Source organism: Brachybacterium sp. p3-SID1565, from assembly GCF_025143785.1.
Classification (GTDB): domain Bacteria; phylum Actinomycetota; class Actinomycetes; order Actinomycetales; family Dermabacteraceae; genus Brachybacterium; species Brachybacterium epidermidis.
Genome location: NZ_JAMBDS010000019.1, coordinates 1 through 47,887, shown reverse-complemented (window position 1 = coordinate 47,887; position 47,887 = coordinate 1). Strand labels below are relative to the sequence as shown.

At 71.5% G+C, this 47,887-nt stretch carries 42 protein-coding genes; 8 read left to right on the top strand and 34 right to left on the bottom strand.

What is annotated here, in order from left to right; translation table 11 throughout:
* Positions 1-9: 9 nt before the first annotated feature.
* Entirely contained in the window at positions 10-213 is a 204-nt protein-coding gene (locus M4D54_RS06510) for a cold-shock protein (protein ID WP_193866106.1), read from the bottom strand.
* 290 nt (positions 214-503) lie between these two features.
* Positions 504-1,535, bottom strand: coding sequence for a proteasome assembly chaperone family protein (locus tag M4D54_RS06505; protein WP_259890743.1), 1,032 nt, complete (start codon positions 1,533-1,535; stop codon positions 504-506).
* Positions 1,536-1,676: 141 nt separating this feature from the next.
* Here M4D54_RS06505 and M4D54_RS06500 point away from each other — a divergent pair, with 141 nt between their 5' ends.
* Positions 1,677-3,920: an AAA family ATPase gene (locus tag M4D54_RS06500; protein WP_193866104.1), complete on the top strand. Its 2,244-nt coding sequence runs from the start codon at positions 1,677-1,679 to the stop codon at positions 3,918-3,920.
* 197 nt (positions 3,921-4,117) lie between these two features.
* Here M4D54_RS06500 and nrdR read toward each other — a convergent pair whose 3' ends face one another.
* Both nrdR and M4D54_RS06490 read right to left on the bottom strand, forming a co-directional pair.
* Positions 4,118-4,621 carry a transcriptional regulator NrdR gene (gene nrdR / locus M4D54_RS06495; protein WP_193866103.1) on the bottom strand — a complete coding sequence of 168 codons (504 nt, stop codon included), beginning with the start codon at positions 4,619-4,621 and terminating at the stop codon, positions 4,118-4,120.
* Positions 4,622-4,661: 40 nt separating this feature from the next.
* The gene (locus M4D54_RS06490; RefSeq protein WP_193866102.1) at positions 4,662-5,057 is read right to left on the bottom strand and encodes a LysM peptidoglycan-binding domain-containing protein; all 396 of its coding nucleotides are present in this window, start codon (positions 5,055-5,057) and stop codon (positions 4,662-4,664) included.
* A 172-nt stretch (positions 5,058-5,229) separates the two neighbouring features.
* Between M4D54_RS06490 and lexA the strand changes: the two genes are divergently transcribed.
* The gene (lexA, locus tag M4D54_RS06485; protein ID WP_193866101.1) at positions 5,230-5,916 is read left to right on the top strand and encodes a transcriptional repressor LexA; all 687 of its coding nucleotides are present in this window, start codon (positions 5,230-5,232) and stop codon (positions 5,914-5,916) included.
* Between the two features lie 36 nt (positions 5,917-5,952).
* Here the strand turns inward: lexA and M4D54_RS06480 are convergent, their stop codons facing one another.
* Positions 5,953-8,001: an ATP-dependent DNA helicase gene (locus M4D54_RS06480; RefSeq protein WP_193866100.1), complete on the bottom strand. Its 2,049-nt coding sequence runs from the start codon at positions 7,999-8,001 to the stop codon at positions 5,953-5,955.
* 121 nt (positions 8,002-8,122) lie between these two features.
* A complete protein-coding gene (gene hflX / locus M4D54_RS06475) occupies positions 8,123-9,658 on the bottom strand; it encodes a GTPase HflX (protein ID WP_193866099.1) in 1,536 nt (511 codons plus the stop codon).
* Positions 9,659-9,852: 194 nt separating this feature from the next.
* On the opposite strand from hflX, the gene M4D54_RS06470 reads away from it, so the two are divergent.
* Positions 9,853-10,470 (top strand): class I SAM-dependent methyltransferase, encoded by a 618-nt coding sequence (locus M4D54_RS06470; protein ID WP_193866098.1) that lies wholly within the window; start codon positions 9,853-9,855, stop codon positions 10,468-10,470.
* A gap of 37 nt (positions 10,471-10,507) precedes the next feature.
* On the opposite strand, the gene dapF is transcribed toward M4D54_RS06470, so the two are convergent.
* Both dapF and miaA read right to left on the bottom strand, forming a co-directional pair.
* Positions 10,508-11,353 carry a diaminopimelate epimerase gene (gene dapF / locus M4D54_RS06465; protein ID WP_259790310.1) on the bottom strand — a complete coding sequence of 282 codons (846 nt, stop codon included), beginning with the start codon at positions 11,351-11,353 and terminating at the stop codon, positions 10,508-10,510.
* Between the two features lie 9 nt (positions 11,354-11,362).
* Positions 11,363-12,289, bottom strand: a complete 927-nt coding sequence (gene miaA, locus M4D54_RS06460; protein ID WP_193866096.1) for a tRNA (adenosine(37)-N6)-dimethylallyltransferase MiaA — start codon at positions 12,287-12,289, stop codon at positions 11,363-11,365.
* Between the two features lie 145 nt (positions 12,290-12,434).
* Between miaA and M4D54_RS06455 the strand changes: the two genes are divergently transcribed.
* Positions 12,435-12,920 (top strand): YbjN domain-containing protein, encoded by a 486-nt coding sequence (locus M4D54_RS06455; protein WP_259790307.1) that lies wholly within the window; start codon positions 12,435-12,437, stop codon positions 12,918-12,920.
* A 129-nt stretch (positions 12,921-13,049) separates the two neighbouring features.
* Here the strand turns inward: M4D54_RS06455 and miaB are convergent, their stop codons facing one another.
* The 13 genes from miaB to M4D54_RS06390 all read right to left on the bottom strand — a co-directional run bounded on the left by miaB (position 13,050) and on the right by M4D54_RS06390 (position 28,803).
* Positions 13,050-14,618 (bottom strand): tRNA (N6-isopentenyl adenosine(37)-C2)-methylthiotransferase MiaB, encoded by a 1,569-nt coding sequence (gene miaB / locus M4D54_RS06450; RefSeq protein WP_193866095.1) that lies wholly within the window; start codon positions 14,616-14,618, stop codon positions 13,050-13,052.
* Positions 14,619-14,677: 59 nt separating this feature from the next.
* Complete coding sequence (locus tag M4D54_RS06445) at positions 14,678-15,280, bottom strand: regulatory protein RecX (protein ID WP_193866094.1); 603 nt, start codon at positions 15,278-15,280, stop codon at positions 14,678-14,680.
* Between the two features lie 3 nt (positions 15,281-15,283).
* Positions 15,284-16,384 (bottom strand): recombinase RecA, encoded by a 1,101-nt coding sequence (gene recA / locus M4D54_RS06440; RefSeq protein WP_193866093.1) that lies wholly within the window; start codon positions 16,382-16,384, stop codon positions 15,284-15,286.
* Positions 16,385-16,652: 268 nt separating this feature from the next.
* Positions 16,653-16,874, bottom strand: a complete 222-nt coding sequence (locus M4D54_RS06435; RefSeq protein WP_193866159.1) for a DUF3046 domain-containing protein — start codon at positions 16,872-16,874, stop codon at positions 16,653-16,655.
* Between the two features lies 1 nt (position 16,875).
* Entirely contained in the window at positions 16,876-17,181 is a 306-nt protein-coding gene (locus tag M4D54_RS06430; RefSeq protein ID WP_193866158.1) for a helix-turn-helix domain-containing protein, read from the bottom strand.
* A gap of 207 nt (positions 17,182-17,388) precedes the next feature.
* On the bottom strand, positions 17,389-17,883 hold the full coding sequence (locus M4D54_RS06425) for a CinA family protein (protein ID WP_193866092.1): 495 nt from the start codon (positions 17,881-17,883) through the stop codon (positions 17,389-17,391).
* Between the two features lie 13 nt (positions 17,884-17,896).
* Positions 17,897-18,505 carry a CDP-diacylglycerol--glycerol-3-phosphate 3-phosphatidyltransferase gene (gene pgsA / locus M4D54_RS06420; RefSeq protein WP_193866091.1) on the bottom strand — a complete coding sequence of 203 codons (609 nt, stop codon included), beginning with the start codon at positions 18,503-18,505 and terminating at the stop codon, positions 17,897-17,899.
* 70 nt (positions 18,506-18,575) lie between these two features.
* Positions 18,576-21,557, bottom strand: coding sequence for a DNA translocase FtsK (locus tag M4D54_RS06415; protein WP_259890742.1), 2,982 nt, complete (start codon positions 21,555-21,557; stop codon positions 18,576-18,578).
* A 162-nt stretch (positions 21,558-21,719) separates the two neighbouring features.
* Complete coding sequence (locus M4D54_RS06410) at positions 21,720-23,414, bottom strand: ribonuclease J (protein ID WP_193866090.1); 1,695 nt, start codon at positions 23,412-23,414, stop codon at positions 21,720-21,722.
* Complete coding sequence (gene dapA, locus M4D54_RS06405; protein WP_193866089.1) at positions 23,411-24,349, bottom strand: 4-hydroxy-tetrahydrodipicolinate synthase; 939 nt, start codon at positions 24,347-24,349, stop codon at positions 23,411-23,413. Before dapA ends, M4D54_RS06410 begins: the two co-directional genes overlap by 4 nt.
* 25 nt (positions 24,350-24,374) lie before the next feature.
* Positions 24,375-25,130 (bottom strand): FAD-dependent thymidylate synthase, encoded by a 756-nt coding sequence (thyX, locus tag M4D54_RS06400; protein WP_193866088.1) that lies wholly within the window; start codon positions 25,128-25,130, stop codon positions 24,375-24,377.
* Positions 25,131-25,162: 32 nt separating this feature from the next.
* Positions 25,163-27,910, bottom strand: coding sequence for an asparagine synthase (glutamine-hydrolyzing) (gene asnB / locus M4D54_RS06395; RefSeq protein WP_193866087.1), 2,748 nt, complete (start codon positions 27,908-27,910; stop codon positions 25,163-25,165).
* A 185-nt stretch (positions 27,911-28,095) separates the two neighbouring features.
* On the bottom strand, positions 28,096-28,803 hold the full coding sequence (locus M4D54_RS06390) for an HAD-IA family hydrolase (protein ID WP_193866086.1): 708 nt from the start codon (positions 28,801-28,803) through the stop codon (positions 28,096-28,098).
* A 105-nt stretch (positions 28,804-28,908) separates the two neighbouring features.
* Here M4D54_RS06390 and M4D54_RS06385 point away from each other — a divergent pair, with 105 nt between their 5' ends.
* Both M4D54_RS06385 and M4D54_RS06380 read left to right on the top strand, forming a co-directional pair.
* Positions 28,909-29,628, top strand: coding sequence for an AzlC family ABC transporter permease (locus M4D54_RS06385; protein ID WP_259890741.1), 720 nt, complete (start codon positions 28,909-28,911; stop codon positions 29,626-29,628).
* Positions 29,625-29,939 (top strand): AzlD domain-containing protein, encoded by a 315-nt coding sequence (locus tag M4D54_RS06380; RefSeq protein WP_193866084.1) that lies wholly within the window; start codon positions 29,625-29,627, stop codon positions 29,937-29,939. Before M4D54_RS06385 ends, M4D54_RS06380 begins: the two co-directional genes overlap by 4 nt.
* Positions 29,940-29,983: 44 nt before the next feature.
* Here M4D54_RS06380 and M4D54_RS06375 read toward each other — a convergent pair whose 3' ends face one another.
* The 6 genes from M4D54_RS06375 to M4D54_RS06350 form a co-directional block, all read right to left on the bottom strand.
* Positions 29,984-30,394, bottom strand: a complete 411-nt coding sequence (locus tag M4D54_RS06375) for a hypothetical protein (RefSeq protein ID WP_193866083.1) — start codon at positions 30,392-30,394, stop codon at positions 29,984-29,986.
* Positions 30,394-31,110: a 4-hydroxy-tetrahydrodipicolinate reductase gene (gene dapB / locus M4D54_RS06370; protein WP_228019532.1), complete on the bottom strand. Its 717-nt coding sequence runs from the start codon at positions 31,108-31,110 to the stop codon at positions 30,394-30,396. The genes M4D54_RS06375 and dapB overlap by 1 nt, the downstream gene beginning before the upstream one ends.
* A 145-nt stretch (positions 31,111-31,255) precedes the next feature.
* Positions 31,256-32,623 carry a pitrilysin family protein gene (locus M4D54_RS06365; RefSeq protein ID WP_193866082.1) on the bottom strand — a complete coding sequence of 456 codons (1,368 nt, stop codon included), beginning with the start codon at positions 32,621-32,623 and terminating at the stop codon, positions 31,256-31,258.
* Positions 32,624-32,877: 254 nt separating this feature from the next.
* Positions 32,878-35,178 carry a polyribonucleotide nucleotidyltransferase gene (locus M4D54_RS06360; RefSeq protein WP_259890745.1) on the bottom strand — a complete coding sequence of 767 codons (2,301 nt, stop codon included), beginning with the start codon at positions 35,176-35,178 and terminating at the stop codon, positions 32,878-32,880.
* Positions 35,179-35,389: 211 nt separating this feature from the next.
* The gene (rpsO, locus tag M4D54_RS06355; RefSeq protein ID WP_193866081.1) at positions 35,390-35,659 is read right to left on the bottom strand and encodes a 30S ribosomal protein S15; all 270 of its coding nucleotides are present in this window, start codon (positions 35,657-35,659) and stop codon (positions 35,390-35,392) included.
* Positions 35,660-35,808: 149 nt separating this feature from the next.
* On the bottom strand, positions 35,809-36,825 hold the full coding sequence (locus M4D54_RS06350) for a bifunctional riboflavin kinase/FAD synthetase (RefSeq protein ID WP_193866080.1): 1,017 nt from the start codon (positions 36,823-36,825) through the stop codon (positions 35,809-35,811).
* Between the two features lie 326 nt (positions 36,826-37,151).
* Between M4D54_RS06350 and M4D54_RS06345 the strand changes: the two genes are divergently transcribed.
* Entirely contained in the window at positions 37,152-38,699 is a 1,548-nt protein-coding gene (locus M4D54_RS06345) for a L,D-transpeptidase family protein (protein ID WP_193866079.1), read from the top strand.
* 125 nt (positions 38,700-38,824) lie between these two features.
* On the opposite strand, the gene truB is transcribed toward M4D54_RS06345, so the two are convergent.
* From truB to rimP, 7 genes are all read right to left on the bottom strand, one after another.
* Positions 38,825-39,769 carry a tRNA pseudouridine(55) synthase TruB gene (gene truB / locus M4D54_RS06340; protein ID WP_259890744.1) on the bottom strand — a complete coding sequence of 315 codons (945 nt, stop codon included), beginning with the start codon at positions 39,767-39,769 and terminating at the stop codon, positions 38,825-38,827.
* A gap of 14 nt (positions 39,770-39,783) precedes the next feature.
* Positions 39,784-40,281 carry a 30S ribosome-binding factor RbfA gene (gene rbfA / locus M4D54_RS06335; RefSeq protein ID WP_193866078.1) on the bottom strand — a complete coding sequence of 166 codons (498 nt, stop codon included), beginning with the start codon at positions 40,279-40,281 and terminating at the stop codon, positions 39,784-39,786.
* Position 40,282: 1 nt separating this feature from the next.
* Entirely contained in the window at positions 40,283-41,386 is a 1,104-nt protein-coding gene (locus M4D54_RS06330; RefSeq protein ID WP_193866077.1) for a TRM11 family methyltransferase, read from the bottom strand.
* Between the two features lie 61 nt (positions 41,387-41,447).
* Positions 41,448-44,357, bottom strand: coding sequence for a translation initiation factor IF-2 (infB, locus tag M4D54_RS06325; RefSeq protein WP_259890739.1), 2,910 nt, complete (start codon positions 44,355-44,357; stop codon positions 41,448-41,450).
* A gap of 96 nt (positions 44,358-44,453) precedes the next feature.
* Positions 44,454-44,756 carry a YlxR family protein gene (locus tag M4D54_RS06320; protein ID WP_259890738.1) on the bottom strand — a complete coding sequence of 101 codons (303 nt, stop codon included), beginning with the start codon at positions 44,754-44,756 and terminating at the stop codon, positions 44,454-44,456.
* A gap of 205 nt (positions 44,757-44,961) precedes the next feature.
* The gene (nusA, locus tag M4D54_RS06315; protein ID WP_259890737.1) at positions 44,962-45,936 is read right to left on the bottom strand and encodes a transcription termination factor NusA; all 975 of its coding nucleotides are present in this window, start codon (positions 45,934-45,936) and stop codon (positions 44,962-44,964) included.
* A gap of 1 nt (position 45,937) precedes the next feature.
* A complete protein-coding gene (rimP, locus tag M4D54_RS06310; protein ID WP_193865390.1) occupies positions 45,938-46,609 on the bottom strand; it encodes a ribosome maturation factor RimP in 672 nt (223 codons plus the stop codon).
* 227 nt (positions 46,610-46,836) lie between these two features.
* Here rimP and M4D54_RS06305 point away from each other — a divergent pair.
* Positions 46,837-47,887: ferritin-like domain-containing protein (locus M4D54_RS06305; RefSeq protein WP_259890735.1), on the top strand; the 1,051-nt coding region annotated here is incomplete at its 3' end.

The window sequence follows — 47,887 nt, the reverse complement described above, 5'->3', positions numbered from 1 at the left end:
CAGGTCCGGTCAGAGAGGACGGACCTGCTCTGCCTGCGGGCCCTTGTCGCCCTGGGAGACCTCGAACTCGACGCGCTGCCCCTCATCGAGGGAGCGGTAGCCGTCCATGTCGATCTTGCTGTGGTGGACGAAGACGTCAGCGCCGCCTCCGTCGATCTCGATGAAGCCGTAGCCCTTCTCGGAGTTGAACCACTTGACCGAGCCCTGTGCCATACCTGTCTACTTCCTGTGTCGTCCATCATCGGTCGCCGATGCGACCGTGGTGCCGCGAGAAGCCGTTCGCCGCCGGATGGCGGGTGGCATCAGGTGCGCCGTTCGGGGCCGAGGCCCCATGACGGACTGTCCTGCTGGAACTGCATCACCGCAACACCGCCATTGTGTCACGGCCGTGGCCCGGTTCACAGAGGGGGATCGAACCGCGGATCACGAAGGGGTAACGAACAGTGCTGCCCGAGGCAGTCACGAGCTCCCTAAGGACCATGGGCCCGGGGGCGGGGCGGGACTCAGAGCCGACGCGGGTCGTCCGGCCCTTCGACGTCCTGGTCCGCCAGGAAGCGCTCGAAGTGATCGCCGATCTCGTCGGCCGTGGGCAGGTCCATGGTGGTGGCCATCGGCGAGCCGTCCTGGTCCTCCCGCATGGTGTCGTACTGCTCCTCGAGGGCGGTGACGATCTGCCTCACCTCGGCGTTCTGAGCCAGCGTGGCCTGCAGAGCGCCGGTGGCGGCATCGGTCAGATCACCCAGGTCCACCAGGGGCAGCTCCAGGCCGGTGGCGTCGCTGATCCTGCGCAGCAGCGCGAGCGCGCCGGCGGGGAAGTCCGTGCGGGTCAGGTAGTGAGGGATCTGCGCCGCGTACCCCATCGCGGGGTGACCGCTGCGTCCGAGCTCGAACTCCAGCAGGGCACCGAAGGAGGCGGGGACCACGATCTCCGCGCCCTCGGACGGCTGGTCGGGCCCGCCTCCGGCAGGGTGGGAGCTGGACCCGGCCGGGGCCTCCCCCTGCCCGACCGACCGGTCCGGGGCTCCCACCCCGTCCTCCCTGCCCTCGCCCGCGAGCAGCGATGGATCGTTGGCGTGGGCGAACAGCCCGATGGGGCGGGTGTGCGGCACCGCCATCGGCACGGCCTGCATCCCCACCACCCGTTCCACCTCGAAGTACTCCACCAGGTCGATCACGGCTTGGCCGAAGCGCTTCCACTGCAGATCCGGCTCCGGGCCGTCCAGGAACAGGAAGGGACGGTCCGCCTCGTCGTACATCAGCGTCAGCGAGAGGGAGGGGATGTCCACCGAGGTGTAGGAGAGCCCGTCGAACACCGCCTGGGGGCGAGAGCCGCGGTAGTCGAGCAGCTCGTCGATGTCGAAGGAGACCAGCTTCATGTGCCGCAGCTGATCGCGGAGGTACGTGGCAGCGATGCGGCAGGAGTTGCCGGCATCGACCAGTCCGGGCAGGGCGTGCACCAGCATCAGGCCCTCACGTGGAACGGCCGCCAGCACATCCATGGACTCGAAGCTGTACAGGTCGCGCGGGTCTCGCATCGGCACCTCCTCAGCCCGTGAACGCCCCGGGTGCCACACACAGCCGGGCCCGTCCACCATAATGGATCACCGTGCTCCTCCGACCGGGTGTCCGAGCGGTACGGGCACGCAAGACGAGGCAACCCCAGGGGGACCGGGTACGTGGACGACGCTGAGGGGCAGATCGCCCGGGAGATCGCACGCGAGCAGGACTACGCGGACCAGCTCTACGACAGGCTGGACGAGCAGATCGGCCAGGTGCAGGACAACCTCGAGAAGGTGCAGGCCTCGCAGCACGCCTCCACCCACCAGAACCGCTCGGAGCGGGACGCGTTCGCTGCCCTGTACGAGGACCGTCTGGCCCTGCTGCGCTCCGTCAGCCAGAACGTCGTGTTCGGGCGGCTGGACACCGACGAGGCCGCCCGGCGCTACATCGGTCGCATCGGCCTGTTCACCCCCGAGCGCGAACAGCTGCTGGTGGACTGGCGCGCCCCCGCTGCCGCCGCCTTCTACCAGGCCACCAGCAACGAACGACTCGGGGTGCGGTTGCGGCGCCACCTGATCAGCCGAGGCCGCAGCGTGATCGGCCTCGAGGACGACGTGCTCGATCCGTCCGTGCTGGAGGAGAGCGACGACATCGTGCTGCAGGGCGAGGGGGCCCTGCTGGCGGCCGTGTCCGGCCAGCGCACCGGCCGCATGGGCGACATCGTCGCGACCATCCAGGGCGAGCAGGACCGCATCATCCGCTCCGGGAACCGGGGCGTGCTGGTGGTCCAGGGCGGTCCAGGCACGGGCAAGACCGCCGTCGCGCTCCACCGGGCCGCCTACCTGCTCTACACGCACCGCCGGCGGCTGGAGCACACGGGCGTGCTGATCATGGCCCCCACCCAGGGCTTCCTGCGGTACATCGAACGGGTCCTGCCCAGCCTCGGCGAGTCCGGCGTGGTGATGCTGACTCCCGGCGAGCTCTTCCCCGGTGTGCAGACCGCACTGCACGACAGCGACGAAGTGGCGCGCATCAAGGGCGACGCCGCGATGGCGGAGCTGCTCTCGCGCGCCGTCAAGCAGCGCCAGCTGGTGCCGGAGCGCGACGTCCCCCTGCGCATCGACGGCACCGGCATCACGCTCACGCGCGAGGACGTGCGCTCCGCCCGGCGTGAGGCGCGAGCCTCCCACAAGCCGCACAACGCCGCCCGCGCCGTGTTCGTCCGAGCCGCCGCAAGCCGCCTGGCCGACCGGTACGAGAACGCCCTGCGGGCCGCCGGGCGCACCGTGGTCCCGGAGGACCGCCCGGAGCTGCTCTCGGACCTGCTGCACCACCCCGATGTGCGCCGCGAGCTCAATCTGGCCTGGCTCCCGTACACCCCCCAGGGCTTCCTGCGCATCCTGCTGTCACGGCCGGAGCGCCTGCGGGCAGCGGCTCCCCGTTCCCTCGCTCCTCACGTCGACGTCCTGGTGCGGCCCAAGGACTCCCCCTGGACAGTGGAGGACATCCCTCTGCTGGACGAGGTGGCGGAGATCCTGGGCGACGACTCCGCGCCGGAGGAGGCGCGCGCCAAGGAGCAGGCACAGAAGAAGGAGGCCGACGTCTCCTATGCGCGCGCCGTGCTGGAGAACATCGACACCTCCGGGATCATCCGGGCCGAGGACCTCGCCGAGCACGTCGGTCGGATCCGCGACGGCCGCACCCTCGCCGAACGGGCTGCCGGCGAGCGTGCGTGGACGTACGGCCATGTCGTGGTGGACGAGGCGCAGGAGCATTCGGCCATGAGCTGGCGCGCCCTGATGCGGCGCTGCCCCACCAAGTCGTTCACCGTGGTGGGCGACGTCGCCCAGACCTCCTCGGCCGCTGGCCCCGGCTCCTGGGAGGCCGCCCTGGCGCCGTACGTGCAGGACCGACTGCAGGTGGAGCACCTCACCGTCAACTACCGCACTCCCCGGCGGATCATGGACAGGGCCGCAGAAGTGGCCCAGTCATACGACCTTCCGATCACGGAGGTCAGCTCCGTACGGGAGGGGGACCGCGATCCCCGGATCGAGCACACCGACGACGCCCACCTGGCGGAGGCCGCCGCGCACGAGGTGCGCGAGCTGCACGCCTCGAGCATCGGCCGGATCGCGGTGATCTCCTCAGAGCACCGGCTCACCGCGGTGCTCGAGCAGCTGCGCAGCATCGGGGGCCTGCCCCCGGTGGGATCCGGCTCCTCGGGCGTGGACGACGAGATCGCGGTGATGACGGCACAGGACGCCAAGGGCCTGGAGTTCGACGCCGTGGTGGTGGTCGAACCTGCCGAACTGGTGGAGGGGCATGGTGCCGGGGACCTGTACGTCGCGATGACCCGCCCCACCCAGCATCTGGGTGTGGTGCACGCCCGACCTCTGCCCGACGGGATGTCCGGGGACTGAGCACCGGTGTGCGCCGGGGTCAGCCCCGGAGCTCAACGGAACGAGCCCCGGCGGAGGCAGGACAGGCCTCGGCGGAGGCAGGGGCGCGGACAAGCGATCAGCGGCCGTGGCTTCCCCTCCACGACCGCTGATCTGGGTGCGCTGCGCGAGCGCACGAGCAGTATCTTACGCACACATGAGGGGTGCTTCGCACCAATTCACAACTCGGTGCGAACCGGGCCGTGGGAGCCGTCCTGAGCGGCCTCGTGGGGCCCGCCGGACTCCTCGCGCAGACGGGTGATCGCAGCCTCGAAATCGGACAGCGAGTCGAAGGACTGGTAGACGCTCGCGAAGCGCATGTAGGCCACCAGATCCAGCTCCTGCAGGGGCTGGAGGATCGCCAGGCCCACGTCATGCGCATCGATCTCGGCCTGGCCGCTGGAGCGGATGTCCTCCTCGACGCGCTGCGCGAGCATGGCCAGCTGATCATCGCTGACGGGCCGGCCCTGGCACGCCTTGCGCACCCCCGAGATCACCTTCGCGCGGCTGAACGGCTCGCTCACACCGGAGCGCTTGAGGACCGACAGGGACGCCGTCTCGGCGGTGGAGAAGCGCCGACCGCACTCGGGGCACTGCCGGCGGCGGCGGATGGTGGCCCCGTCATCGGACGTGCGGGAGTCCACGACCCGGGAGTCGGGGTGGCGGCAGAACGGGCAGTGCACCCGTCAAGACTACCGGGAGCAGCCCGCCGCCGGGCCCGGATCAGCGCTCCACGCCCTCCCCGACGGGCAGATCCAGCTGCTGACCGGCAGTGACCCGACCGGTGGGCAGATGGTTCATGGCGCGCACCTGCGCGATGTACTCCTGCTGGCCCACGCCTTCGGGAGCATGCTGCTCGGCGAGGTCCCACAGGGTGTCACCGGCCTCGACGGTGACTGTGATGTGCTGCTCCTGACCCGCGCCCGCCAGCGCTGCGGGAACGTCGAAGACCAGCAGCGCGAGGGCCGCGACGACAAGGCCGAGCACGAAGGCGATGGCGGTGACCAGTGCGCGGCCGCGCGAAGTGAGCTCGAGTCGAACACCCGAGCGATCAGCGGGGCGCTGCGCACGGCTGTCACGGCGGGGGAAGGGCAGGACCGTGGTGGTATCGGTGGGCATCTCCGAACTCCTGTTCGATCGAATCTGTGTGCGACTGTAGACCGGTATCGGCGCGACACGCAAGAGGAAACATCGAACATGTGTTTGGAATCCGCTTCCGCGCCGCCTACTGTGGCTGACAAGGACCACGGAACCGTGAGGGTCTGACAAACGAAGCCAGGAGGCCCGCCCGATGTCGCCCAGCACCAGTCGCCGCCCCGAGAGCGCCCCTGTGGGCGATCACGCGAGCCTCACCCGCCGCCAGCGCCGGATCCTGGAGACCATCACCGCCGCGATCTCGGCCCACGGCTACCCGCCCACGATGCGGGAGATCGGCGATGCGGTGGGGCTGACCTCCTCCTCCTCCGTGTCCCATCAGCTGCAGGCGCTCGAGCGCAAGGGCTACCTGCGCAGGGACCCCAAGCGTCCCCGTGCGATGGAAGTGGTGATGCCCGGCGAGGACGATGCCCCTGCCCCGGCCCAGGAGGAGAGCGCGCGATCGGTCGAGGCCGTCTCCGTGCCACTGGTCGGCCGGATCGCGGCGGGCGTGCCGATCACGGCGGAGGAGCAGGTGGAGGACGTCTTCCCCCTGCCGGCGCGCTTGGTGGGCGACGGTGATCTGTTCCTGCTGCAGGTGGTGGGCGATTCGATGATCGACGCCGCGATCTGCGACGGCGACTGGGTGGTGGTGCGCCAGCAGCCGGTCGCGAACAAGGGCGAGATCGTGGCTGCGATGCTCGACGGCGAGGCCACTGTGAAGACCTTCGCCCAGCACGACGGTCACGTGTGGCTGATGCCGCACAATCCTGCCTTCACCCCGATCCTCGGCGATCACGCCGAGATCCTCGGCAAGGTGGTGGCGGTGCTGCGCGCCGTCTGAACCGGGAGGCGCCGGCCTGAGCGCGCTGCTGCCGGGTCAGACCGTCTGGGCGAGGCGGCGCAGGGCGCCCAGCGCCACCTGCGGGTCGCTCGTGGGCCACAGCGGTGGCATGGCCTCGCGCAGGAATCCCCCGTAACGGGCAGTGGCCAGGCGGGGGTCCAGCACCGCGACCATGCCCCGGTCGTCCTTGGTGCGGATCAGGCGGCCGGAGCCCTGTGCCAGCAGCAGCGCGGCATGCTGCGCCGAGACCGACATGAATCCGTTGCCCCCGCGTGAGGCGATCCGCTCCTGCCGAGCGGAGGTGAGGGGCTCATCGGGGCGGGGGAAGGGGATCCGGTCGATGGTCACCAGCCGGCAGGCGTCCCCCACCACGTCCACCCCCTGCCACAGGGTGATCGTCCCGAACAGGCAGGAGTCCTGCTCCTCGCGGAAGATCCGCACCAGGTTCGAGATGGAGTCCTCCCCCTGCACGCCGATGGTGAGGTCCAGCCGGGCCCGTACGTGCTCTGCGGCGAGCTCCGCCCCGCGCCGGGAGGAGAACAGGCACAGCGCCCCGCCGGCGGAGGCCTCCACCAGTTCGGTCAGGTGGTCCAGCATGTCGAGCGAGGGGCCCTCCCTGCCGGGAGGCGGAAGGTGCCGGGCGATGTACAGGATCCCCTGCCGGCGGTAGTCGAAGGGACTGCCGACGTCCAGCCCGGCCCACGCCCCGCGGTCCTCCAGGGCCGGGATCTCCTCGGGCGCCGTGCGGGCGGCGCGTGCCAGCCCTACCTCGCCCGCGGGAGGTTCGAATCTCCCGCCCAGGGCGAGGGTGGCGGAGGTGAGGATCGCGGTGCGGTGCTCCAGGACGGCACCGCGCATCGCCCCGGCCACGCTCAGCGGGGCCACCTGGATGCTGGACCGGCCGGTGGCCCCGGAATGGGAGACCGAGACCACGTCGTCCTCCTCCGGTGCCAGCAGCCGCGTGCACACGTCGATGATCTGCTGGAGGTTGGATCGCACCGCCTTGCGGGAGCCGGCGGTCCCGGCCACGTCCGCGTCGCCGGCGTCCTTGGCGTCGGAGTGGGCCTGCCGGGACTCGGTGCGCAGGTGCTCGACGGCGTCGGCCAGCTGCTCGGGCAGGTCCCCGATCACGCGGCCGTCACTGACCAGGCTGAGGGCCTCGCGCAGCTCCTCCCCCGCATCGTCCAGAGCGGTGGCGGCCACGCCCAGGCCGCGCAGGTCGCGCACGGTGCCCCGCACCAGGGACGGGGTCAGCACGTCGGTGACGGCGGTGGTGACGCTCCCGGTGAGGCTGTGGGCCTCGTCGAAGACCACCACGTCGTGGTCGGGGATGATGCCGTGGCCGTCGAAGGCGTCGATGGCCAGCAGGGCATGGTTGGTGACCACCAGGTCCACCTCCCGTGCCAGCTCCCGGCTGTGCTCGGCGAAGCACGAGCTCGCCATGGGGCAGCTGCTGCCCAGGCAGTGCGACCCGCTCACCGAGACCTGGCGCCAGGCGCGGTCCGACACCGGGGTCTCCAGCGAGTCGCGGTCCCCGGTGTCGGTCTCCTCCGCCCAGGCGCGCAGCCTGCGCACCTGCTCCCCCAGTCGCTCCCCGCCGTCACGGGCGGGATCCGCGGAGGCCTCGGCGAACAGCGCACCGGGGTCGATGTCCACGGGGTAGCCGCCGTCCAGCTTGTGGCGGCACACATAGTTGGAACGGCCCTTGAGCAGGGCGTAGGTGGGGGTGCGCGGCAGGTGCGGGGCCAGCGCCTCCACCAGGCGCGGGAGGTCCTTGGCCACGATCTGGTTCTGGAGGGCGATGGTGGCGGTGGAGACCACCACCGGTCGGCCCGAGGTCACGGCGTGCAGCAGGGCGGGCACCAGGTACGCCAGGGACTTGCCGGTGCCGGTGCCGGCCTGGACCAGCAGGTGGCGGCCGCCCTCCATCGCGGTGCCGACGGCCTCGGCCATGGCCCGCTGCCCCTCGCGGGCGGTGCCGCCGATCGCGGTGATCGCCGCGTCCAGCAGTGTTCCCAGGCGCGCCGGGTCATCCCCGGTCGAGTCGCGGGGAGGCGAAGGGGTGGAGCTGTGGACGGCGGGCACCGGACCACGGTAGCGGCCTGTGCGTCGGGGGCGGCCCAGGCGCGCCCCGGGCCGCTCGGCCGGTCTGCGGGGCCCTGCGTCCCACGGGCGGTCAGATGGCTCACCGGCGGCGGGACACCCCTCAGGCGGTGGCGTGCAGCTCCGCGGCGAGGGCCTCGTCGACCCGTGCCTTGAGGTGGGTGCCCTCCATCAGGTGCTCCTCGGAGATCACCTCACCGGTGCTGTGTACCCGGGAGATGAGATCCCCGCGCGAGTACGGCACCACCACGTCGACCTCGACCGCCGGGCGGGGCAGTCGCTGCGCGATCAGCTCGCGCAGCTCCTCGATGCCCTCACCGGTGCGGGCGGAGACCACCGCGGAGTCGTCGACCAGGCTGCGGATCCGGGCGATGGTCTCCGGCTCGGCGATGTCGGCCTTGTTCAGCACCACGATCTCCGGGACGTCGAAGCCCTCGAGCTCCCCCAGCACCGTGCGCACGGCCCGGATCTGGCCCTCGGGATCGGGGTGGGAGGCGTCCACCACGTGCAGCAGCAGGTCCGCGTCGCCCACCTCCTCGAGGGTGGAGCGGAAGGCCTCGACCAGCTGGGTGGGAAGGTGGCGCACGAAGCCCACGGTGTCCGCGTAGGTGAACTCGCGGCCGTCCGGGGTCTGGGAGCGGCGCACCGTCGGGTCCAGGGTGGCGAACAGGGCGTTCTCCACCAGCACCCCGGCCCCGGTGAGCCGGTTCAGCAGGGAGGACTTGCCGGCGTTGGTGTAGCCGGCGATCGCGACGGAGGGCACCTGGTTGCGGTGCCGGTCGGCACGCTGCGCCTGACGACCGGGGGTCATCGCCTTGATCTCCCGGCGCAGCTTGGCCATGCGGTCGCGTATGCGCCGACGGTCCAGCTCGATCTTGGTCTCACCGGGGCCGCGCGAGCCCATGCCGGCACCGCCGGCGGCCACCCGGCCACCGGCCTGTCGGGACATCGACTCGCCCCAGCCGCGCAGGCGGGGAAGCAGGTACTCGAGCTGGGCCAGCTCCACCTGGGCCTTGCCCTCGCGGGACTTGGCGTGCTGGGCGAAGATGTCGAGGATCAGAGCGGTGCGGTCGATGACCTTCACCTTGACGATGTCCTCGAGGGCTCGACGCTGACCGGGGCCCAGCTCTCCGTCGGCGATCACGGTGTCCGCCCCCACCTCGGCGACCACCTCGGCCAGCTCGGCGGCCTTGCCCTTGCCCAGGAAGGTGGCGGGATCGGGGTGGGCGCGGCGCTGCAGCACGCCGTCGAGCACCTCGGAGCCCGCGGTCTCGGCGAGCGCGGCGAGCTCGCGCAGGCTGTTCTCGGCGTCCTCGAGGTTGCCGGAGGTGTAGAGCCCGGCCAGGACCACACGCTCCAGGCGCAGCTGGCGGTACTCGACCTCGGTGACGTCCTCGAGCTCGGTGGACAGACCGCCGACGCGGCGCAGGGCCTGGCGGTCGGCGAGGTCGAACTGGTCGCCGTCGGTGGTGGAGTCGTAGGTGACGGCCGAGACGGAGGCGTCGCCGCGCGCGAGGATCCGCTCGGTCAGGGGGTCACGGCGGCGGGCGCCGGGGCTCTGCGCGGCATCGGCTTCCTCGGTCGAGCTCCCGGTGACGTCGTCGTCCGGCACGGGGTCTGGATGGAAGGCGATGGGCACGATCTGGGTTCTCCTCGAGGGGGGCGACTGGAGTGGCCGACGCCGGCACGTCCGGGAGGATCGTGCGACGCGGACATCCAGAATCCCACGACAGGTTGCGGAGGTCGAGGGATTAAGCGCAGGGCCGAGAGGGATCACGGGCATCCCCGGCCCTGCGGCGCGGTCACGGCCGGGAGGCTCCGTATCCTGGCGGGGTGAGCGAGCACTACTTCTCCCCCGCCAGCGAGGCAGATCAGGCACCCTTCCCGCTGCGGGTGCACCTGGCGGGCGCGGAGCGGGACCTGGTCTCCAGCAGTGCGGTCTTCTCCGCCCGAGGCCTGGACAAGGCCACCGCCGTGCTGCTGGATCGGCTGGACGTGCTGGCCCCCGTGCCTCCCGGCGCGAGGATCCTGGACCTGGGATGCGGGTGGGGACCGATCGCGCTCAGCGCCGCGCTTCTGCATCCCGACGCGGAGGTGTGGGCGGTGGACGTCACCGCGCGTGCGCGTGCTCTCACCCGCGCCAATGCGGAGCGGCTGGGCCTGGACCGAGTGCGGGTGGCCGCTCCGGAGGAGGTGCCGGACGATGTGCGGTTCGACGCGATCTGGTCCAACCCGCCGATCAGGATCGGCAAGCAGGAGCTGCATGCGCTGCTGCTGCACTGGACGGCGCGCCTGGCCCCGACGGGGACCGCTGCTCTGGTGGTGGGGAAGAACCTGGGGGCGGACCCCCTGGCCCGCTGGCTGGGCGAGCAGCTGCCCGCACGCGAGGTGCGCAAGGCAGCCAGCGCGAAGGGCTTCCGCATCCTCGAGGTGGGGCCGGAGGAAGGCTGAGCGAGGAGAGTTCCCCGCCGGCCCGGGCCGCCTGGGCTCAGCCGCGGAACACGCCGTCGGCCACCAGTCGGGCAGGCCCGGTGAGGGTGACCTCCTCGCCGCGGCGGGCCACCTGGAGAGTGCCGCCGGGCACCTCGACCGTCCAGGGACGGCCGGAGCCGTCGGCGGCCCGATGCGCAGCGGCGACGGCCACCGCGGCCACCCCGGTGCCGCAGGAGTCGGTCTCCCCCACCCCGCGCTCGAACACCCGCATCGCCACGTGGTGGTCCCCGCGCTGCTGCACGAACTCCATGTTGGTCCCGCCCTCGGGGTCGGGCGCGATGCCGGGGCGGCGGGTGAGGTCCAGCTGGTCCAGGTGCACGCCCTCGGGCAGGAACGCGACCGCGTGGGGGTTGCCCATGTCCACGTCGTAGGCGATCAGCTCGTGCCCGTCGATGCTGAGCCGGCGGTCGTTCTCCTCCAGCGCGGGTGCTCCCATGCCCACCCGCACGGTCCAGTCGGCGCCGTCGTGCCGGGGGCGTGACAGGATCTCGACGGTGCGCAGACCGGCCCGGGTCCAGATCTGGAAGGCGTCCGTGTCCACGTGGCCGGCGGCGCGCAGGTGGGCGGCGAACACGCGCACGCCGTTGCCGCACATCTCGGCGAGGGAGCCGTCCGCGTTGCGATAGTCCATGAACCACTCGGGGGCATCGGCCGGTGCTTCGATCCCCGCAGCGCGGGTGCGCACCACGCGGATCACGCCGTCACCGCCGATGCCGCCGCGCCGGTCGGCCAGTGCCACCACCGTCGCGGCATCGAGATCGAGGATGCCGTCGGGGTCGTCCAGCAGCACGAAGTCGTTGCGGGTTCCGTGACCCTTGGTGAAGGCGAGGCCGGTGTCCATGGTGCGAGCCTAGTTCGCCCGGGCCAGTGCGATCTGATCGAGCGCGGCCTCCCGCAGCTGCGAGGCGGGCTGCGAGGCGTCGATCCAGCGCACCCTGGGGTCGCGTCGGAACCAGGTGTCCTGCTTCCGCACCAGACGGCGGGTGCCCACGACGGTCGACTCGATCGCAGCGCCGCAGTCCATGGTGCCGTCGAGCACGGCGAGGGCCTGCTCGTAGCCGATGGCTCGGCGGGCGGTGCGGCCCTGGTCCAGACCCTGTTCGCGCAGTCCGCGCACCTCGGCCAGCAGCCCCTGCTCGACCATGCGGTGCACCCGCAGGCTGATCCGCTCGTGCAGCCCGGCGCGCTCCAGGCGCAGCCCGATCTGCACGGTGGAGGGGTCATGGTGCACGGGGCGCGGCAGGAACGCCGTGTAGGGGCGGCCCGTGAGCTCCCCCACCTCGAGTGCGCGCACGATGCGCCGCAGATCCCCCTCACCGATGATCCCGGCCGAGTCAGGGTCGATGCGGGCCAGCTCGGCGTGGAGCGCTCGTGTGCCGATGCGGTGGCCGCGCTGCTCGATGCGCCCGCGCACGGCCGGATCGGTGGGCGGGAACTCGATGTCGTCCAGCGCGGCGCGCACGTACAGGCCGGAACCGCCCACGAGGATCGGGACCCGGCCACGCTCACGGATGCCCGCGATCGCCGCCCGCGCCTCCCGCTGATAGGCGGCCACGCTGGCCTCCTCGGTGACGGCCAGCACGTCCAGCTGGTGGTGCGGGATCCCCAGTCGCTCACGGGGCGGGACCTTCGCGGTGCCGATGTCCATGCCCCGGTACAGCTGGAGGGCGTCGGCGTTGACGATCTCGCCGCCCAGGTGCTGGGCCAGGGCGATCGCGAGATCGGACTTCCCGGTGGCGGTCGCGCCGACGACGGCGACGAGCGGGGCGGGGTCCATGGGCTGCACCCTATCGGGGCGTGCGGCCGGCGGGGTCAGCGGGATCACTGACCTTTCCCTCGGTTCGACCGGGGCGAAGGAGTATGGTGGGCGGCGGCCTGGTCGCTCTGGGCCTTCCTACACGATCGCACTGACCGAGGTTGATGTGACTGCATCGAACGAGTCCCCCGCCACGACGGACTCCCGCACGGCTCTGACGCCGATGTCCCTGGAGCGCGTCGAGGAGAGCCTGGGCCGGCTCGGATACGCCTTCGTCGAGGACGAGGAGCACCCCGACGTGCTGCGCGCCCGCTTCGACGACTACCGCTTCCAGTTCATGCTGACTGGCGACGAGCACAGCGTGATGCAGACCCGCGGCCGCTGGAACCACACCGTGGACGTCTCCCGCAAGGTGGAGATGGTCAAGCTGTGCAACGAGTGGAACATGAACCGCATCTGGCCGAAGGTCTATGTGCGGCGCGAATCCGAGGGCCTGCTGGGCGTGTACGGCGAACTGGCCTCCGACTTCCGTTCCGGGGCGCTGGACGACCAGATCGACAGGTCGATCAACTGCGGGCTCAGCACAGTGATCGCGTTCTTCCACAGCCTGGAGGAGCGCCTGGGCGCGGAGCTCGACGAGCTCGATGACTGACGCCGCTCGGTGACCGACGCCGCTCGGGGCGGCTGCCGGCCGCACTGAGTCCCCGCGCGGACTCATCCGGCCAGCGCTGCGGACCGGCCCGGCCGGAGGCCGGGTCCTGCCTACGCCTGCGGGCTCGCCTCAGCGAGGGCGCAGGCTCGGCATCCCCAGCCCCACGGGCCCGGGCGGACTGGAGGCCACCTGGCCGCTCCCGCAGGAGCCGCCAGGCTCGATGCCCTGCACGCCTGCCTCCCAGGCATCGCCGGAACGGGTGCGCCGCACCGAGAACTGCGCGGGGTCGAGCTGGTCCCAGGTGCGTCCGGGAACCTCTGCGCTGTCGGCGATCAGGTAGTGCGGGGCAGCACGCGTGACCGTCACGGTGACCAGGTCGCCCGGTCGTGGGCGTTCGGCGGCGGGGAGGTCCTCGGGCAGGGCCAGGTGAACCAGGCGATGGTCCCGCGCCCTCCCGGAGATGCGGTGCGTCTGGCGGTCCCGGTTGCCCTCGCCCTCGGCCACCAGCACCTCCACCACCTGTTGCTCCAGGCGCTGGTTCTCCTCCAGGGTGATGCGGTCCTGCAGAGCGGTCAGGCGCTCGTAGCGCTCCTGCACCACGGCCTTGGGGATCTGGCCCTCCATGGTGGCGGCCGGTGTGCCGGGGCGGATCGAGTACTGGAAGGTGAATGCGCTGGAGAAGCGGGACTGCTCGACCACGTCGAGGGTGGCCTGGAAGTCCTGCTCGGTCTCGCCGGGGAAGCCGACGATGATGTCGGTGGTGATGGCCGCCTCGGGGATCCGTTCGCGCACGCGGTCCAGGATGCCCAGGAACCTGCTGGAGCGGTAGGAGCGGCGCATGCGGCGCAGCACGTCGTCGGAGCCGGACTGCAGCGGCATGTGCAGCTGCGGCATCACGGTGGGGGTCTCGGCCATCGCCTCGATCACGTCATCGGTGAACATGGCCGGGTGTGGGCTGGTGAAGCGCACCCGCTCCAGTCCCTCGATCTCCCCGCAGGCCCGCAGCAGCTTGGCGAAGGCGCCGCGGTCCCCGAACTCGACACCGTAGGAGTTGACGTTCTGCCCCAGCAGAGTCACCTCGATGGCGCCGGCGTCCACCACCTCCCGCACCTCGGCGAGTACGTCGCCGGGGCGGCGATCCTTCTCCTTGCCGCGCAGGGAGGGGACGATGCAGAAGGTGCAGGTGTTGTTGCAGCCCACGCTGATGGACACCCAGGCCGCGTAGGCGGACTCCCGGCGCGTGGGCAGGGTGGAGGGGAAGACCTCCAGGGACTCCAGGATCTCCACCTGGGCCTCTGCGTTGTGGCGGGCGCGGTCCAGCAGCACCGGCAGGGAGCCGATGTTGTGGGTGCCGAAGACGACGTCCACCCACGGGGCGCGCTCGACGATAGTGGAGCGGTCCTTCTGCGCGAGGCAGCCGCCGATGGCGATCTGCATCCCGGGGTTGGCGTCCTTGGCGGCGCGCAGGGCCCCGAGGTTGCCGTAGAGCTTGTTGCTGGCGTTCTCCCGCACCGCGCAGGTGTTGAACACCACCACGTCCACCTCGCCCTTCTTGGCGTCGGCTGTCTGCGGTGCGGCGACGTAGCCGGAGTCCTCGAGCAGGCCGGTGAGGCGCTCGGAGTCGTGCACGTTCATCTGGCAGCCGAAGGTGCGCACCTGGTAGGTGCCGCGCGGCGCGGGGGCGGTGGTGGTGCTCATGGTGACTCCAGGGTACGGCGCGGGCGGGCGCACTTCCCGCCCGGGCGGCGTGAGGTTGGTCAGTCCTGGGCGGCGGCGCGCAGCTCGGCGGCGATCACCTGGACCGCGAGGTCCCCGGGGTAGCCCTTGCGGGTGAGCAGGGCATCGAGCCGGCGCGCCAGGCGGCGATGGTGGGATCCATCCGTATCCTCGCGCAGGCGCACGAGCTCGGGGCGCAGGCGGGAGCGGACCAGTTCACGGCAGCGCTGCTCCTCACCCTCGGTCTCCCCAGCGGCCAGGGCGTGCTCGATATGGTCCTCGCTCACGCGTCGATCCCGCAGCTCGCGTCGCAGGGCTTCGTCAGACAGGGATCTCAGCTCGCGCCGCTGGCTCACCCATTCACAGGCGAAGGCGGCATCGTCGATCAGACCTGCACGATCGATGCGGGCCATCGCCTCGTGGGCGACGGCCGCCGGGACCTCACGCTGCTCCAGCCGTGCGTGCATCTCCCCCGCCGAGCGGCGCCGGGTGGCCAGCAGACGCATCAGGTAGCGGCACTCGTGGACCACAGCCTTCTCATGCTCGGCGGCCTGGGGATCCGGGGCAGCGTGGGGGCGCTCCAGGATCTCCCTGGTGCGCTCCTGCAGCCGCTCCCGGACCTCGGTGCTGTGTGCGGTGGGCACGGATCAGATGGTGGCCGGGACGTCCTCGTCGAGGAACTCGTCCTGCGCGAGGGCGTCATCCGGCTCGGCACCGGCATCACCGGACTTCTCGGCGTAGGGGCCCACGCCGAGGGCGCGCAGGATCTTGTCCTCGATCTCGGCGGCCAGATCGGGGTTGTCCTTGAGGAACTGCCGGGAGTTCTCCTTGCCCTGGCCCAGCTGGTCGCCCTCGTAGGTGAACCAGGCACCGGACTTGCGCACGATGCCGTGCTCCACGCCGAGATCGATCAGGCTGCCCTCGCGGGAGATGCCCTGCCCGTAGAGGATGTCGAACTCGGCCTGCTTGAACGGCGGGGCCATCTTGTTCTTCACGACCTTGACGCGGGTGCGGTTGCCCACGGAGTCCGTCCCGGCCTTGAGGGTCTCGATGCGGCGGATGTCCATCCGCACCGAGGCGTAGAACTTGAGGGCCTTGCCGCCGGTGGTGGTCTCCGGGCTGCCGAAGAACACGCCGATCTTCTCGCGCAGCTGGTTGATGAAGATGGCGGTGGTGTTGGTGGAGGACAGCGCACCTGCCAGCTTGCGCAGCGCCTGGGACATCAGGCGGGCCTGGAGACCTACGTGGGAGTCACCCATCTCACCCTCGATCTCCGCCTTGGGGACCAGGGCGGCCACCGAGTCGATGACGATGACGTCCAGCGCGCCGGAGCGCACCAGCATGTCGGTGATCTCCAGGGCCTGCTCACCGGTGTCCGGCTGGGAGACCAGCAGTGCGTCGGTGTCCACCCCGAGCTTCTTGGCGTACTCGGGATCCATCGCGTGCTCAGCGTCGATGAAGGCGGCGATGCCGCCGTTGCGCTGGGCGTTGGCCACGGCGTGGAGAGCGACGGTGGTCTTGCCGGAGGACTCCGGGCCGTAGATCTCCACGATGCGCCCGCGGGGCAGACCGCCGATGCCGAGCGCGGCATCGAGGGCGACCGAGCCGGTGGGGATCACCTCGACCGGGGGGCGGGTGTCGTCACCGAGGCGCATGATCGAGCCCTTGCCGAACTGGCGGTCGATCTGCGCGAGCGCGGCGTCGAGGGAGGACGAGCGGTCCTTCGGGGCGTTCTTCGCTGCGGGCATATGAGGATTTCCTTCCAGAGGGCCGGGGTGCCGGCGTGCTGACCGTGCGGCCACACTAGGCGGGGGCTCCGACGAACGATGCGGCCCCGCCCGAGCTGTGGAAGGACGAGCGTTGGGGAGGAACATCGTGATCGGGGTGTCCGTCGCGGATCACTGTACCCGAACACGCGTTCGAAATCAGCGTGTCGCGTGGTCGGTTCCCCGCCGTGTCGCACTGAGGATCCTCGGCGTGTCGCGCCGACATCCGGCACCGTGCCCGAGGGCGCGGTCAGCGCCGCAGATGCGGGGGGATCTCCCAGCGGTCCGATTCCGGCACGTCCATCGCATCGCACAGGGCCGTCCAGACGGCACGCACCGGCAGGCCCTCATCGAGGGCCTGTTCGGCGGTGCGCCCGCCCATCGGTTCGAGGACCAGATCGCGGGTGTAGGTGCGGGCCAGGGCAGGCCCGAAGACGTGGTCGGCCAGTTCGCCGAACTCGCTGCGCCGCACGTCAGCGGGCGCCGACCAAGGGGCCGGCGGCATCGGTGAGCTCATCGGGGACGGTGTCCGGGACGCAGACGCCCTCGGCGACCGCGATGCGGTCGGAGACCTCCCGCAGGACGAAGGACAGCGGGAGCCCGAGAGCGTCGGTGACGGAGACCAGCAGCTCACTGGAGGCCTCCTTCTGGCCCCGCTCGATCTCGCTGAGGTAGCCGAGGGAGACGCGGGCATCGGAGGACACCTGGCGCAGGGTGCGGCCCTGGGAGCGGCGTGCATCCCGCAGGACGTCACCGAGCTCGTGGCGGAACAGTGCCATGGCGCTGCCTCCCTTCCTCTGGTGGTGCTGTGCGTGGTGCGCTGCATGGGCGCGGAACGTGGGGTTCATCGTGCCGGGTACAACGTCCCCACCCGCGCAAGTGTTCCCCGATTGTAGTGGGCGTGGTCTCGGGGCGACTGGGAATTGTGGACGTGCTCGCAGCGTTCGCCTCCCGACGCGTCCCTGCGGCACGTGTGAGCGAGCTGGTCACCGCCTGGTCAGGCAGTGCAGCAGCAGCGTCAGCGCGGCGTCCACCGTGGCGGTGCGCACAGCGGCCCGGTCGCCGGGCAGATGGAGCTCCTCCACCACGGGATCAGCGTCATCACGGTCGACCGCCAGGAACACGGTCCCTGCGGGCACTGCCCGCTCGTCCGGTCCAGGTCCGGCCACGCCGGTGGTGGCGATGGCGACGTCGGCCGCGTACAGGGCACGGGCCCCGGCGGCCATCCGACGTGCCACCTCGGAACTGACCGCGCCCTCGCGCTCCAGCAGGCCGGCGTCCACGCCGAGCACCCGGGTCTTGGCCTGGTAGGAGTAGCAGGCCGCTCCCCCGGCGATCGCGGCGCTGGAGCCGGGGACGTCCACCAGCCGTGCGACCAGTGCGCCGGCGGTGAGCGACTCGGCCGTCGCGATCGACAGCCCGCGCTCGACGGCCGCGGCGATCACCCGAGCCGGGTCCGTCCGCGGGGCGATGCGATCCATGGCGGAAGTCCGCTCAGGGGCGGGCATCGGGGGCGGCCAGGGCCTCACGGCGCAGCCGCAGGCCGTCCTTGAGGTTCACCAGACCCGACCACACGGTGAGCACCACGGCCAGCAGCACCAGAGCCAGGCCGATCCAGCGAGCGGGCCCCCACCACAGCTCGAAGGGCATCAGGCAGAAGGTGATCGCGATGGTCTGCACCACGGTCTTGGCCTTCCCGGCCCAGTTGGCCGGCAGCGCCCCGTACTTCAGGATCGTGAACCGCATGATCGTGATGCCGAACTCCCGCACCAGGATCAGCACGGTCATCCACCACGGCACGTACTCCCACACCGAGAGCATGATCAGGGCGGCACCGGTCATGGCCTTGTCGGCGATGGGGTCCATGATCTTGCCGAAGTCGGTGATCAGGCCCCGGGAGCGAGCCAGGTGGCCGTCGGCCAGGTCGGTCAGCATCGCGAGCAGGAACACAACGGTGACCAGGATCCGACCGCCCACGGAGTCGGGGTGGATCACGGCCAGCACCACGAGCACCGGCACCATCACCATGCGCACCATGGTGAGGATGTTGGCGATGTTCCACAGCGGGACGGGCCGTGCAGGGGGTGCGGAGGGCGCGGTCATCGGGGCTCCTGTGATCGGTGCGGGCGCGGCGGAGAGAACGACCGGGGCGGGGCCGGCGGGGCGGGCGGGGTCAGCGGCCGGTGAGGCTCCATGCGTCCTCCCCGTCCTCCGTGTCGTCCCGGTCGTAGTAGTCGGTGGCGGGTTCGGTGCCGTCGTCGGCCAGCGGATCACTGCCGTAGCGGTCATCGCCCGCGTCGTCGTCCCCGCTGCCGTCCGGGCCACCGTGCGAGCTGCCGGTCCCGCGCTCGCCGGCGGCCTCCCCCTCGACGTCCACCGCGCCCTCGTCGTAGGCCTCGGCGGCCGCATCGCTGGGGCCAGCGCCGGCGGGCTCGTCCTCCCCGCGGATGCGGGCGATGGCACCGGCCAGGTCGTCGGGGTGCACCAGCACGTCGCGGGCCTTGGAGCCCTCGGAGGGGCCCACGATCTCCCGCGACTCCAGCAGGTCCATCAGACGGCCGGCCTTGGCGAAGCCCACCCGCAGCTTGCGCTGCAGCATGGAGGTGGAGCCGAACTGGGTGGTGACCACCAGCTCGGCCGCCTGCAGCAGGACGTCGAGATCGTCCCCGATGTCGTCGTCGATCTGCTTCTTGGCGGCGGCGACGGTGACGTCCTCGCGGTAGGAGGGCTTCATCTGGGTCTTCACGTGGTCGACGACCTTGTGGATCTCCGACTCGTTGACCCAGGCGCCCTGCACGCGCATCGGCTTGGCCTTGCCCATCGGGTGGAACAGGGCGTCGCCCTGACCGATCAGCTTCTCCGCGCCGACGGCGTCCAGGATCACCCGGGAGTCCTGAAGCGAGGAGGTGGCGAAGGCGAGGCGGCTGGGGACGTTGGCCTTGATGATGCCGGTGACCACGTCGACGCTGGGACGCTGGGTGGCCAGCACCAGGTGGATGCCGGCCGCGCGGGCCAGCTGGGTGATGCGCTGGATGGAGGCCTCCACGTCACGGGGGGCGACCATCATCAGGTCCGCCAGCTCGTCGACCACGACCAGCAGGTACGGGTAGGGGGCGATCCTGCGCTCGCTGCCCGGGGGCGCGGTCACCTCGCCGGCGCGCACGGCCTTGTTGAAGTCGTCGATGTGCTTGAAGCCGAACGCTGCGAGGTCGTCGTAGCGGGCGTCCATCTCCTTGACGACCCATTCGAGGGCCTCGGCGGCCTTCTTCGGGTTGGTGATGATCGGGGTGATCAGGTGCGGGATGCCCTCGTAGATGGTGAGCTCGACGCGCTTGGGATCGACCAGCACCATGCGCACCTCCTCGGGGGTGGCGCGCATCAGGATCGAGGTGATCATGGAGTTGACGAAGCTGGACTTGCCGGCGCCGGTGGCGCCTGCGACCAGCATGTGGGGCATCTTGGCGAGATTGGCGACCACGTAGCCGCCCTCGACGTCCTTGCCCACGCCCATCACCATGGGGTGCTCGTTGCGGCGGGCCACGGCGGAGCGCAGCACGTCGCCCAGGGCGACCGTCTCGCGGTCGGTGTTGGGGATCTCGATGCCGATGGCCTTCTTGCCGGGGATCGGCGAGAGGATGCGGACGTCGGCGCTGGCGACGGCGTAGGAGATGTTCTTGTCCAGGGCCGTGACCTTCTCGACCTTGGTGCCGGGGGCCAGCTCCACCTCGTAGCGGGTCACCGTGGGGCCGCGGGAGAAGCCCACCACCTCGGCGTTGACGTTGAACTGCTCGAACACCTCGCCCAGGGCCTCGACCACGCGGTCGTTGGCCTCGGAGCGGGTCTTGTGGGGCGGGCCCTCCAGCAGGAAGGAGGAGTCCGGCAGGGTGTAGACCACGTCCCCGGCCAGCTCCAGCTGCTCCCCGGCGCGCGGCAGGTCCCCCATGGGCGGGGGCGCCAGCTCGGCCTTGGTGCTGGGGCCTGCGGCCTCGCCGTCGGCACCGCTCTTCTTGGCCGTCTTCTCCGGTCGCGTGGCGCCTGCTGGCTTCTCGCCCGCCCCGTTCGCGGCAGCGGCCGCGCCGGTGCGCTCGGCCCTGGTGGCAGCGGGACCGGCGGGGAAGGTCTTGGCGCGCTGGTTCTCGTCCTCGACGACGTCGAACACCTCGGTGGCGTCGCGGCGCTCCCCCTTCGGTGCGCGCGCGGAGCCACGGCGACGGGGCGCTGCCTGCCCGTCGCCGACGGGCGTGTCGAAGGCCTCGTCGCCGGCGTAGCCGAAGTCGTCGTGGTCGCGACCGGCGGCCTCCGCCTGCTGGGCCTGCTCCTTCTCGCGGCGGCTGCGGCGGCGCGGGCGACCGGCAGGCTGGGCTTCGGTCTCCTGCTCGTGCAGGGCCGGGTCCGGGCGGCGGGGGCGCAGGCCGAAGGCCAGGCGCTCGGCGTCCTCCTCCTCGCTGCGGCCCACCATCGCGTCGTACACGTGGCGCACCCGCGAGGGGATCGACTCCACGGGCGTGGCGGTGAGCACCAGCACGCCGAAGGCGATCAGCAGGGAGTGGATCACGATCACCGCGACCGAGGGCAGCAGGGCCTCCAGCGGTGCGGCGGCGAGGTAGCCCAGCACGCCGCCTCCGCGGGCCAGGGCGGCGATGCCATCGGCCGGGGCGGGCAGGCGGGCGGAGACCGACGCGATCGCGGAGATCGCGGTGAGCAGGATCGCGATCCCGATCGCGATGCGGGAGTTGGCGCGCACCTGGTCCGGTCGACGGAACATGCGCAGCGACCAGCCGGCCAGCAGCAGCGGGATCACCACGGAGGAGATCCCGAAGGTCCCGGCCACCACGGTGTGGACGGCGCCCAGCACCGGGCCGGATGCCTGCCACCACTCCACCACGGCCACCAGCACGGCCAGCAGCATCAGGAACAGGGCGTAGCCGTCGCGGCGCTGCTCCGGGACCACCTCCCACCGCTGCACCCCGATGGAGCGGACGAAGCCGCCCACCATACGGGACAGGGAGAGGTAGCCGGAGCGGGCTGCGCGCACCGGCAGCGGAAGCGCCGACGGGTCACTGCTCGCGGCACCCTTGGTGCGCGAGGTCCCGGACGCGGAGGTCCGGGAGGAGCCTTTCGACGCACGTGCGGGGGAAGACGTACGTGTCGCCATGGATGTCAATCTACCGCGTGGGCCCTCCCCGGCCCGGGAAGCGGGCCGGGGACTTTCGCGGCAGCGGGGCGAGGATCACGCCCGCGGGCGTGTCACGGCCCGGGTCCCGGGGCACGGTGCGACACGGGTGGGGCGAGCTCCCGGCGCAGGCAGGAGCGGGTCTCAGGCCTCGATCACGATGGGGATGATCATGGGGCGGCGACGCAGGCGCTGGGACACGTAGCGGCCGATCACGCGGCGCATCACCTGCTGCAGCTGGTGGGTGTCGCGGCGGTTGGACTGATCGGCCACGGCCTGCTCGAGCGCCTTGATGATCTCGGGCCGGATCCTCTCGAACACCTCGTCGTCCTCGGCCACGCCCCGGGCGTGGATCTCGGGTCCCGCAATGAGGGCGCCGGTCTCGGAGTTGACCACGGCGAACAGGGAGATGAAGCCCTCGTCGCCCAGGATCCGGCGGTCCTTCAGATCCGCCTCGGAGATCGCGCCCACGCTGGAACCGTCGACGTACACGTAGCCGTTGGGGACCTCCCCCACGACCTTCGCCACGCCGTCCTTGAGGTCTACGACGTGGCCGTCCTTGGCGAGCACCACGTTCTTCTCAGGGATGCCGGTGGCCTCGGCGACGCGGCCGTTGGCGATCAGGTGGCGCACCTCGCCGTGGATGGGCATCACGTTCTTGGGCCGCACGATGTTGTAGCAGTACAGCAGCTCGCCGGCGCTGGCGTGGCCGGAGGTGTGCACCTTCGCGTTGCCCTTGTGGACCACCTCGGCTCCCAGCGCCATCAGACCGTTGACCACGCGGAACACGGCGTGCTCGTTGCCGGGGATCAGGGAGGAGGCCAGGATGACCACGTCACCGGGGCCCACGCTGACGCGATGGTCCCGGTTGGCGATGCGTCCCAGCGCGGCCATCGGCTCGCCCTGGCTGCCGGTGCACATCAGCACCACCTGCTCATCGGGCAGGTCGTCGATCCGCTTGACGTCCACCAGGATCTCGTCGGGCACGTGCAGGTAGCCCATCTCGGCGGCGATGCCCATGTTGCGCACCATGGACCGGCCCACGAAGGCCACCTTGCGGCCGTGCGTCGCGGCGGCGTCCAGCACCTGCTGGACGCGGTGCACGTGACTGGAGAAGGAGGCCACCACGATCTTCTGCCGCGCGCGGGCGAAGATCGAGTTCAGCGTGGGGCCGATCTCCTGCTCGCCCACCGTGAAGCCGGGCACCTCGGCGTTGGTGGAGTCCACCATGAACAGGTCCACGCCCTGCTCGCCCAGGCGCGCGAAGGCCCGCAGGTCAGTGATGCGGCCGTCCAGCGGCAGCTGGTCCATCTTGAAGTCACCGGTGTGCAGCACGGTGCCGGCCGGGGTGCTCACGTGCACCGCGAGGGCGTCGGGGATGGAGTGGTTCACCGCCACGAACTCGCAGTCGAAGGGGCCGAAGGACTCCTTCTGCCCCTCCTTCACGGCGAGGGTGTAGGGAGTGATGCGGTGCTCCCGCAGCTTGGCCTCGACGAAGGCCAGGGTGAGCTGGCTGCCCACCAGGGGGATGTCGGGCTTGAGGCGCAGCAGGTAGGGGACGGCGCCGATGTGGTCCTCGTGGCCGTGGGTGAGCACGATCGCGGCGACGTCGTCGAGCCGGTCGCGGATCTGGTCGAAGTCCGGCAGGATCAGGTCCACACCGGGCTGGGCGTCCTCGGGGAAGAGCACGCCGCAGTCGATGATCAGCAGGCGTCCCTCGAACTCGAGCACCGCCATGTTGCGGCCCACGTCCCCCAGCCCGCCCAGCGGGATGATGCGCAAGGTGTCCCTGCGCAGCTTCGGAGGCTGGTTCAGACGGTCGGTGAATGCGGTGGTCATGCGGAGGGCCTCCGGGAGGGGTCGAGCGGCGGGATGCCGGTGGCGGCCTCGAGGGCGGCGGCCAGGGCACGGGTCTGGTCGTCATCGGCCGCCAGCAGGGGGCCGCGCATGGTGGCGTGGGGAAGCACGCCCTGCAGGGCGAGGGCGGTCTTCGCGGCGACCGCGCCGGGCATGTGGGTCATGATCGCCTCCACCAGGGGGGCGAGCAGCTGGTGGGCCTCGCGGGCGGCGGCCAGGTCGGAGCGGTCCACAGCGTCCACCAGGCGCTTCTCGAGGTCGCCGGCCACCTGGGAGACCACCGAGACCATGCCGGAGGCGCCGATGGCCAGCCAGGGCAGGTTCAGTGCGTCCTCGCCGGAGTAGTAGGCCAGGCCCGAGCGCTCCATCACCACGGTGGCCTGCTGCAGATCCGCCTTGGCGTCCTTGACCGCGAGGATCCGCTCGTGCTCACCCAGGCGCAGCAGCGTCTCGAGGGTGAGCGGCACCCCGGCGCGGCCGGGGATGTCGTACAGCATCACCGGCAGATCGGTGGCATCGGCGATGGCACGGGTGTGCTGGATGATGCCGGCCTGGCTGGGCTTGGAGTAGTAGGGGGTGACCACCAGCAGGCCGTCGATCTCGAGCTCGGCGTGGGCACGGGCCAGGTGGACCGAGTGGGCGGTGTCGTACGTGCCCACCCCGGCCAGGATCGTCACCTCGGGGCCCACGGCCTCGCGGACGGCGCGGGCCAGGTCGATCTTCTCGCCGTCGCTGAGGGTGGGCGCCTCACCGGTGGTGCCGGAGACGACGATCATGTCGTTGCCGTGCTCCACGACGTGGGCGGCGAGGCGCTGGGCGGCGTCCAGGTCGACGCCGGAGGCGTCCTCGGTGAGCGGGGTGACCATCGCGGTCCCCACCGCCCCGAAGGGTCGCGCGCGGCGGGTGTGCTGGGTCATGGTCTCCTCCCGGAGTGTGTGCGGTTCACGGGGCGATGCGCCCGCCGTCCTCGAAAGCGGCGTGGGTGAGCGGCATCGCCTGGCGGAAGTGCTCCTCCATCAGCTCGGCGACCATCTCGATCTCGCGCTGCGGGAACGAGGGGAAGGCGGCGTTGTCCTTCTTCGTGCGCAGGCTGAGGAAGTTCATCAGCGCGCGGGCGTTCATGGTGGTGTACATCGAGGAGTACAGGTTCAGCGGCAGCACCGTGCGGGCCACCTCGCGGGCCACGCCGGCCTGCAGCATCCGCTGGTAGGAGCGGTAGGCGGAGGTGGACTCGTTGCGCACGGACTCCTCGACCAGCTCGTGCTGCTCGGCGGTGCCGGGCTCGAACACGTAGGCGCCGGGCTTGCCCACCTGGATCAGGTTGCGCTCGCGCGAGGGCACGTAGAACACGGGCCGCATCTCGCGGTAGCGGCCGGACTCCTCGTTGTAGGAGGCGATGCGGTGCCGCATGAACTCCCGGAACACGAAGATCGGCGCCTCGACGTAGAACGTGAAGCTGTTGTGCTCGAAGGGGCTGCCGTGACGGTCCCGCATCAGGTAGCGGATCAGGCCGCGGTCCCGGGTGGAGGCCTCCTCCCCGGCGATGGCGACGGTCTGCTCCCCCTGGGTGGAGACCCGGGCGGCGAAGACGACGTCACCGTCCTGCGCCGCGGACTTCACCAGCTGGACGGTCATGTCGGACCGGAAGGCGATGTCACCATCGGCGGCGCCGGTGCCCGTGCTCACGTTCTCGTTCATGTCCTCAGAGCCTAGTCCAGCAGCGGTCCCGGTCACCGGGCCGCTACGGTACCGGGGTCGCCCAGATCCACCAGGATCGCCAGCGGCGTGCGCTGGCGGCCCTGGCCCAGCGGGTTGTCCGCGAAGGTGGCCTCCAGGCGCTCGGCCGGAACCGAGGCGTCCGAGCCCAGCACGTTGCGACCGATGTCGTTGGCGTCCATCACCACGGTGCCGGCGAAGCTGTCGCGCAGCGCGGCGGGGATGTCGGCGGCACGGATGGCCGCGGACAGGCGGGCCGAGACGCCGTCGGGGTCCTTCGGCGGAAGCTTCGCGGAGACGTTCGAGGGGAAGGCGGAGTAGACGGTCGGGCCGTCGATCGCGCGCACGTTGCTGCCGACGACCCGGTAGAACAGGCCGCGCTTGCCGATCACCTTGCCGGCCGCGCCCACGGCGGAGGCCGCGACCACGCGTGGCAGCCCCACCTCGCGGATGGCCAGCTCCATGGTGGTGGGGTCCCCCAGGCCGATGCCGGCAGGGGTGCGGGAGACGAAGCGGCTGAGCACCGTGGCGGAGCGGCGGGGGGCGATCTCCCAGGTGAACCAGGAGCGACCCTGGCTGATCGCCACGATCTTCTCGCTGATGACGAAGTACCAGGGGCGTCCGGCGGGCAGTGCGTCCTCGGGCAGGCCCGCGGCGAAGCGCTCCACGTGCCCGCGGACCAGATCCTCCAGGTCGTCACCGCGCGCGATCAGACCGGTCTGCAGGGGGAAGCGGCGCCAGGTGTGGCCGTCGACCTCCGAGACCAGGTCAAGCTGCTTGTCCGGGTTCGGGTCGTAATCGCTCTTGGGCGTCCCGGCCGGGTCCTCCTGCGACGCGGCGCCGGCCGCTGCGGCGATGTCCCCCGCGCCGACCCCCGGGGCCTCGTCCTCGTCGCCGGCCCGTGATGCGGGGTGCTGGTCGAAGAAGGCCCGCATCCACAGCTCGACGTTCAGCAGGCGCCAGAACATCAGGGTGCCGTGCTTGTCGGGGTGGGCCATGTAGTCGTCGAACAGGGCCAGCACGCTGCGGGACTCGAAGTAGGGGCGGGAGGCGAAGGTGGCGGAGGCGAAGATCTCCCGCAGGGCGGCAGCGTTCTTGCGGAACCACTCGCTCTCGGGCGTGGTGAAGCCGATCTTGTTGCGGCGCTTGGAGATCATGTCCGGCAGGATCCCGAACATCGACTCGCGCAGGATCCGCTTGTTCCAGCCGTCGTGGATGATCGCGGACTCGTCCAGGGAGAACAGGAACTTCAGCAGCTCCTTGTCCACGAACGGGACGCGTCCCTCGATGCTGAAGCGCATGGTGTTCCTGTCCTCGTAGCGCAGCAGCGAGGGCAGGGAGCTGCGGAAGGTGTCCTGCAGCAGGCGCTCCTTGAGGTCGTCCTGCACCGAGGTGACCTTCTCCCCCGCGTGCGCTGCGACGAACCCGGAGTTTAGCAGGGCCTCGATGGGAACGGAGGTGCGGCCGGAGTACTTGGTGCGGGCGAGCTTGCGCAGGATGTCCCGCGAGCCCACCACCTCGGAGGCCAGCTCCTTGAACCGCTTCTGGCGGCGCAGCTGGCGCAGGTACACGTAGAAGTACGGGTTGTACCCGGCCATCATCTCGTCGGCGCCCTGGCCGTCCAGCAGCACCGTCACGTGCTTGCTGGCCTCCCGCATCACCGCGTACTGGGCGTAGGGGCCGGAGGAGATGATCGGCTCCTCCTGGGTGCGCACGAAGTCCTGCAGGTCCTCGAGGAACTCACGGGAGTCCGGGTGGATCTTGTGGGCGGTGATCTGCCCCTGGTAGTCCGCCAGCAGCGCGTCGACGTACCGCTCCTCGTCGTTGCTGGAGTTGGGGAACACGGCGGAGAACGTGTTCTGGCGCGAGCCCACCGCGGCGAAGTCGCCGTCCTCAGGCTGCTCGCGCAGGTGCTTGGCGATCACTGCGGCCACCGCGGAGGAGTCCAGCCCGCCGGAGAGGGAGGTCCCCACGGGCACCTCGGACTGCAGGCGCAGCCGCACGGACTCCATGAACCGCTCGCGGTACTCGTCCACCACCTGCTCGCTGTAGGGGCGGCCGGGGCGGGAGGCGATCTCGCGCAGCTCGTCCTGCAGGCGCGTGAAGGACTCGGTGCGCACGCCATCGGCGTCGATCACCAGCATCTGCCCGGCCATCAGGCGCTTGACGCCGGCGAAGAAGGTCTGCTCGTCGTCGTCGTGGGCGCGGAACTTCAGGTACCGGTACACGGCGCGGTCATCCGGCGCGGCCTCGAACACGCCGGCGGCGAGCAGGGCCCGGATCTCCGAGGAGAACAGCACCCGCCCGGTGGTCTCGTCGTGCCAGTAGTACAGCGGCTTGATGCCGAAGTGGTCGCGGGCGATCGTGAGGGTGTCGGTCTCGGCGTCGTGGATCGCGAAGGCGAACATGCCGTTGAACCGGTCGTAGGAGTCGCTGCCCCACGCGGCGTGGGCCTGCAGCAGCACCTCGGTGTCGGAGTCGGTGGCGAAGGTCCGGCCGGTGGCCTCGAGCTCGGCGCGCAGCTCCAGGTAGTTGTAGACCTCGCCGTTGTAGACGATCGTGTGGCGGCCGTCCGCCGTGGTCATCGGCTGGTCGCCGCTCTCGCGGTCGATGATGGCCAGGCGGCGGTGGGCCAGTCCCGCGCTCCCGGAGAGGAACAGGCCCTCACCGTCGGGCCCCCGGTGGGCGAGGCAGGCGTTCATCCGCCGCGCGATGTCCTCGGTGTCCGCTCCGAATCCGTAGCTGCCGGAGATTCCGCACATGGGGCGAGTCCTTTCGAGAGGGACGGCGACGATCCGCCGGTGGGACAGGGCTCCCCGGCGCCCGCTGCGGGGCGTCGACAGGGGTCCCGGAGCGCACCGGGATCAGCCGTCCGAGCGTATCAGCGGGGGGCGCCCACGCCGCTCAGGCGCGACCGTCCGCACACCGCCCGGTCAGGTGGGCCCCGTCACTGCGCGCCGCGACGCGAGAGCAGCAGCGCACCCTCCTGCACGGCGACCTCGAGGTCGTCCAGGGAGGTGAGCAGCACCGGGGCAAGGGGTTCGAGATCGGCCGCCGGGGTGGTGGAGGTGATCGCCATGGTGCGACACCCCGCATCCAGCCCGGAGCGCAGCCCGCCCACCGAGTCCTCCACCACGACCGCATCCGAGGGGGCGACCCCGAGGCGCTCGGCCCCCAGCAGGTACGGCTGCGGGTCGGGCTTGCCGCGCTCCACCTGGTCGGCCGTGACCAGTGTCGCCGGCACCGGCAGGGACGTGGTGGCCCAGCGCGCCTCGAACAGGGGCATGGTGCACGAGGTGACGATCGTCCAGGTGGGCCGACCGAGCTGCTGGGACGCCGCATCGAGCTGCTCGAGGATGCGGCGGGTGCCGGGCAGGGTGAGGATCGAGTCGACGTCGGCGATCTCCAGCTGTTCGATGCGGGAGTGGGCCGCGGCGATCTCGGCCTCGGTCATGTCCGGGAAGAACTCCCTCAGCACCTGCCGGGCCGGGCGGCCGTGCATGGCATGGCCGAAGGTCTCGGTGGAGCCCAGCTCGGCCAGCAGCCCGTTCCACGCCCGCTCCACCGAGGAGCCGGAGTCGATCAGGGTGCCGTCCATGTCCAGCAGCAGGGCGCCGGTGCGCAGCGGGAGGCCGTCCGTGGGGGTGTGGGTCATGGGGCCACGCTCTCACACGGATCGGTGCGACGTCGGGGAGGTGGCGGGCCCGGACGCGGACAGCGCCGCCACCGGACACGGAACGGATCTATGGTGACCGGCATCATGAGTGCTGCGCTTCCCTCCTCCCGCACTGCGGTCCCCGACGAAGTCCGGCAGATCCGCCGCACCGGTTTCTCGGTGGGCCTGGCGACGGGGCTGTACGGCATCTCCTACGGGGCCCTCGCCACCGCTACGGGCCTGGACCTGTGGCAGGCGATGGTGCTCTCCGCGGTGCTGTTCAGCGGCGGCAGCCAGTTCGCCTTCGTGGGGGTGATCGGGGGCGGGGGCTCCGCCATCGGGGCGGCACTGGCCTCGATCCTGCTGGGGGTGCGCAACTCCCTGTACGGCCTCGCGCTGTCCCGGGTGCTGCCGCGGGGCGGGTGGCGCGGGGCGGCCCGTGCGCAGCTGACGATCGACGAATCCGCGGCGACCTCCGCCTCGGGCACCACCCCCGAGGCCGCCAGGGCCGGCTTCTGGGCCGCCGGGGTGTGGGTCTACGTGTTCTGGAACCTGTTCTCCCTGGCCGGCGCACTGGTGGGCCAGTTCGTGAGCGATCCGGGGGCATGGGGGCTGGATGCGGCTGCGGCGGCGGCCTTCCTGGCGCTGCTGTGGCCGAGGCTGCGCAGCGGGGAGACCATCGCGATCGCCGTCGCTGCCGCCTTCGTCGCGCTGCTGACCACGCCGGTGCTGCCCTCGGGACTTCCGGTGCTGGCGGCGGCGATGGTCGCGGTGGTGGCCGGTCTATGGCCCTCGCGGGGGCGTACGGAGGGCGAGCAGCGATGAGCATGCTGTGGATCGCGGCGATCGCGGCGTCCCTGGCGAGCTTCGTGCAGAAGTGGTTGGGCTACCAGGTGCCCTCCGAGGTGCTCGAGCGTCCCCGCGTGGCCCGGGTGACGCGGCTGCTGCCGATCGCCCTGCTGGGGGCCCTGGTCGCGGTGCAGACGGCGACGGACGGGGCCGCGATCGTGGCCGACGCCCGCCTCGCGGCGGTGGGTGTGGCCGCCGTGCTGCTGGTTCTGCGCGCCCCGTTCCTGGTGGTGGTGATCAGCGCAGCGGCCGCTGCCGCTGCGCTGCGTGCACTGGGCTGGGGCTGAGCACCCATCCGGACCATGCCGCGGGCGCGGACCACCGGTGCGGGTCAGGACCTCCGGTGCAGGTCGATCGCCCGGCGCACGCACAAGCGGGCGTTGCGACGGTCGCGCAGGGCGTCGTAGGCCAGTGCCAGGCGGAACCAGGATCGCCAGTCGCGCTCCTGCTCCGGCTGGTCCTCGATCGCGGACCTGGCGGCCTCGAACTCGGCGCGGGCATCGGAGCCGCCGGCGACAGCCGCGGGAGCGTACTGGCGGCTCAGGCGGCCGGCGCGCATGCCGAACAGCACCTCCCGCCAGGTCACCCACACGGTGAGCACCAGCAGGATGCCCACACCCAGTGCCAGGCCCCAGCCGATCACTCCCCCGGCCCGCGAGAAGCCCACGGCGATCCATCCCAGACCCCAGGCATACAGCGCGGTGATCAGCAGCAGCGCCGCGACGAACAGCTTCTGGCGCATCAGCCCAGCTCGAGGTAGCCGTCGAGGCCGACGGTCAGACCCGGGTGGGAGGCCACCTCGCGCACGCCCACCAGCACCCCCGGCATGAAGCTGACCCGGTCGAAGGAGTCGTGGCGCAGCTGGAACTGCTCACCGGCGCCGCCGAACTGCACCACCTCGTGGGCCACCAGCCCGCGCTGGCGCACGGCGTGCACGTGGATCCCGTCGACCACCGCCCCGCGAGCGCCCAGGGGATCCTTCTCGGTGGCGTCCGGCACCGGGCCCAGGCCACCGGCGGCGCGTCCACGGGCGACGGCGGCGGCAGTGTGGTTCGCGGTGCCGGAGGGGGCGTCGAGCTTGTCGGGGTGGTGCATCTCGATCACCTCGGCGCTCTCGTAGTAGCGCGCGGCGATCTCCGCGAAGCGCATGGCGAGCACGGCGCCGATGGCGAAGTTGGGGGCGATCAGCACGCCGAGCTGCTCGCGGCCCGCACGGGCCAGGGCGGTGCGCACCTCCTCCAGTGAGGTCTCGTCCCAACCGGTGGCGCCCACCACGGCGTGCACACCGTTCTCGATCGCCCACAGCACGTTGTCCTTGGTGGCACCGGGGATGGAGAAGTCCACCATCACCTGAGCGCCGGTCCTGGTGATCGCTGCGAGGTCGTCCTCGCGATCCACACGAGCGACCAGCTCAAGGTCGGGGGCCTGCTCGACGGCGCGGCAGGCCTCGGAGCCCATGCGCCCGCGGGCACCGATCACGGCCACTCGGATCGAGGGGCCGGCGTCGCTGCCGGTCGCGGGGCGGTCGGTGGGGGCGGTGGTGTCGTTCACTATGGTGCCTTCCTGCCCGCAAAGGGCGCTGTGCTGGTGGGGCCCTGGCCCCTCAGGCCTCGGGGCCCACGTCGATACGAGTGGTGAAGGAGGAGGCGAGCTGTGCGGCCAGGGCCTGGACGTCCGCGGCGCTCACCCGGGAGATCTTCTCGAGGATCTCGTCGATCCCCGTGTAGCGGCCGTGCATCAGCTCGATGGTGCCCAGGCGACCCATACGGCTGCTGGTGTCCTCCAGGCCCAGGGCGAAGGAGCCGGTGATCTGCCCGAGGGCGCGGCGCATCTCCGCGTCGTCCACGCCCCGCTCCCCCATGTCGGTGAGCTCCTGTGCGAGCAGTTCGACCACTTCGGCGGTGCGGGAGGGACGGCAGGCCGCGTACAGCCCGAACAGTCCGGCGTCGTGGTAGCCGGCGCTGAAGGAGTACACGGAGTAGGCCAGTCCCCGCTGCTCGCGCACGTGCTGGAAGAGCCGGGAGGACATGCCGCCGCCCAGGATGGACATCAGCACCGAGAGGGTATGGCGCTTCTCGTCGACCGCGGTGATGCCGGTGCCGCCCAGGTAGATGTGGTTCTGCTCGGTGGGGCGGGCCAGGCGCCTCGGCACGATCCGGGCCACGGCCTCACCGCTGACCGCGCCCTCGGTGGCACCGGCACCGGCAGCGCCGGCAGCGCTGGGGGTCTCGTGGGTCTCGCGGGAGCGGCGGTGCGGGAGGGCCCCGGGCTCGAGCCCCCAGCCGCCGCGGCGCAGGCCCTCCAGCAGAAGGTCGGCCAGCTGGTCGTGGTCCACGTCGCCCACCGCGGTGACCACCAGGTTGTCGGGGCGGTAGTGCTCGCCGTAGTGGGCGCGCACGTCCTCGATGTCCAGGTCCGTGACGGTCTGCGCGGTGCCGCCCACGGGGCGGCCGATGGCGGTCTCAGGGCCCAGCACGTGGGCCAGGAAGGTCTCGTAGCCGACGTCCTGAGGATCGTCCTCGGCCATGGCCAGTTCCTCGAGGATCACCTCCCGCTCGGTGCGCAGCGCCTGCTCCTCGAGCAGGCTGGAGGTGACCATGTCGGTGAGCACGTCCACGGCCATGGGGACGTCGGCCGAGCGCACCCGGCCGTAGTACAGGGTGTGCTCCTTCGCGGTGACGGCGTTGGAGTCGCCGCCCACCTCGTCGAAGGCCGAGGCGATCTGCATCGCGGTGCGGCGACGGGTGCCCTTGAACAGCAGGTGCTCCAGCACGTGCGTGGAGCCGGCGTGCTCGGGCTTCTCGTCGCGGGAGCCGACGGGCAGCCACAGACCCAGGGTGGCGCTGCGCACGCTGCGGTCGGTCTCGGTGAGCAGGCGCACCCCGCCGGGCAGGATGGTGCGTCGCACGCCGGAAGCGGCATCGAGCACCACGTCAGAGGCAGGGTCGTCGTAGATCAGGTCCAGGGGCATCCGTCGATTCTCCCATGCCACTCATCTCGACATCCCCTTCGTTCCCCGCAGGCCCGTGGCGACCGTGGGAACACAGGCCACTGCGGACGACGGATCCCCGCGATGGGCAGTTCTCCCCTGCGCGGTGGGCGAAGTGCCGGGCCACCATGCACGGATGCCCTGGTTCCGATTCGCAGTGGAATCGGAACCAGGGCATCCGGTGGCCTGAGCTCGCGACCCGACTCGGGTGCTCATCTCAGAGCATCACGCTCAGCTCACTCGGCGGTGGTCGCCTCGCGCTCGAGGTTCTCGGCGGACTCGACGGGGGCACCGGACGTGTCGGTGCTCTTCTCCTCGGCCTTGTCGTCCTCCGGGACGGCCAGGGAGATCTTGCCGCGGGCGTCGACCTCGCGGATCTCCACCTCGACCTTCTGGCCCACCTTGACGACGTCCTCGACGCTCTCCACGCGCTTGCCGCCGTTCAGCTTGCGCAGCTGGGTGACGTGCAGCAGGCCGTCCTTGCCGGGGGTCAGCGACACGAAGGCACCGAAGTCGACCACGCGCACCACGGTGCCGAGGTAGCGCTCGCCGACCTCGGGCACCATCGGGTTGGCGATCGCGTTGATCGCGCTGCGGGCGGCCTCCGCGGAGGGGCCGTCGGTGGCGCCGATGTACACGGTGCCGTCGTCCTCGATGGTGATGTCGGCCCCGGTGTCGTCCTGGATCTGGTTGATCATCTGGCCCTTGGGGCCGATGACCGCGCCGATCTTGTCGACGGGGATGGTCACCGCGAGCACGCGCGGGGCGTGCGGGCTCATCTCGTCGGGGGTGTCGATGGCCTCGTTCATCACCGACAGGATCGCCAGGCGCGCCTCGCGAGCCTGGGCCAGTGCGGAGGCCAGCACCGAGGCGGGAATGCCGTCGAGCTTGGTGTCCAGCTGGATCGCGGTGATGAACTCGGGGGTGCCGGCCACCTTGAAGTCCATGTCGCCGAAGGCGTCCTCGGCACCGAGGATGTCGGTGAGGGCCGCGTAGCGGGTCTCGCCCTCGACGGTGTCGGAGATGAGGCCCATGGCGATGCCGGCCACCGGGGCGCGCAGCGGCACTCCGGCGTTCAGCAGGGACAGGGTGGAGGCGCACACGGATCCCATCGAGGTGGAGCCGTTGGAGCCCAGCGCCTCGGAGACCTGACGGATCGCGTAGGGGAACTCCTCGCGGCCCGGCAGCACGGGCACCAGGGCGCGCTCGGCGAGCATGCCGTGGCCGATCTCGCGGCGCTTCGGGGAGCCCACGCGACCGGTCTCACCGGTGGAGTAGGGCGGGAAGTTGTAGTGGTGCAGGTAGCGCTTGCGGTCGTTCGGCGACAGCGAGTCGATCTGCTGCTCCATCTTGAGCATGTTCAGCGTGGTGACACCCAGGATCTGGGTCTCGCCGCGCTGGAACAGGGCCGAGCCGTGGACGCGGGGCAGCACCTCGACCTCGGCCGAGAGGGCGCGGATGTCCCGCAGGCCACGGCCGTCGATGCGCACGCCGTCGGTGAGGACCTTCTGGCGCACGACCTTCTTGGTCAGCGCACGGTAGGCCCCGGTGATCTCCTTCTCGCGGCCCTCGAGCTGGTTGCCCTCGCCGCCGAGCTCCTCGGTGATCTGGGCCAGCAGCTCCTCGGTGCGCTCCTCGCGCTCCTGCTTGCCTGCGATGGACATGACCTCGCGCAGGCGATCGGCAGCGGCCTGCTCCACGATCCCGTAGGCGTCCTCCTGGTGGTCCAGGAACAGCGGGAACTCGCGCACCGGCTTGGCGGCCTTGGCGGCCATCTCGGACTGGGCCTGGCACAGGGTGCGGATGAACACCTTGGCAGCCTCGAGGCCCTCGGCCACGACCTCCTCGGTGGGGGCGATGGCGCCCTGGTTCTTGATCAGGTCCCAGGAGTTGTCGGTGGCCTCGGCCTCGACCATCATCACGGCGACGTCGGAGCTCTCGCCCTCGCCGACCATGCGCCCGGCGACGACCATGGAGAACACGGCCTCCTCGAGCTGGGAGTAGGTGGGGAACGCGACCCACTGGCCGCCCTCGGCGGTGGGCATCAGGGCGATGCGCACGCCGCCGATCGGGCCGGAGAACGGCAGGCCGGAGATCTGGGTGGAGGCGGAGGCGCCATTGATGCCGATGACGTCGTAGGCATCATCGGGGTTGGCGGCCATCACGGTCAGGACGACCTGGACCTCGTTGCGCAGGCCCTTGACGAAGGCGGGGCGCAGCGGACGGTCGGTGAGGCGGGCGGCGAGGATGGCGTCCGTGCTGGGACGGCCCTCGCGGCGGAAGAACGAGCCGGGGATGCGACCGGCGGCGTACATCCGCTCCTCGACGTCCACCGTGAGCGGGAAGAAGTCGAACTGGTCCTTGGGTCGGTTCGAGACGGCGGTGGCCGAGAAGACCATCGTGTCGTCGTCGAGGTACACGCTGACCGCGCCGGCGGCCTGCTGGGCGAGACGGCCGGTCTCGAAGCGCACCTCGCGGCGGCCGAACGAGCCATTGTCGATGACCGCGGTGGTCGCGGTGATGTCAGGGCCTTCCATGGCCATGGGGTATCTCCTTGGATAGGGGTGCCCCTGCCGGTGCGGCCTTCGTCAATCACGCGCGGTTCCCTGGTGGGGACCGAACGCCACTGCCGAGGACCGAACCTGGGCGGGGCGGGGTTCAGGTGCCGCCCTCCCGGACGGCGGGTGGTTCACCGGGGTGAACACAGACAGCCGCCGCCCGCCCCGGAGGGACGAGCGGCGGAGAGGGTCACCGGCGCAGGCCGAGGCGCTGGATCAGCGCACGGTACCGCTCGATGTCGACGTCCTGCAGGTACTGCAGGAGGCGCTTGCGCTGGCCGACCAGCAGCATCAGGCCGCGGCGCGAGTGATGATCGTGCTTGTGGGTCTTGAGGTGCTCGGTCAGGTACGTGATGCGGTGGGACAGCAGAGCGATCTGGACCTCGGGCGAACCGGTGTCGCCCTCGCTGGTGCCGTACTCCTTGATGATCTCCTGCTTGGTGGCGGTGTCGAAGGCCATGGTTCTCCGGGGGTCGAGTGCGCGGCGCACCGGGGCATGTTCTCCCGGGCTCTCTCTGCGAGCGTGATCCCCGTCCCGGTGGCACTGAGGGGTGCCGGGGTGGGGGCGGGTGCGCTCTCCGCGGCCGAATGGACGGCCCGGACAGGTTATCAGTCGGCCGGCGGCTCGGACACGGAAGAGGTGTCCAGAGTGCGACGCGTCACCTCGACGTCCCGGTGCATCTGCTCCACCAGGTCGTCGATCCCGTCGAACTTCAGGGTGGGACGCTGATAGTCCACGAACTCCAGCCGCACCGTGTCGCCGTACAGGTCCAGCGTGTGGTCGTCGTGGACGTACGCCTCGACGGTGCGCTGCGGGACGCCCTGGGCGGTGAAGGTGGGGTTGGTGCCGATGGAGATCGTCGCCGGGGCTCCCGCCAGTGCAGGGGTGCCGAGGTGGCCCGGGTGCTGCTCGATGACGGTGAGGAACCCGGCGTACACGCCGTCCGCGGGGACGAGGCCCTGCGGGGCCGGTCCCAGGTTGGCGGTGGGGAAGCCCATCTCGCGGCCGCGGCGGTGCCCGTGGTGGACCACGTCGGCCACGGTGTGCCGGCGGCCCAGCATCACGGCGGCCTCCTCGACGTCGCCGCCCAGCAGTGCCTCGCGGATGGCGGAGGAGGAGATGCGCCCGCTGCCCTGTCCCTCCGGGCCGAGGTCGGAGACGGTCACCACCTCGAAGCCGTACTGCTCCCCCAGCTCCCTCATGGTCTCGATGGTGCCGGCGTTGGCCCGGCCGAACAGCGCATCCTCGCCGAGGACCACGCAGCGTGCGCCCAGGCCCTCCACCAGGAAGATGCGCACGAACTCCTCGGCCTCGTGCTGGGCGAACTCCCGGGTGAACTCGAGGTCCAGCACTCCACCCACTCCAGCCAGCAGCAGCAGGCGGTCCCGGTCCTCGTGCCCCGTGATCAGCGGGGGCTCGGCCACCCCTCGCATGACATGGCGCGGATGGGGCCAGAACGTGAGCGCGACCGGGGTCAGGGCGCGTGAACGGGCATGGTGGATCAGCTGGGACAGCACGTGTCGGTGACCGCGATGCACACCGTCGTAGTTGCCGATCGACACCGCCGTGGCGCCGAGCTCGGCGGGCACCTCGCTCAGGGAATGCCAGATGGGGCTGCGGGTCACAGGCGGCTGGGTCCTTCTTCTGCTCGGGCGCGGGGGCACCCACGGACGGGGACGACGGGGGCCGGGACCGGGCCGGGGCCCTATCGCGACGGGAACACTGTAGCGGCCCGTCCGGTGCCACCCCGAGCCGGCCGTCGTCGCTCCGGCACACGCGCAGGCCGTGCGCTCCCGGCGGTCTGTGACGAAGCTCGACGCGCCGCACCCTGTGGCACAGCGACGCGCTCCAGTATCGTGGTCCGGAAGGCGGTGCCGGGGAGGGACCCCTGTGCCCTCCCGCGTTCGACAGCGGGGGCAGCCAGACGGCCGCCGAGAACGGAACGACAACCATGACGAACGTGACCGACACCGCCGCGACCGGCGGTCCCGTGCCGGCCGACCGCGGCCGGAAGCGCCTCGCCCTGGTCGTGCTGGCCATCATCGGCGTCATCGCCGTGCTGCTGACCGGCGGGGCCATGGCCTATGCCAAGCAGTTCGACGGCAAGGCCCTGCCCGGCACCACTGTGCTCGGGCAGGACGTCTCGGGCAAGAGCCCGGAGGAGATCTCCCAGCTGATCGCCGAGCGCGGTGAGGACGTCACCGTCACCATCACCGCGGACGGCACCGAGCACGAGGCGTCCCTCGCCGATCTCGGCGTCACCGTGGACGCCCAGGCCACCGGCCAGGCCGCCGTGGCCCGCGAGGACTCCTTCATGGACATCCTGCGCGCCACCTGGAGCGGCGAGCACGTCGTCGAACCCGTCGTCTCGGTGGACGAGGCCGCGGTGGCCTCCTACGCCAAGGGCCTGGTGCCCGCGGACCGCACCGAGCCGGTGGACGCCCAGGTGGTCTTCGACGAGGACGCCCAGACCTGGAACGCTGTCCCCGGCCAGAGTGGTCAGGGCGTGGACCCGCAGGTGATGGTGAAGACCGTCACCCAGAAGGCCCCGGAGCTGGAGTCCTTCTCCGTGGATCAGCCCATCGAGGAGATCGCTCCGGCGATCACCACCGAGGAGGCCGAGGGCGTGGTCGGCACCATCGCCGCCGTTCTCGAGCAGCCGATGTCGATCTCCGGTCCCGAGGGCAAGACCTACGAGGTCTCCGCCGAGCGCCGCAACTCCTGGCTGTCCGTCGCCCCGGACGAGACCGGCGAGCAGCTGGTGCTCTCCGTGGACGAGGAGGGCGTGCGCGAGTGGGTCGCGGCCCGCGCCGACAAGGACTCCGTCAAGCCCAAGGACGGCATCGAGCAGGTCGACTCCGACGGCAAGGTCGTCAAGGTGGTCGCCGAGAAGCGCGACGGACTGGAGTTCACCAACGTGGACGCCGTGGCCGATGAGCTGATCGCCTCCCTGAAGGGCTCCAGCCCCCTCGAGATCGCCTTCGAGACCAAGACGGTCGAGGCCGAGGTCGAGCAGGTCAAGGCCCCCGAGGAGGAGTCCGAGGAGGAGAAGTCCGAGGAAGAGAAGTCCGAGGACGACGGGAAGGCGCAGGAGGAGAAGGCACCCGCTCCCACCGGTGAGAAGTGGATCGACGTCGACCTCAGCGCCAAGACGGTCACCGCCTACGTGGGTGAGACCCCGGTGTGGGGCCCCCGCTCGATGGTGGACGGCAAGGAGGGCTACGAGACCGTCACCGGTTCCTTCGAGATCTACCTGCGCTACGACCGCCAGGACATGACCAACGCGAACTACTACCCCGAGGGCCACCCGAAGTACTACTACACCCCGGACGTCCCGTGGGTGCAGTACTTCCACAACGGGTACGGCTTCCACGGTGCCCCGTGGCGCTCCTCTTTCGGGTACTCCGGGTCCCACGGCTGCATCAACATGCCGGTGTCCGAGGCGAAGTGGCTGTACGACTGGGCCTCGATCGGCACCCGCGTGGAGGTCCACTACTGATCCGGAGCTGAGGCTGGGCCGGCCGCCGGCACAGCCCGGCGAGTCCAGCAGAGGGACGGGCCCGTACCGCAGGATCCTGCGTTACGGGCCCGTTCTTCTCGTCGGTGGGACGGCAGCCGGCTCGCTCAGGTGCGCGCCTCGAGCGGGATGACCAGCTCGGGCTTCCAACCGTTCCCGTCGGCGCGGATGATGGCGCACAGACGCCCGTCCCCGTCCAGGGCCGCCGTGCGCATCTGCTCCCCTCCGCGGTCGGTCTCCCGATCGATCCGGCGGCCGTCGGCGAGCAGCCGCGCCTTCGACTCGTCCACCGTCACGGTGGGCAGCACCTGGGAGGCCGTCTCCCCCAGCCCGCGCAGCGGCAGCTCGACATCGTCCCCTTCTCCGCGGCCCGGGACATGGACCGCATGGTCCACGTCGAAGGGTCCCACCGCGATGCGCCGCAGCGCGGTGAGGTGGCCACCGGTGCCGAGGGCGGCACCGAGGTCGCGGGCCAGTGCGCGCACGTAGGTGCCCGAGGAGCACGTGACCACGGCATCGAGGTCCAGGTGGGGGCCGTCGGCGCGGCGGCCGGTGATCTCGAAGCGGTCGATCCGCACGGGCCGGGCAGCCAGTTCGACGTCCTCCCCGGCGCGGGCACGGGCATAGGCGCGCTTGCCGTCCACCTTGATCGCGCTGACGGTGGAGGGCACCTGCTGGATGTTCCCGCGCAGCGCCAGCAGCGTCCGCTCCAGGGCGTCGGGGTCGATGCCGGAGGCGTCGTGCTGCTCCCCGAGCGGTTCGCCCTCGCGATCATCGGTGGTGGTGGCGCGTCCCAGCCGGATGGTGGCCAGGTAGGTCTTGTCCAGGCCCACCAGGTGGGTGAGCAGCCGGGTGCCCTGGCCCACGCCGAGCACCAGCAGGCCGGTGGCCATGGGGTCGAGCGTGCCGGCGTGTCCCACCTTCTTCGTGCCCAGCAGCCAGCGCACGCGTGCGACGACGTCATGGCTGGTGCGGTCGGGGGCCTTGTCGACCAGCAGGACGCCGTGGGGTGCGCCCGTGGGTGCGGGATCGCCCCCACGGATGGGGCTCATCGGCGTGCGGGCGGTCACGGACGCGAAAAGTCCGCGCCGTCCTCACGGTCCTCGTCGTGCTCCTCGACCTCGGAATCCTCCTCCGCCTCGAGGTCGCGGGGCGTGCGGTACGGATCCGCCTCCCCGGCGTAGGTGGCGCCCTCCTTGGCCTTCAGCAGCGCGGCGTCGCGGGTGCGGGCCTCGGCCAGCAGCTCCTCGATGGCGCGGGCGCTGTCGGGGATCGCGTCGGGGACGAACTCGAGGGTCGGGGTCAGGCGCACGCCGGTCTGCTTGCCCACCTCGCGGCGCAGGATGCCGGTGGCGCTGGCGAGGCCCGCTGCCGTGCCGGCACGGTCCTCGTCGTCACCGAAGACGGTGTAGAACACGGTGGCGTGCTGGAGGTCTCCGCTCACGCGCACGTCGGTGATGGTCACGAAGCCCAGGCGGGGGTCCTTGATCCGCTTGTCGATCGTGGTGGCCACGATCTCCTTGATGCGGTCGGCCAGGCGCAGGGCGCGGGGGTTGTCGCTCATGTCAGGAGGTCCTCTCATCGGTGCCGACAGCGGCGAGCTGATCGGACTGGGGGTGGTCGTGGGGGACCGCGAGCAGCACGTCGCGGTCGATGGACTGGTCCACGCGGTGCCGGAAGGCGCCGTCCGCGCTGATGACGCGCAGCCCCGCCCCGGCGAGGGCCGCGCGCGCCTCCGCGTGGGACAGGGTGCGGCGGTTGATGGCCAGGGCCATCCCGCCGCCGTCGCGCAGCAGGGACCGCCAGCCAGGGGCGGCCTCGGTGAGGAAGTCGAGCGGGGAGCGCTGCCAGCCGGCGGAGGAGCGCCCTCCGTGCTGGATGCCGTAGGGCAGGTCCCCGACGATGGCGTCGACGCTGCGGGCGGGCAGCAGGTAGGGCAGCTCGCGGGTGTCGCAGCCGTACACGGTCAGGCGCTGGCCGCGCCCCTCCCGCTGCGTCTGCTTGTCGGGGGCCAGCTCCGCGTCGATGCGAGTGCCCAACTGCCTGCCGCGCAGGGTGAGGCGACCCTCGGTGACGGTGTGCTTGTAGCGGTGGGTGCGCAGCCACGTGCTCAGGAACGCGCGGTAGGCCTCGACGTCCTTGCGGTCGATCTCGGCGCCGAGGGGGCTGAGCCCCAGGCGCAGGGCGCGGTTCACGGTGGTGCCGCGGCCGCACAGGGGGTCCAGGAGGGTGAGGCTGCCGTCCGCCAGGCTGCTGCGGCGGGTGGACAGCGCGCACGCCAGGTTCACCAGCAGCGCGGTGAACTGCTCGTTCGTCTTGCCCGGGTACTTCAGGACGGTCTCGAGATCGTCGGGGTGGCGCAGCGGCACCGGCAGCTCCACAGGACGCAGCAGGGGCCCCGCCTGTCCGGGGGCCTCCGGGACGGACTCGAGAACCCCCAGGGTGGAGGACAGCGATCCAAGCAGCTGCAGGGCGGGACCCTCACCCAGGTCCGCGCCCTCGATCCGCAGGGCGTCCATGCCGCCCACCGTGTGCTCGTACACGTCGATGGACCGGCCCAGGTGGGCACCGAGCACCCAGCGGGCCTCCGCGACGGCCAGGTCGCCGGAGCGGGACGCGTAGACGCGATTGGCCGACGGGGCGCGCAGCACCGTCACCGTGCTGGTCATCGCGACTCACCTCCCGACGGGGAGCGGCCGGGCACCGCGCGGGTGCCCGGCCGTCCTCGGATCAGCTGCGGGGCTTCTCCTGCATCTCGTAGGTGGTGATCACGTCACCGACCTGGAGGTCGTTGAACGAGCCCAGGTTGATGCCGCACTCGTAGCCCTCGCGCACCTCGGTGACGTCGTCCTTGAAGCGACGCAGTCCCGCGATCTCGAGGTTCTCGGTGATGACCACCCCGTCGCGCGTGATGCGGGCCTTGCCGCCGCGCTTGATGAGGCCGCCACGCACGATGGAGCCGGCGATGTTGCCGAACTTGGAGGAGCGGAAGATCTCGCGGATCTCCGCCGAGCCCAGCTCGACCTCCTCGTACTCCGGCTTGAGCATGCCGGTGAGGGCCTGCTCGACCTCCTCGATGGCGCGGTAGATGACCGAGTAGTACTTGATCTCCACGCCCTCGCGGTCGGCGTACTCGGCGTTCTGGCCCTCGGCGCGCACGTTGAAGCCGATGATCACGGCGTCCGAGGCGACGGCCAGGTTGATGTTGTTCATCGTGATGGCGCCGACGCCGCGGTCGATGATGCGCAGCTGCACCTCATCGCCCACGTCGATGCCCAGCAGGGACTCCTCCAGCGCCTCGACGGAGCCGGCGGCGTCGCCCTTGAGGATGAGGTTGAGGGTCTCCACCTTGCCCTCGGCCATCGACTTGGTGATGTCCTCGAGGCTGATGCGCTTGCGGGCCTTGGACAGGGCCGCGGCGCGCTTGGCCGCCTCGCGCTTCTCGGCGATCTGGCGGGCGGTGCGCTCGTCCTGGGCGACCAGGAAGGAGTCACCGGCGCCGGGCACCGAGGTCAGGCCCAGCACCTGCACGGGCCGTGAGGGCCCGGCCTCCTCGATGTTGGCGCCGTTCTCGTCGAGCATGGCACGGACGCGGCCGTGGCCGGTGCCGCAGACGATCGCATCGCCCACGCGCAGGGTGCCCTGCTGCACCAGCACGGTGGCCACGGGGCCCCGACCGCGGTCCAGGTTCGCCTCGATGGACACGCCACGCGCATCCTTGTCGGGGTTGGCGCGAAGGTCCAGGGCGGCGTCCGCGGTCAGCAGCACGGCCTCCAGCAGCGCGTCGATGTTCTGGTTCTCGCGGGCCGAGACGTCCACGAACATCGTGTCGCCGCCGTATTCCTCGGCGATCAGGTTGTACTCGGTCAGCTGCTGGCGGATCTTCTGCGGGTTCGCCTCGGGCTTGTCGATCTTGTTGACCGCCACCACGATCGGGACGTCCGCTGCCTGGGCGTGGTTGAGCGCCTCGATGGTCTGCGGCATCACGCCGTCATCCGCCGCGACCACCAGGATCGCGATGTCGGTGACCTCGGCACCGCGGGCACGCATGGCGGTGAACGCCTCGTGGCCCGGGGTGTCGATGAAGGTGATCGCCCGGTCCTGGTCCTCGTGCTCCACCTGCACCTGGTAGGCGCCGATGTGCTGGGTGATGCCACCGGCCTCGCCCATGTGCACCTTGGAGGAGCGAATGGTGTCCAGCAGGCGGGTCTTGCCGTGGTCGACGTGACCCATCACGGTCACCACCGGCGGGCGGGGCAGACGATCCTCGTCGTCCTCGTCCTCCAGCTCGGCATCGAGGTCGATGTCGAACTGCTCGAGCAGCTCGCGCTCCTCGTCCTCCGGGGAGACGATCTCGATCTTGTAGCCGAGCTCCTCCCCCAGCAGGTGGAAGGTGTCCTCGTCCAGGGACTGGGTGGCCGTGGCCATCTCTCCCATCGCGAACAGCACGGTGATGAGCGAGGCGGGGTTGACGTCGATGCGATCGGCGAAGTCCGTCAGGGACGCGCCGCGACGCAGGCGGATCGGGGTGGAGCCGTCACCGCGCGGGATCTGCACGCCGCCCGGTGCGGGCGCCTGCATCTGCTCGAACTCCTGGCGCTTGGCGCGCTTGGACTTGCGGGAGCGAGCCGGCTTGCCGCCGCGTCCGAAGGCGCCCTGCGTGGCACCGCGACCACCGCGGCCACCGCGGGGACCGCCACCGGGGCCGCCTCCCGGACGTGCGCCGGGACCGCCGCCGGGGCGGCCGCCGCGGCCACCGCGACCGCCGCCGTCGGAGGGACGTGCATCGGCCAGACCGCCGTGGGAGTGCTGGCGCATGATGCCGGGGGTGGGCATGCCGGGGCGGCCGGCGGGACGGGGGCCGCCCGGACGGGGAGCTCCCTCACGCTGAGGACGGCCGCCCAGCTCGCCGCGCTGCTGCGGGCGCGGGCCGCCGGGACGCGGCATGCCCTGCGAGGACGCGAAGGGGTTGTTGCCCGGGCGGGGGCCACCGGGGCGCGGTCCGCCGGGGCGGGGTGCGCCGTCGCGCGACGGACGCCCGCCCTGCTGGCCGCGGCCACCGGGACGGGGCATGCCCTGCGAGGACGCGAAGGGGTTGTTGCCGGGGCGGGCGCCGCCGGGGCGCGGAGCGGGGCGCTCACCGCCTGGCTTGGGAGCCGCAGGGCGCTGGCCACCGGGCTTCGGCGCGGCGGAGGTGGAGTCGGAGTCCGCCGGGCGCTGCTGATCGGCATCGGCCCCGGGCGCGGGGGCCGAGGGCTTCTTCGCGGGAGCGGCGGGACCCGGCTTGGCCGGTGCCTCGGACGCGGGGGCCGAGTCGCCGGGCGCGGGGACCGGCTTCTTCTCGGTCGGCTCCGACGCAGCGGGCTTGCCCGCGGCCGGACCGGGCTTCTGCCCGGGCTTGGCGGGCGCCTTGGCTCCCGGCTTGGGGGCGCCGCCCGGCTTGGGGGCGCCGGCGCTCTTGGCGGGGGCGTCGTCACCGGAGGCGGCAGGGAACTCACTGCGCAGTCGGCGGGCGACGGGGGCCTCGATGGTCGACGAGGCGGAACGGACGAACTCGCCCATGTCCTGCAGCTTCTGCAGAACGACCTTGCTCGGCTGTCCGAGCTCCTTGGCGAGCTCGTGGACGCGGACCTTAGCCACATTTCTCCTGTCTCGGTCCGGCCGACAAGAGGGCGCGGACCATTAACTCCTGAGGGTGCTCATGATCGAGTACTCATCGGATGTCCATGGGTTCTTCTACCTTTTCCACTGAAGGGTGGGATCGGGATCCTCGAGGTCCCGGGCCAGCAGCCCGGTGTCGACCGCACCCCGGAAGGACCGGGGCAGGCCGCCTCGCCGCAGGGCGAGGTCGAGGCACGACGCGTCGGGGTGGAGCCACGCTCCGCGACCGGGGGCCGACCGACGGGGGTCGACCCGGACGCGAGGGGTGGCGCCGTCGGGAGCGGGCTCCCGGACCAGACGCACCAGCTGATCGCGCGGGGCGACCTGACGGCAGCCCACGCAGGTGCGCTCGGGGCGGCGGGGGGCGGGGTGGGCCACCTCGACTCCACCTCCGTTCCGAGCACGACCGGCGATGCCATCACGGCGACCCGGGACGGACCCCCGCTGTGCCACCACCGGCTGAACAGCCTCTCCAGTGTAGCGGAAGGGCTCCGGCGCGACCTCACCGGGGAGGTGTGGGACACAGTCGGCGGTGCCCGGCGGGTGCGCCCCGTCCCACACGGGCAGGCGCGAGCGTCCGGGATCAGGCCGCGCCCGAGGAGTCGGGGCCGATGTCGATCTTCCAACCGGTGAGCTTCGCGGCGAGGCGGGCGTTCTGGCCGTCCTTGCCGATGGCGAGGGAGAACTGGTTCTCCGGCACCAGGGCACGTACCTCCCTGCCCACCTCGTCCACCACGGTCACGGAGGTCACACGGGCGGGCGAGAGGGCGTTGGCCACATAGGCAACCGGATCCTCGTCGAAGTCGACGATGTCGATCTTCTCGCCGCCCAGCTCGTTCATCACCGCGCGCACCCGGGCGCCCATGGGTCCGATGCAGGCGCCCTTGGCGTTGACGCCCGGGACCGCGGCGTGCACCGCCATCTTGGTGCGGTGGCCGGCCTCCCGGGCCAGGCCCGCGATCTCGACGGTGCCGTCGGCGACCTCGGGCACCTCCAGGGCGAACAGGCGCCGCACCAGGTTGGGGTGGGAGCGGGACAGCGTGATCTGCGGACCCTTCGGGCCGCGGCGCGCCTCGATCACGTACGCGCGCAGCCGCCTGCCATGGGGGTACTCCTCACCGGGCACCCGCTCGTGCGGGGGCAGGACCGCTTCGACGTCGCCCAGGTCCACCATCACCATGCGCGGGTCCCGGCCCTGCTGGATGATTCCGGAGACAATGTCCTCGGTGCGATCGGCGAACTCCCCCAGCACCGCTTCGTCCTCGAGGTCGCGGATGCGCTGGAAGATCACCTGGCGGGCGGTCGAGGCGGCGACGCGACCGAAGTTCTCCGGGGTGTCGTCCCATTCCTCGACCACGGTGCCGTCCTCGGCGAACTCCCGGGCGATCACCGAGACCTGGCCGGTCTTCTCTTCGATGACCACCTCGGAGGTGCGCACCGGGTGGTCGGTGTGCATGTAGGCGGCGTGCAGCGCCTGGCGGATCGCGTCCAGCAGGACGGGCAGGCGGATGTCCCTCTCACGTTCGAGCGCGCGCAGGGCGCCCATGTCGATGTCCATCTCAGCTCTCCTTCGGTGCGGCGGCCGGATCGACGTCGACCTCGTCGACGCCCTCCGAGCCGGTGGTGATCGTGTCGGCCTCCGCGATCAGCTGGTCGAGGTCCGCCGGTGGGTCGAACTCGATCTGCACCCGGGCGGAGGCCACCTCGGCCAGGGGGATCAGCAGCTGTGCGGGCGTGCCCGCGGGCAGCCGGCGCGGGCGGCCACGGTCGTCGGTGCCGGGCTCGGGACGCAGCACGATCACGGGCTCGCCCTCAGCGGTGCCGGAGCTCGGCGCGGAAGCGGAGCTCTGCTCCCGCACGGCGAGCACCCGGGCTCGATGCTCCGTGCCGTCGGCGGTGCGCAGCAGGACCAGCCTGCCGCGGGCGCGGCGGAAGTGACGTGCGGTGGTGAGGGCCCGGTCCACGCCGGGGGTGGTGACCTCGAGCACGGACGGTCCTGATCCGATCAGGGAGCCGTCGGCGTCGATCAGCTCGCTGAGGGCGCTGGAGGCCTCGGCCACGGTGTCGAGATCGGCGCTGCCGGTGCGGTCCTCGGGCAGGTCCACCACCAGGCGCACCTGGGTGGTGCCGCTGCGGGGCCGTACCACCAGGTCCTCCAGCACGAGATCGAAGCGCTCCAGGACCTCGGTGGCGGCCTGCCGCAGTGCGGAGTGCTCCTCGGACGTGCTCATCGCTCGATCCCCCTCCTCCACGCACACCACGGCCGCGGCTCGATTGTCAGTCCCCACCGCCGGTGGCCGGGGTGGGCACGATCCAGGATAGTGCGCCGGGCCGGGTTCCGCTCCCTCGCGGCCCCTGTGCTGCGGCCCTCAGGCGTGACTGGCGGGCTCGATGCGAGAATCAGCTGGTGCCCAACACGTCCCGTCCTGCCTCCGCCGCCTCTCGCCCCTTTCCAGCGATGAGTCGGCGCACGGTGTTCGCGCTGGCAGCAGGGAGCGTCCTGGGGATCACGGCCTGCGGTCCCGTGCGCGTGGGAGGCCCAGCCGAGTACACGCCTCCCCCGCCCGGCATCGATGACCTGTACCGGGTCGACCTGCTCGCGCTGCTGGACCGCACGGTCGCCTCGACGGAGGCGCTGCGGGATCGGGCCGGGGCCGGGACCGGCGCGAGCGACGGAGGTGGCGAGCCGGCCCCGGTGCCCCCGGACGTCGGGGTCACCGATGCCCTGGCGGCGCTGTCCCGCGCACTGCCGGTGCAGCGCGAGGCGCTGCTGACCGGCGCACAGGCCGAGCGGGAGTCGGAGCAGGCGGAGGACCCGGATCCCCACGCCACTACAGCGCCCGCTCCCACCGCCACGGCCACCGACCTGGCGGGTCTGATCGCACTGCTGGTGGAGCTGAGGGAGCTGTGCGTGGACGCGGCTCGTCAGGTCTCCGGATCCCTGGCCCGCCCCGTGTGCGCACTCGGCGCCCACACCACGTGGGCGGCGGCGCGACTGCACCGGACCAGCGGGCAGGGCGAGGTCCCCGGGCCGCGGGCGGCGGAGGACATCGCGCCCACGCGTGCGGTCCCGCAGCAGGATCCGCCCTCGATCGGTGCCGAGAGCGACTACCACCAGTACATCGAGGCGGCCCAGGAGCAGGAGTGGTACACCGCCTACGTCCACGAGGTGCTCGCGGCGAGCGCCGAGGGGACCGCGCGCGAGGACCACCTGACAGCGGTGGAGGAGCATCGCGCCCGGGCCGATGCGCTGCTGACCATCGCGACGGAGGATGGGGCCCCGCCGGTGGAGCGGCAGGCGGTGTACCCGCTGCCGGGCGGCACGCTCTCCGGCCGCAGCGCAGCACAGTTGCCGAGTCTCCTCTCGGAGGCTCTGCTGGTGGGGCACGTCTCGCTGGTGGGCGCAGCGCCGTTCGAGCGGCGCGCCGTCTCGATCGAGGCGGCGATGGCGGAGGCGGGTGTGCTCGCGTCCCTGGTGGGCAGGCTGGAGCCGCTGCCGTCCATGGCCC

Bases quoted from the DNA above. Each gene is read 5' to 3' on its own strand.
- M4D54_RS06510 (WP_193866106.1), bottom strand. From the start codon at position 213: ATGGCACAGGGCTCGGTCAAGTGGTTCAACTCCGAGAAGGGCTACGGC.
- M4D54_RS06505 (WP_259890743.1), bottom strand. From the start codon at position 1,535: ATGCGAGACCCGCGCGACCTGTACAGCTTCGAGTCCATGGATGTGCTG.
- M4D54_RS06490 (WP_193866102.1), bottom strand. From the start codon at position 5,057: ATGCCCACCGATACCACCACGGTCCTGCCCTTCCCCCGCCGTGACAGC.
- lexA (WP_193866101.1), top strand. From the start codon at position 5,230: ATGTCGCCCAGCACCAGTCGCCGCCCCGAGAGCGCCCCTGTGGGCGAT.
- dapF (WP_259790310.1), bottom strand. From the start codon at position 11,353: ATGGACACCGGCCTCGCCTTCACCAAGGGTCACGGAACCCGCAACGAC.
- miaA (WP_193866096.1), bottom strand. From the start codon at position 12,289: ATGGACCCCGCCCCGCTCGTCGCCGTCGTCGGCGCGACCGCCACCGGG.
- miaB (WP_193866095.1), bottom strand. From the start codon at position 14,618: ATGAGCACCACCACCGCCCCCGCGCCGCGCGGCACCTACCAGGTGCGC.
- recA (WP_193866093.1), bottom strand. From the start codon at position 16,384: ATGCCCGCAGCGAAGAACGCCCCGAAGGACCGCTCGTCCTCCCTCGAC.
- M4D54_RS06430 (WP_193866158.1), bottom strand. From the start codon at position 17,181: ATGGCACTGTTCCGCCACGAGCTCGGTGACGTCCTGCGGGATGCACGC.
- M4D54_RS06425 (WP_193866092.1), bottom strand. From the start codon at position 17,883: ATGGATCGCATCGCCCCGCGGACGGACCCGGCTCGGGTGATCGCCGCG.
- pgsA (WP_193866091.1), bottom strand. From the start codon at position 18,505: ATGACCGCGCCCTCCGCACCCCCTGCACGGCCCGTCCCGCTGTGGAAC.
- M4D54_RS06415 (WP_259890742.1), bottom strand. From the start codon at position 21,557: ATGGCGACACGTACGTCTTCCCCCGCACGTGCGTCGAAAGGCTCCTCC.
- M4D54_RS06410 (WP_193866090.1), bottom strand. From the start codon at position 23,414: ATGACCACCGCATTCACCGACCGTCTGAACCAGCCTCCGAAGCTGCGC.
- dapA (WP_193866089.1), bottom strand. From the start codon at position 24,349: ATGACCCAGCACACCCGCCGCGCGCGACCCTTCGGGGCGGTGGGGACC.
- thyX (WP_193866088.1), bottom strand. From the start codon at position 25,130: ATGAACGAGAACGTGAGCACGGGCACCGGCGCCGCCGATGGTGACATC.
- asnB (WP_193866087.1), bottom strand. From the start codon at position 27,910: ATGTGCGGAATCTCCGGCAGCTACGGATTCGGAGCGGACACCGAGGAC.
- M4D54_RS06390 (WP_193866086.1), bottom strand. From the start codon at position 28,803: ATGACCCACACCCCCACGGACGGCCTCCCGCTGCGCACCGGCGCCCTG.
- M4D54_RS06385 (WP_259890741.1), top strand. From the start codon at position 28,909: ATGAGTGCTGCGCTTCCCTCCTCCCGCACTGCGGTCCCCGACGAAGTC.
- M4D54_RS06380 (WP_193866084.1), top strand. From the start codon at position 29,625: ATGAGCATGCTGTGGATCGCGGCGATCGCGGCGTCCCTGGCGAGCTTC.
- M4D54_RS06375 (WP_193866083.1), bottom strand. From the start codon at position 30,394: ATGCGCCAGAAGCTGTTCGTCGCGGCGCTGCTGCTGATCACCGCGCTG.
- dapB (WP_228019532.1), bottom strand. From the start codon at position 31,110: ATGGGCTCCGAGGCCTGCCGCGCCGTCGAGCAGGCCCCCGACCTTGAG.
- M4D54_RS06365 (WP_193866082.1), bottom strand. From the start codon at position 32,623: ATGCCCCTGGACCTGATCTACGACGACCCTGCCTCTGACGTGGTGCTC.
- M4D54_RS06360 (WP_259890745.1), bottom strand. From the start codon at position 35,178: ATGGAAGGCCCTGACATCACCGCGACCACCGCGGTCATCGACAATGGC.
- rpsO (WP_193866081.1), bottom strand. From the start codon at position 35,659: ATGGCCTTCGACACCGCCACCAAGCAGGAGATCATCAAGGAGTACGGC.
- M4D54_RS06345 (WP_193866079.1), top strand. From the start codon at position 37,152: ATGACGAACGTGACCGACACCGCCGCGACCGGCGGTCCCGTGCCGGCC.
- truB (WP_259890744.1), bottom strand. From the start codon at position 39,769: ATGAGCCCCATCCGTGGGGGCGATCCCGCACCCACGGGCGCACCCCAC.
- rbfA (WP_193866078.1), bottom strand. From the start codon at position 40,281: ATGAGCGACAACCCCCGCGCCCTGCGCCTGGCCGACCGCATCAAGGAG.
- M4D54_RS06330 (WP_193866077.1), bottom strand. From the start codon at position 41,386: ATGACCAGCACGGTGACGGTGCTGCGCGCCCCGTCGGCCAATCGCGTC.
- nusA (WP_259890737.1), bottom strand. From the start codon at position 45,936: ATGGACATCGACATGGGCGCCCTGCGCGCGCTCGAACGTGAGAGGGAC.
- rimP (WP_193865390.1), bottom strand. From the start codon at position 46,609: ATGAGCACGTCCGAGGAGCACTCCGCACTGCGGCAGGCCGCCACCGAG.